The sequence below is a fragment of the Halorubrum ruber genome, assembly GCF_018228765.1.
Lineage (GTDB): Archaea > Halobacteriota > Halobacteria > Halobacteriales > Haloferacaceae > Halorubrum > Halorubrum ruber.
Genome location: NZ_CP073695.1, coordinates 57412 through 114328 on the forward strand (window position 1 = coordinate 57412; position 56917 = coordinate 114328).

Consider the following 56917-nt stretch of genomic DNA (forward strand, 5'->3'; position numbering starts at 1 on the left):
GCGCCTCCGACAACCACATCACCATCGCCTTCGCGGGCGAGGGGCAGGACATCGACACGGGCGCGAAGGTGTATCACAACGCGCCGGACACGAAGTCGACCGTCGAGTCGAAGTCGATCGCGAAGGACGGCGGCCGCACGAACTACCGCGGCCTCGTCCACATCGCGGACGGCGCCGAGAACTCCTCGACGGCCGTCGAGTGCGACGCGCTGATGTTCGACAACGAGTCGACGTCGGACACGATGCCGTACATGGAGATCAACGAGTCGAAGGTCGACGTCGCCCACGAGGCGACCGTCGGCAAGATCGGCGACGAGGACATCTTCTACCTCCAGTCGCGCGGTCTCGACGACGACGACGCGAAACAGATGATCGTCTCGGGATTCATCGAGCCGATCACGGAGGAGCTGCCGATCGAGTACGCCGTCGAGCTGAACCGGCTCGTCGAGCTGGAGATGGAGGGTTCGCTCGGATAACATGAGCACGCAAGCAATCGAGAGCCTCTCGGAGGACACGGTACGACGCATCGCCGACGAACGCGACGAGCCCGAGTGGCTCTTGGAGACCCGGCTGAACGCGCTGTCCGCGCTGGAGACGGCAGAGCTGCCTGACGTCATCCAGACGCCGGGCCGCCGCTGGACCGACCTGGAGGCGCTGGACTTCGAGGCGCTCGTCGACCCGCTGAACCAAGCCGACGAGACGGAGCGGACCGCGGGCGACGACGAGGTCGTCGTCCTCCCGTTCACCGAGGCGCTCGACGAGTACGGCGACGTCATCGAGGCGAACTTCGGCTCCGTCCTCGACCCCGAGCACAACTACCTCACGGCGCTTTCCGTCGCGCTGTTCACGACCGGCACGTTCGTCTACGTCCCCGAGGGCGTCGACGTCGAGGACGTGACGGTGCGCGCGGAGATGAACTCCCGCTCGCTGTTCAGCCAGACGCTCGTCGTGGCCGAGGAGTCGTCGTCGGTGACGATCCTCGAATCGATCGAGACGGGTGACGCCGAGGTCGCCGACGACCGGTACTTCTCGAACCTCGTCGAGGTCGTCGCGGGCGAGAACGCGAACGTCCAGTTCGGCTCGCTCCAGAACCTGGACGACGACGCGTACACCTACTCGCTGAAGCGCGGCGTGACGGACACGTACGCGACGGTCGACTGGATCGAGAGCAACTTCGGCTCGAAGCTCACCCGCTCGGACATCGAGACCGAGCTCAACGGCGACGGCTCCGAGAGCCAGATCGTCGGGACGTTCTTCGGCACGGACGACCAGCACTTCGACATCAACGCCCGCGTGTGGCACCAGGCCGAGCAGACGACCGCCGACCTGGTCACCCGCGGCGTGCTCGACGACGTCGCCCGCTCCGTCTACGAGGGTGTTCAGGACGTCGGCGAGGACGCGTGGAACACCTCCAGCTACCAACGCGAGAACACGCTGATGCTGTCGGACGACGCCGAGGCCGACGCGTCGCCGAAGCTGATCATCCACAACCACGACACCGAGGCCTCCCACTCCGCGACGGTCGGGCAGGTCGACGCCGAGGACCTGTTCTACCTCGAGAGCCGCTCGATCGACTCGCGGACGGCCCGGAACATGCTCGTCGAGGGCTTCTTCGTGCCCGTCCTCGAAGAGATCGCGGTCGACGAGTTCCGCGACGACGTCGAGGAACTCGTCTTGGAACGGCTTCAGTAGGCCGTCTTCGCGGATCAGTTTTTTATTCGGCGCGCCCGCGGAGCGATCGGCGCGCGAGGGGAATCTCTTAAGACCGACGACGCCCGAGTCGGAGGTATGCGAACCCGCGTATCGCGCCGTCTCGGGTGGTCGCGGTGAGCGTGAGCCAGCGGGTCGCCTCCGACGACCAGCTCGCGCGGCTGCTCCAGATCGGAATCGTGCTCGAGGAGGTCGTCGAAGCGCGAACGCACCGCCACTACCAGCAGTTAGACGCCGAGCTCGACGAGGAGGTGGAACGGCTGCTCGCGGACGCCGCCGAGGAGTCCGCCGACCACCGCGAGCGCTTGGAGTCGCTCGTCGAGGGGCTCGGCGTCGACAGCGTCCCGTTCGGCGAGATCGAGTCGCTGGTCGACGCCCGCTACGGGCGGACGCGGCCGGAGGACTTCGACGACGTGCTGTACGACCAACTGTGCAACGAGGAGACGGCGTACAAGTTCTACGACGACCTCATCGAGGCGATCGAGGACTCCGAGGCGACGTTCTCGATCGACCGCGAGGAGCTGCTCGCCACCCTGACGACGATCCGCGACGAGGAGGCCGAGGGAGTACGCGAGGTCACGGAGGTCATGGAGCGCCGATGAACCGGGCAGACGAGTCGCCGACGAGCGCCGACGGAGGACAGCCGTGAACACCGCAGATCAGTACCTCAAGACGATATACGTCGTACAGGACAGCGAAGACGGCCCCGCCTCGACCGGGTCGATCGCCGACTCGCTCGGCGTCAGCCCGGCCAGCGCCAACGAGATGATCGGCAAGCTCGAGGAGCGCGGACTGGCGGAACACGAGAAGTACAAGGGCGTCACGTTGACCGACGACGGCATCGTCCGCGCGCGGGACGCCCTCCAGACCTACTGTATCATCGAGCGCTTCCTCGCGAACGTCCTCGCGGTCGAGGACTTCCAGGCGGAGGCCCGCGAGCTGGAGGCGGTCATCGACGACACGGTCGCCGAGCGGCTCGACACGATCATCGACCGCCAGCCGGAGTGCCCGGACTGCTTCGACCCCGAGTCCGACGCCTGCGCGTGTCTGGAGGTCGCGGCGACGCCAGTCGAGCCGGAACAACAGTAACGACCGCCCCGCCGCGAAGGACCGTTTTAGACGCCGGTCGAGTACCGCAGAATTCCCGCGATTCCGCCGAACGCGTCGAGCAGCTGCTCGCCCTTCTCGAAGTCCGTGGAGATGAACCGCGTCTCGGTGCCGCGCTGCTCCGCGATGGCCATCAGGTGTTCGATGACGTCCTCGCGCTCCTCGACCGCGGCCTCGTCGCCGCACTCGCTACACTCGTGGTCGGGCGTCGAGTGCCGGGCGTCGACCACCTCGTACTCCTCGTGGCCGTTGGGGCACTCGTAGACGACGACGTCGGAGCGGAGGTCCTCGGAGATGAGCAGCCGGTCGACGGAGCCCATGATCAGGTTCCGACGGGTCTGTTCGAACCCGTAGGTGGCTTCCTGCCCGGTGTTGAGCTTCTCGAAGAACTCCTCCATGTCGTTTTTGTCCTGGACGATCTCCTGGTCGGCAAGCGCCTCCTGGCCCGCGTCGACGAGGTCCTTCAGCCCGGACTCGTCGGTGTAGGCGACGTCGAACTTGCCCAGCACCTTGTCCTGGAGCTCGTGGTGGAGGTAGTCGCCGTCGAGGAACTCGTCTTTCGTCGGCGAGGGGCCGCCGACGAGGATGCCGTCGAGCTCGTGGCGCTTGTCGACGAACAGGTCGTTGGCCATCCCCGCGACCTCCTGGTAGAAGTTGTCGATCGCTTCGAGGCGCAGCCGGGCGAACCGCTGGGCGGACTGGCCACCCTTCCGCTGTTTGCCGGGGACGAGCGAGGAGGCGGACTTGACGGGCTCGACGCGTTTCCCCTTCAGCCAGCCGACGTTCGCCTCGCGGCGGTCCAAGACGATGAGCCCGAACAGCCCGGAGTCTTCGAGCATGTGTTCGAGCGGCTCGGTGAGGAACTCCGAGTCGCAGTGGTACCGGAACGACTCGACGGGCTGCGGGGGCGACTCCAGCGTCCGCGTGACCATGTCCGTCTGGCCGCCGCCGCTGTCGATCGCGCCCGAGAAGATCACGATCCCGTTGTCGGGCGGGAACGTGTCGTAGTAGCGCAGTCGGTCCTTGATCGACGTGAGCGCGTCCTGAACGGCGGTCCGGGTCTGCTTCGACTTGATGTTGGACGCCTCGCTGTGCTCTTGGGTGACGTGGGCCACCACGTCGGAGATCTGCTTGTCCTCGGGGATGTAGATGGTGACGAGCTGGGTGCCGGAGCCCTCGTAGTCTTTGAGCTCCTCGATGACCTTGCGGAACTCGTACTTCCGGCGGTCCTCGTTCGCCTCCTGTGCGTCGCTACTCATTGTCTGAAATACGGTCGCGTGCGTGTAAGTAAGCTTTGACCTCCCGGCCGGCGCGTCGATAGCGGGTCGCACGGGTCGTCGAACGCGCGTTTGTTTATAAATGGACTGCGGTGGCGCGTGCCTGCGAGCGGCCGCCCCCGGCGGCCGCGAGGAGCACGCGCGAGGGAGTCGGTGGTCTGGAGCGAAGCGGAAGACCACCGACGAGGCTGGGGAGGCGTGAGGCTGCGGTGCTGTGCGGTTCGGGGTGGGATTCAAAAGGGCAGTCGCGAGGCGGGCGCAGGCGACGTAAGCACTGGAACGAGGGAGCGAACGAAGTGAGCGACCGAGTGAAGCGCGCAGCGAGCGTGCGCCCGCCTCGCGACTGGGGCTTTGGAGACACTCTCCACCGATCTGCGATTAACTATTTATAAGCGAGCGACTGGAGCTTTGGACGTGTTCATCGCCAATCTTCGATCAACGCCCGAAGAAGGCCGAACTCGACAGCCCCGATCCTACATCGACTCCGGCGCCTCGACGCCCAGCACGTCGAGCGCGTTCGCCATCGTGTGCTTCGCGGCCGCGACGACCGCGACGCGAGCGTCGCGCAGCTCGTCGGTCTCGGCGGTCACGACCGGGCACTCGCGGTAGAAGGCGTTGTACGCGTCGGCGAACTCGCGGGTGAACGTCGCGATCGTGTGCGGTTCGAGGTCGTCCGCCGCCGCCTCGATCGCTGCGGGGAATCTGGCGACCTCACGGAGGAGCTCGCGGGCTTCCTCGGTTTCGAGAGCGCTCGCGTCCACGTCGAGCGCGTCGGGGTCGACACGCCCGTCGGCGTCGGCGGTCACGCCAGGCACGTCGACGCCCTCGGCCGCGGCCTCGTCGAGGATCCCGGCGCAGCGCGCGTGGACGTACTGGACGAACGGGGCCGACTGCGCCTCGAAGTCGAGCGCGTCCTCCCACTCGAAGGTGATCGCCTTCGCGGGCTGCTTCGAGACGATGTCGTACCGGACCGCGCCGATCCCCACCTGGTGGGCGATGCGCTCGACGTCCTCGTCGGTGAGGTCGTCGCCGCGGATCCGGTCGTCCATCCGGGACTCGACGGCGTCGCGGGCGCGGTCGATCGCCTCGTCGAGGAGGTCGTCGAGCATCACGCCGGTTCCCTTCCGGGTTGACATCTTCCCGTCGGGGAGGTTGACGTACGAGTAGATGACGTGGCCGAGCCGGTCTGTGTCGTTGCCGAGCAGTTCGAGGGTCGCGTCGAGCTGGTCGGCCTGGAGCTTGTGGTCCTCGCCGAGGACGGTGACGGCGCGGTCGTAGTTGTCGAACTTCCACTCGTGGTGCGCCAGGTCGCGGGTGGTGTAGAGGCTGGTGTCGTCCGAGCGCAGGAAGACGAGGTTCTTCTCTATCCCCCACGCGTCGAGCTCCAGCTGCCAGGCGTCCTCCTCGTAGACGGCTTGGTCGGTCTCCTTGAGCCGCGCCGCGATCTCGTCGGTCGAGCCGTCGCGCATGAACCGGGTCTCCTTGACGAACTCGTCGAACTCCGCCGGCAATCGGGCGAGGCAGTCCTTCATCCCGCCGAGGACGGTGTCGACGACCTCGCCGACGCGCTCGTAGGTCGCCTCGTCGCCGGCTTCGAGCCCCTGAAGGATCTCCTGAATCTCCGCCTCAGCGGCCTCGACCGCGTCGGCATCGGCCTCCTCCAAGAAGGCGTTCCCCTTCCGGTAGTAGCGCACGAGGTCGTACTCCGCGCGGTCGCGGGCGGGCTCGGCGTCGAGGTCGGACTCGTCGAACCGCTCGTACGCCCACGTGAACACCGCCATCTGCCGGCCGGCGTCGTTGACGTAGTAGTGGCGGTCGACGTCGTAGCCCGCGTACTCCATGAGGTTCGCGACGGCGTCGCCGACGATGGGGTTGCGCGCGCGGCCGACGTGGACCGGGCCGGTCGGGTTCGCGCTGGTGTGCTCGACCACGACCGACGCGTCCCGGTCGGGGAGCGCGCCGTAGTCGGCGTCGACGGCGGCCGAATCGAGCGTGTCCGCGAGGTAGCGCTCGTTCGCGTGGAAGTTGACGTACGGCCCCGCGGTGTCGACGCTCGCAATGTAGTCGGCGTCCGCGACCGACACCGCCTCGGCGACCGTCGCTGCGACGTTCGGCGGCGCGTCGCCGACCTCGCCCGCGAGCCGGAAGGCGACGCTGGAGGCGAGCGTCGCGTCCATGTCGTCGGGCGGGCGTTCGATACCGAGGTCGTCGGTCGGGAGGTCGAGCGAGCCGAGCGCGTCCGCGAGCGCCGCCTCGACCTCCGACCGGAACTGCCTGAACATACCGTCCGTTCGACGGGCGGGTTAAAAGGCCCTTCCGAAGCGGCTCGAAACGGAAGACGGGAAATCGGTGGGGCGAAACGTGAGACTCTACGAACCGCGGTGGCGCGTGCCTGCGAGCGGCCGCCATCGGCGGCCGCGAGGAGCACGCGCGAGGGAGTCAGTCGCCGGAGCGAAGCGGAGGCGACTGACGAGGCTGGGGAGGCGTGAGGCTGCGGTGCTGTGCGGGGCGGGACTCAAAGGGGCAGCCGTGAGGACAGCGCAGGCGACGTAAGCACTGGAGGGAGCGAGCACCGCGAGCGACTGAAGCGCGCAACGAGCGTGCGCTGTCCTCACGGCTGGGGCTTTGGAGGCATTCACCGCCGGTCTACAGACGATTATTTGGCTCTGTTGAGGCCCTAATCTTTAGACACATTTTATCTGAAATGTCTGGTCGCTTAAAGTGCGAATTGACCGGCTAGAATCCCACCAATCCGAGACACTAGGACCTAAATGAGAATACTGAGCAATAGATTCACAGAAAGCCTATACATATCTGTTGACACTGTTTCCGCGTGAAACGTCGAGATCTCATCGCTACAGGATGTATCTCTCTTACTACGGCCAGTTCTGGCTGTCTGAACCTCCCACTAAGAGAAAATGAGGATAAGCCGTGGGTTGATGTGAGCGTTGTTGCGGAGAATATCAGAGTTGGCTTCGATACCGAACAGCTCTTCGAGGTATTCATACATCCCAGCAACCTGATGGGAAGGCAACTACCTGATGAGAATCAGGAGCATCACATCAGGATAGACGTTTCCACGTTAGAGCAGTATGGAGTAAACATGGAAGATCTCTCTGTAGAAACCACGCAAGGGAAATACGGATTAGGACCTTCGGATGCCTACAATAATAATGTCGATAGCGTAGACATCACTGACGGAGTAATTGAGCTTTTGATACTAACGTCGGAAGACGTGTCGGAGACAGACCCGATCGCGTTGAAGCTGACGGGCTATCAGTTCACAAATGTCGAACCAGTAACTGAAATTCAGTATGATGTTCAATCCCCTGAGGACCATGTTGAGATTACCCATGGCACTTTCGGCGGTCCTCAAAGCGGGAGCAAGTGCGGGTTCACCCGTTCTACGGACGGAGAGTTCACACTTGTAGACCCTCAGTTGCTCTCACCAACATTGTGCCCAAGCCCAATCGATGCCTATCGTGGGAGCCACCAGAATCTCGATATCGAGTGGCTGACCCCAGAAGCTGACGAGGTAGTAATCAAGATAGATATCTCAGTACTTGATAAATACGGAACAATTGGAGAGTCAGTAATCGAGCCATTGAACAAAAGGGGTCCATCGAATGAATCGAGGGCGGTAGGTGCGACTCTTGACAGCCTATCAATTGATGAAGGGACAATTTCGATCAAATTGGTGCCAGGTCCCGGCACTAATTACGCTTCGGTGAGTGTCCGGCTCAGTGGAATGGATCTTCCCGTTGGAGATCCGGTCAGAGATATCTCATATGAGATGACTATTGAAGGGGACGTTGATGAGACGGTAGAGACGGGATCGTTCGACATCACTAATGATCCGCCTGATCCCAATAGCGATGCGTAAGTCTCGCCGCTAACTGGCTGCTTCGTGCGAACTGACGTGAAACCCCGTTTCGAATGCTGTATGGGCCCTCTGTACTGAGCGTTCCGTGAGTCCCCTGTATTGACCGCTACTGGGGGCAGAATAGATCACTTATTGAGGATGTTAACAGAGCCGATTATTTATAAATAAGCGACTAAGCCTTCGGAAGGCCCTCCCATAGAAAAGCCGACAGCGTGAGCGTATCCTATGAAACGATCTCGTCGATCAGTTCACGCGCGCTGCGCCGCACGGCCTCGTCGCTCTCGATCGACGGCTCCCAACCGAGATCCGCGAGCTTCTCGATCGACAGGCGCATCTTCGGCACGTCGCCGGTCCAGCCGCGGTCGCCGCCGGTGTAGGTGTACTCCGGGTCGACGCCCAGCTCGTCGCTCACGATGTCGGCGATATCGGTGACGGAGGTGGTCGTCCGCGTGCCGAGGTTGTACACGTTGTACGCGTCGTCCGCGTGCTCGACGACGTGCTGGATCGCGTCGACGCACTCGGAGACGTGCATGTACGACTTCTCCTGCCGGCCGTCGCCGAGAATCTCCAGCTCGGTCGGATCGTCATCCAACTTCTCGATGAAGTCGGGGATCACGTTGCCGCGCTGGCGCGGGCCGACGATGTTCGCGAAGCGGAACACCCACGACTGGACCCCGTAGGAGTGCGCGAACGTCGAGATGAGCGCCTCGTCCGCGAGCTTCGCGGAGCCGTAGATCGAGATGGGTTCGAGCGGGCCGTAGTCCTCGGCCGTCGGGCGCGGCGCTTCGCCGTACACCGTCGACGAGGAGGTGAACGCGAAGCGGTCGACGCCGACCTCGCGCATCCGCTCTAAGACGTTGTACGTCATCGCGGTGTTCTCCTCGAACAGCTCGCGGTCGTCGTCGTAGTTCGTGTCGGTGTACGCCGCGAAGTGGAAGACGACGTCGAGGTCGTCGGTGACCGCGCGGGCGACGTCGTCGGGGTCGGTCACGTCCGCCTCGACGAACTCGGCGCCGTCGGGCACTCGGTCGCGGGTCCCCTTCGAGAGGTCGTCGGCGACGCGAACGGTCGCGCCGCGGTCGAGCAGGCTCGCTGCGAGGTGGCTTCCGACGAGGCCGGCACCCCCGGTGACGAGGACGCGCGAATCGGCGAGGTTCATACCGGTCCGTCGGCGGTCGCGGGTAAGTAGGTGTGGAATCGGGACGGGAACAGAGACAGAGCCCGACTACAGGTTCTCGAACGCCTCGTCGACGATTTCGCCGGTGTCGGCGACGATGTCCGCCATCACGTCGTCGTCCGGCGTCATCCCCACGAGCCGGGCGATGCGCATGATAGAGACGTGGTAGACGCGCTGGACGCCGGGTTCCTCCTCCCAGACCACGACGTTACACGGCATCAGCGCGCCGAGCTTGTTGTCGCTCGCGTCGAGCGCGCGGTCGGCGACCTCGGGGTTACACGCGCCCAGCACGTAGTAGGGGTCACGACCCGCGTCGACCTTCTCGTTGAGCATCTCGGACGGCGAGAACTCGACGGGGACGCCGAAGCCGGCGTCGGTGAACACCTCGCGGACGTGTTCGATCGCCTCCTCGTGGTCCATTTCGAGGGTGGCCTGCTGTTCGCCGATGTCGTCCGGATCGATCTGCGTCGGGTCGATGGGAAGCGTCATTCGTGTACTGTCTTGGGCCTACGTAACAAAGGCTCTTCGGATGGCACGCGGAGAGAGCGGAGACGCGGCCAGCTGGGCATCGACCGCGCGGCCTCCGGCCGCGGCAGTATTGTGCTATTCGGGAACAACTTTAACCCGCTCTGCCGCCCTACTGTTCGATATGACGTCCGGTTCAGTGCGCGAGGACCTCGAACGCGACCTGGAGTGTCTGGACCTCTTAGAGTGCGTTCACGGACTCAACGAGCGGGACCAGAGGGTCTTTCAGGAGCTCCACCAGACGGACGGGGCCCTCACCGTGGACGACGTGGCGGACCGACTGAACTGCGAGCGGTCGACGGCGTACCGGTCGATTTCGCGGCTCGTCGACGCCGACGTCGTCGTCCAGCGGCAGGAGAACTACGACCAGGGCGGGTACTACTACGTGTACCGACCGCGGACCTCGGAGGAAGCCGCTCGCGAGATGCAGCGGCTGCTCAACAGCTGGTACGCGACCGTCGGACAGCTCATTCAGGAGTTCGAAGACCGGTACGGCCGCGAGACGGAGGAACGCGGGGATTGCCCGATTCGACCCGACCCCTGACGCGCGTACGGCCGCCCCGCTCGTGCCGCGGTATTGTACAAAATATACAAATAAATAAATCGCTGGGGACCGAACGGGACGCTATGGTCGACGACACGGGAACGGCCCGACCGACGACGGCCGGCGACGACGCTCCCGCCGAGTACGTGCGGGCCAACCGCGAGGCGCTGGTCTCGCTGGCCCTCGATCTGCTCGCGGTCGACACGTCGAATCCGCCCGGCGACACGCGCGAGATCGTCGCCGCGATCGAGCGGTACCTCGACCCGCTCCCGGTCGAGGTCGAGCGGTTCGCCGTCGACCCGGCGAAGCCGAACCTGCTCGTGCGGGTCCCGGGAGCGTCCGACCGCACGCTGCTGTACAACGGCCACCTCGACACCGTGCCGTTCGACGCCGACGCGTGGACGCGCGACCCGCTCGGCGAACGCGCCGACGGTCGGGTCTACGGCCGGGGGGCGACCGACATGAAGGGCGCCGTGGCGTCGCTGCTGTTCGCGGTCCGAGCCTTCGCCGCGACCGACGCGGATCCCCCCGTCGACCTGCTGTTCGCGTTCGTGAGCGACGAGGAGGTCGGCGGCGACGCCGGGCTCCCGGCGCTGCTCGACGCGGGAGCGCTCGACGCGGACGCGTGCGTGATCGGCGAGCCGACCTGCGAGGAGGGGCGCCACTCCGTCACGGTCGCGGACCGGGGCAGCATCTGGCTGACGCTCGAGGCGTCGGGCGAGGCGGCGCACGGCTCTCGGCCGACGCTCGGCGTCAACGCCGTCGACCGGCTCTACGACGCCGTCAAGCGGTTGCGCCGGCGGTTCGGTTCCGAGCGGCTCGACGTCGACGCCGAGATGGACCCGATCGTCGAGGAGTCGATCGAGTACTACGCCCCGTCGATGGGCGAGGCGACCGCGCGGGACCTGTTCCGGTACCCGTCGATCAACCTCGGCGTCTTCGAGGGCGGCGACGCGGTGAACGCCGTGCCGCAGTCGGCGCGCGCCGAACTCGACGTGCGGCTCACCGCCGGCGTCCACACGCCCGACGTGCTCGCGGGGATCCGCGAGTGCGTCGCCGACTGCGAGGGGATCACGGTCGCCGACGTCTCCTGGAGCATCGGCACCGCGGAGGACCCGGACGGCCCGCTCGTCGAGGCCGTCGCGTCGACGGCGACGGCCGTGACGGGGGACCGCGTCTTCAGGCGGAGCGCCACGGGCGGCGGCGACGCCAAGAAGCTCCGGAACGCCGGGATCTCGACCGTCGAGTTCGCGCTCGGGACCGACACGCTCCACGCCCCGGACGAGTACGTCCCGGTCGACGCGCTCGTCGACAACGCGGTCGTGTACACCCGGCTACCGGCGGCGTGGCGAGCTGAGATGGACGGTTAGCAGTCCGCAAGCGGGCGGGGCGTCTCGCCGCCGACCCGGAACGGGTGAGAAAGACGTATATACCGAAATGTTTCAATTGTGGGTATGGTAGACAATATTAGCGTGGCGGACGGACGGCTCCGCGAGGGCGACGGACGTGGGTCTGCGGTCGTCGGGGGCGACCGACGCCGACGCCGAGGCCCGCACCGCCCGTTGGACGCCGACGCGCTCGACCCTCGCTGACGATGGAGCGGTTCCAGAACACCGGCCAGCCCGACTGGGACTGGTGGGGGAAGCTCTGGCCGACGCCGGGCGCGACGCTCCGAGACCTCGGGATCGGGGCCGGTCAGTCGGTGGCCGAGGTCGGCTGCGGGAGCGGCTACTTCGCGCTCCCCGCCGCCCGGATCGTCGAGCCCGCGCCGGTGTACGCGGTCGACTTGGACGAGTCGCTGCTCGGCGAGCTGGAGTCGCTCGCCGAGCGACAGGCGGTCGGGAACGTCGTTCCGGTCCACGGTGACGCCCGGAACCTGGCCGAGCTCCTCCCGGAACGGGTCGACGCGCTCGTCGTGGCGAACACCTTCCACGGCGTCGACGACCGCGCCGAGTTCGTCGCGGAGGCGTTCGACGCGATCGAGCCCGGCGGCAGCCTGATCGTCGTCAACTGGCACGACCGCCCGCGCGAGGCGACGACCGTCGGGGGCGAGCCCCGGGGCCCGCCGACGGAGCTGCGGATGACCCCCGAGGAAACGGCGGAAGCCGTCACGCGAGCCGCGGCGTTCGAACTCGACCGGCGGATCGAGCTGCCGCCGTACCATTACGCGGTCGTGTTCCGACGGTAGCCCGCGGACGCCCCTCGCGCTCGGTCGCGGCCGACCCGTGTACACCGAACGACCAGATTATTAGAATAGTGGAATCCACGCACAAGTCTAATATGCCACGCGCGCAACTGCCGCACGTGAGACTGCCATGACCGACATCGAACCCGACGACACCGTCGACGCCAGAGGCGCAGCGTGTCCCGGCCCCCTGATGGACCTCATCGGAGCGATCCGAGGCGCCGAGTCCGGGGACGTCGTGCGACTCCTGAGCGACAGCGACGGGTCGCTCACCGACGTCCCCGAGTGGGCCGAGGAGGCCGGCAACGAGCTGCTCGCCGTCGAGGAGCTCGACGACCACAACGCGTTCTACGTGGAGAAAGCATGACCGAGCGAATCGTCGTCCTCGGCGGCGGGACCGGCGGGTCGGTGCTCGCCAACGACCTCGCCGACCGGCTCGAACCCGAGCTCGACGCCGGCGAGGTCGAGGTCACCCTGATCAACGACGGCCCCGACCACGTGTACAAGCCGGTCTGGCTGTACGTGCCGTTCGGCCAGCGCGAGCCGGCGGACGGTCGCCGCGCGCTCGACGAGCTCGTCGACGACGCGGTCGACCTCCGGATCGACCGCGTGTCCGAGGTCGACACCGACGCCCGGCGGCTCCGGTTCGACGGCGGCGGAGCGCCGATGGAGTACGACCACCTCGTCTTGGCGACCGGGTCGACGCTGAAGCCCGAGCAGATCCCCGGCCTCGCGGAGGGTGGACACGACTACTACAGCGAGTCGGGCGCGACCGCCCTGCGCGAGGAGCTGCTGGAGTTCACCGAGGGCGAGATCGTGTTGAGCGTCATCGGGACGCCGCACATGTGTCCGGCGGCGCCGCTGGAGTTCGTCTTCATGGTCGACGACTGGTTCCGCGAGCGCGGTCTGCGCGAGGACGTCGAGGTCACCTACACGTACCCGATCCAGCGCGTTCACGGGAACCCCCACATCGCCGAGTGGGCCCGTCCCATCATGGAGGAGCGCGACATCAACGTGGAGACGTTCTTCAACGCCGAGTCGGTCGACCCCGACGCGGAGACGGTCACGTCGATGGAGGGGACCGAGCTCGACTACGACCTCCTCGTGTCGATCCCGCCCCACGGCGGCGTCGACCTGATCGAGGAGGCCGGGCTCGGCGACGACGGCTGGGTCGACGTCGACAAGCACACGCTCGAAGCCGAAGCGGCAGAGAACGTGTACGCGCTCGGCGACACCGCCGACACCGGCGTCCCGAACGCGGGTAGCGTGGCGCACTACCAGGCCGGCGTCGTCGGCCAGCGCCTCGCGAGCGAGATCCGCGGTCGGCCGGCGACGGCGACGTACGACGGCAAGACCCTGTGCTTCATCGAGACCGGGATGGATTCGGCTTCGTTCGTCGAGTTCGACTACGAGAACCCGCCGTCGCCCGCGCCGCCCTCGGAGAAGCTCCACTGGTCGAAGCTGGCGTACAACGAGTCATACTGGCTCACCGCGCGGGGGCTGCTCTGACCATGTCCGAGACGGAACCCTCCGAGTCGGCCGACCTCGAAGCGGTGATCGCGGAGAACCCGGAGGCCGTCGCCGCGTTCGTCGAGCGGCTCGACGCGGTCAACGAGCTGCTGGACGTGCTCTCCTTGGGCGAGAGCGCGCTCGACGACGAGATGGTCCGCGAGCTCTCGGCCACGGGGTCGACGCTCGCGGAGTCCGCCGACGGCCTCGCGACCGACGAGACCGTGGCGCTCGCCGAGGCGGTCGGCGAGAACGGCGACGAGCTGCGGGAGGCGCTCGACACGCTGCTCGAGCTCCAGCGGAGCGGCACGCTCGACGAGCTGGCCGAGATCGCCGAGGTCGGGTCGCTGGCGACCGCGGCCCTCGACGACGAGATGGTCGCGTCGCTGGCCGGGACCGGCGCCGCGCTCGGCGAGGTGGCACAGACCGCGGCCGACGACGACACCCGCGACGGCGTCGAGACGCTGCTGAAGGGCGTCGGCGAGGCGGAAAGCGAGTCGCCCGAACGGGTCGGCGCCGTCGGGCTGCTCCGCGGCGTGCGCGACCCGGAGGTCCAGTACGGGTTAGGCTACCTGCTCGCAGTGGCGAGCGCGATCGGCCGCGAGCGGTCCGGCCGCGAGTGAACCGCTAGGGAGTTGTAGTGGGAGAACGGAGGTTCAGAAATCGGAACCGGAGTTTGGTCGACGGCGGTCAGACCAGCAGCTGGATGTCCGCCTCGGCCATGTCCTGAATGGCGGTCGCGGCGCCGACGCCGGTGGTGACGCCGTCGTAGAAGTCGTCCTCGTCGTAGTCCATCAGCTCGATGGTCATCTGACAGGCCTGGAACTCCACGCCCATCTCCAGGCTCGTCTCGAGGAGTTCCTCGATCGTGGCGGTGTCGTTGTCCGTGATCCGCTTTTCCATCATCTTCGTCGTGACGCGGTCCATCCCGGGGAGCGCGGCGACGGCGTTGGGGACGGGCATGTTGGGGTTCCCGACGGAGCTGAGCTGGAGGTTCTTCGACCGCTCCTCGTGGAGCATGTCGAGCCCCCAGAAGGTGGTGAAGACGGTCACCTCGTAGCCGAACGCGGCCGCGGTGCTGGCGAGGATGAGCGGCGGGTACGCCATGTCCAGCGTCCCCTTCGTGGCGATGATGCTCATCTTCTTGCCGCCGTCTTCGTCGGTGGCCTCGGCGAGCGCCTCCTCAAGCTCGTCGACGCGCGCGGCCAGCTCCGCGCGCGAGGGCGCCTCGTCGGCCGGCACGTCCTCGGGCGACGCGTCCTCGGTCTGCCCCTCCTCGGCCGACGCGTCGGGTGTGTCCGTGCTCATCGTTACTCCGTCTTGCGGACGTAGTGGTTGTACACGTCGTCGCCCTCCGTCTGGTCGACGAGCTCGACGCCCTCGGTGCCGTCGGCCCAGCCGTCGATGTCGCTCATGCTACCGGGGTCCGTCGCCACCACCTCGAGGACCTCGCCCGCGGCGAGGTCGTCGATGGCGGACTTCGTCTTCACCACTGGCATGGGGCACGATGCGCCTTTCACGTCAAGCGTCTCCGCGATGTCGAATTCGGCACTCATGGGATATCTGCTCCGGTTGTCTGTATTGGAGCTAGCGCACAATACCTCCCAGCACAGTAAAAGATTGTCGATTCTTGTGAAGATCGCCGACTACTGTATAAAGCCAAACCGGTTTAGACGGCTTATAACCCGCCTTCGGGGACACGAGGGGGCCACCGGACGAAGATCGCTCCCCGTAGTATTGTTTGAAATAGGAAATACTATGAAAATGCTTTTGTGCGTCGACCCGGTAGAACTGAGTGCGAAACATGAATGCCGACGACTTCCCGACTCCGGACGTCGATGTCGACTCCGTCGACCCGGAATCGCTCAAAGACCGAATCGACGCGGGCGAGGACGTCACGATCCTCGACACGCGCATGCAGTCGGATTACGACGAGTGGCGCATCGACGGCGAGAACGTCACGTCGATCAACGTCCCGTACTTCGAGTTCCTCGAGGACGAGGTCGACGACGACGTCCTCGATCGGATTCCCGACGACCGCGAGGTGACCGTCCTCTGCGCGAAGGGCGGCGCCAGCGAGTACGTCGCGGGCACGCTCGCGGAGCGCGGCTATGACGTCGACCACCTCGAAGACGGGATGAACGGCTGGGCGAGCATCTACGAGGCCGTCGAGGTCGACCGCTACGACGGCGCCGGCACGCTCCTCCAGTACCAGCGCCCCTCGTCGGGCTGTCTCGGCTACCTCCTCTACGACGACGGGGAGGCCGCGATCATCGACCCGCTCCGGGCCTTCACCGACCGCTACCTCGACGACGCCGACGACCTCGGCGTCGACCTGACGTACGCCATCGACACGCACGTCCACGCCGACCACATCTCGGGCGTGCGCGACCTCGACGCCGAAGGCGTGGAGGGCGTCATCCCCGACGCCGCCGTCGACCGCGGCGTCACCTACGCCGACGAGCTGACCACGGCCGAAGACGGCGACACCTTCGAAGTCGGCGACGCGGCGATCGAGACCGTCTACACGCCCGGCCACACGACCGGGATGACCTCCTACCTCGTCGACGAGAGCCTCCTCGCGACCGGCGACGGACTGTTCATCGAGAGCGTCGCCCGACCCGACCTCGAAGAGGGCGACGACGGCGCCCCCGACGCCGCGCGCATGCTGTACGAGTCGCTTCAGGAGCGGGTGCTGACGCTGCCCGACGACACCCTGATCGGCGGCGCGCACTTCAGCGACGCGGCCGTCCCGGCCGACGACGGCACCTACACGGCGCCGATCGGCGAGCTCGTCGCGGAGATGGACGCGCTCACCATGGAGGAGGACGACTTCGTCGAGCTGATCCTCTCGGATATGCCGCCGCGCCCGGCCAACTACGAGGACATCATCGCGACGAACCTCGGGCAGAACACCGTCGACGACGAGGAGGCGTTCACCCTCGAGCTCGGGCCGAACAACTGCGCCGCCAGCCAAGACTCGCTCGCGGGTGACTGACGACGCCGATGGTTGCTGACCCAGTACTGCTTCAGGCCGTCGCCGAGCTGTTCCCCAACGGGATCAGCCGGTACGCCGTCGGCGGGCTGCTCGTCGGCCTCGGGACCGTCGTCATCTACGTCGGGACCGGCATTCCGGCCGGGGCGAGCACGTTCCTGGAGTCGACGCTGTCGTACGTCTCCGACCAGTCGCGGTTCCAGCAGTACGTCGGCTCGCGGGACTGGCGGCTCGTGTTCACGGCCGGGATCATCCTGGGCGCGCTCGCGTTCGCCGCGACGGTCCAGTCCGGCGTGGTCACGACCTCGCTGTACGAGCCCGGAACGACCGGTCAGCTCTACGAAGTCGCCGGCGTGACGCTGTGGACGACGGACATCCAGCCGTGGCGGCTGTTCCTCGGCGGGATCTTGGTCGGTATCGGGACCCGCGTCGGGAAGGGGTGTACGTCCGGACACGGCGTCTGCGGCGTCGGCTCGGCGTCGAAGACGTCGCTGGTCGGCGTCGCGACGTTCCTGACCGTGGCGATCGGGACCGCACAGGTCGTCGCCGCGTTGGGGGTGAGTCCGTAATGCGCGAGACGCGAGCGGACCGAGGCGCGAACGGAGTGAGCGCCTCGGGGAGCGAACGGCGAACGGACGTGAGCCGTGAGCGGCGCGCGTCTCGAACTGCGCGAACGGGAGCGACCGGAGGGAGCGACACGTGAGCGACGACCGTCATCCCCTGTTCAAGCCGCTGGTGTTCGTCGGCGGGCTGATCTTCGGGTTCGGGCTCGGGTTCAGCCACATGGCGCGGCCGGAGGTCGTGGTGAACTTCCTGCTGTTCGAGGACCTCGGCCTCCCGTTCGTGATGTTCGGGGCCGCGATCGTCTCCGGGATCGCGTTCGCGCTGCTGCCGCGGATCCGAGACACCGCGCCCCTCACGGGGAGCCCGTACGAGCGCCGGCTGAAACCGTTCGACCGGAACGTTCTCGTCGGCGGCGCCGTCTTCGGCGTCGGCTGGGGGCTCTCGGGGATCTGCCCGGGCGCGGCGTACGCCAGCCTCGGGGTCGGCAACGTCACCATCCTCTGGGCGCTCGGCGGCATGTTCGTCGGCGCGTACGCGCAGGGGTACTGGCGGAGCCGGAGCGAGACCCGCGACGCCGCCCCGGCGGGCGCGGACTGACACGCCTCCTCCATGGACCCCGCTCTCATCGCCCTCTTCGTCGGCGCGGCGCTCGCCAGCCTGTTCATGGCGTGGGTGATCGGCGCCGGGTCGAGCGGCGCGACCCCGTTTGCCCCCGCCGTCGGCGCGAACGCCATCGGGACGATGCGGGCCGCCCTCCTGGTCGGCGTCTTCGGCTTCGTCGGCGCCGTCACGCAGGGCGGCAACGTCTCGGAGGCCGTCGGCAGCGGCCTCGTCGGCGGCATCAGTCTGCCCGTCGCCGGCGTTATCCTCGTGCTCTTGCTGGGCGCGGGGCTGATGGCGGTCGGCATCGTCACCGGGATCCCTATCGCGACCGCGTTCACCGTGACCGGCGCCGTCATCGGCGTCGGCCTCGCGCTCGGCGGGACGCCGGTCTGGGCGAAGTACCAGCAGATCGGCGCCGTCTGGCTGCTGACGCCGTTCGTCGGCGGCGGCATCGCCTTCGGAATCGCCTCGGTCCTCCCGCGACCCGGGGTCGCCGAGCGGTACAGCGTCCCGGTCCTCGCCGGCCTCGTCGGCGCCGTCCTCGTGAACGTCCGGTTCAGCTTCCTCGGCGAGGGGGCCGCGCCGGGGACCGTCAGCGGACTCGCGCAGCGGACCCTCTCGGTCGACGGCCTCGCGTCGGCGGCCGCGATCACCGGGCTCGCCGCGCTGGCGATCGCGACCGTCGTCTGGTGGGACGTGAGCCGCGACGAAGCGGGCGGGCTGCGGCGCGTGCTGCTGGCGCTCGGGTCGCTCGTCGCCTTCTCCGCGGGCGGGAGTCAGGTCGGGTTAGCGGTCGGGCCGCTGCTCCCGCTGCTCGACGAGGTGGGGATGGTGTCGACGACCGCCGTCCTCGTCGGCGGCGGGTTCGGGATGCTGGTCGGCTCGTGGACCGGCGCGCCGCGGATGATCAAGTCGCTCTCGCAGGACTACTCCTCGCTCGGGCCGCGGCGCTCCATCTCCGCGCTCGTCCCGTCGTTCCTGATCGCGCAGCTCGCGGTGCTGCTCGGGGTGCCGGTCTCGTTCAACGAGATCGTCGTCAGCGCGATCATCGGGAGCGGCGCGGCCGTCGGCGGCCGCGACGCGGTGGACGCCGAGAAGATCCTGACGACCGTGGGGGCGTGGGCCGGCTCGTTCGCCGTCTCGTTCGCGCTCGCGTACGCCGTCGCGGCGCTCGCTTTATAAGCGAGCCACGCCGCGGCGCCGTTTCTTTATAAATACCCGAAGCGGTAGCAGCGGCGCGTGCCTGCGAGCGGCCGCCCTCGGCGGCCGCGAGACAGCACGCGCGAGGGAGTCGGTCGGCGTTTTAAACGCCGACCGACGAGGCTGGGGAGGCGTGAGGTGCGGTCCCGCGAGCGACCGGAGGGAGCGAGCGGGAGCACGGAAGTCGCAGCCCGCGCAGCGAGCGAAGCGAGCGAGCAGGACCGTCTTCCGGCGGTCGCGGTGCCGTGCGGGGCTGGACTCAAAGGGGCAGTCACCGGCGGCGGAGCCGCCGGTTGCCCGTGGCGCGTAGCGCCACGCTGTCGCGAGGACGAAGCACGACGACGCAAGCACTGGAACGAGGGAGCGAGCGCAGTGAGCGACCGAGTGAAGCGCACAGCGAGTCGCGCGAGTCCTCGCGGCTGGGGCTTTGGAGGAGTTCCCTGCTGATTCGTCACTGATAATTTATGAGCGAGCGACTGGGGCTTTGGCGGTGTCCGTCACCGAGCCGTCAGTAACGATTTATAAACGAGCGGCTGGGGCTGTAGCGGTGTTCGCAGGCGACTCACCGGTATCCATTTATAAATAAACTGTAGGAGAGCTACCGAAGTAGCCGCCACGGCAGCGATCGCGTCACCGCGGCGTGACGATCTGCCCATCGAGACGCCTGCTTTTTTAAGTCGCTCGGGGCGGCGGGACGAGGAAGACGTTCCCCGTCGCCCGCGCGACGATCTCCCCGGAGACGCTGCCCAGCAGGAGCCGCCGGACGCGGCTCCGGCCCTTCGAGCCGACGAGGACCGTCGACGGCGTGACCGCCGCCTCGGCGGCGAGGATCTCCTCGGCGGGGTCGCCGCGGCGGACCTCGGTCCGCGTCTCGATCCCCCACTCCTCCAGCGTGCGCGCCCGCTCGGCCAGCCGCTCGGCCGGACCGGTGCCGGCGTCGCCGCCCGCGCCCTCGTCTTTCGGCGAGCGGACGTGGACGAGCGTCGCCTCGTCGGTCGCGTGACGGAGGTACGAGAACGCGTCGAACGCGCGGGCGGCGTGCTCGGAGAAGTCCGTCGCGAAGAGTATCCGCCGAAAGAGGTGCTCGCGGCGGACGTCTGGGTCGTCGACCGCCCGCTCGACGCGGTTGACTAACAGCGGGACGACGGTGGTCCGCGCGAGGTTGCGCGCGGTCGAGCCGACGACCCGGTTCTCCAGCGGGCTCCGTCCCCGCGACCCGACGACCGAGAGGTCGGCGTGGACGGTCTCGGCGATGTCGTTGAGACGGCGGTGCGGCGTCCCGCGGACGACGTGCGTCTCGACGTCGAACCCCGCGGCCTCGATCACCGCCCGGTACCTGTCGAGCCCCCGGCGCCGCCGCGCCTCGAAGTCGACGCCCGGCGTCGCGGCGTGGACGTTCCCCGGAACGACCGTGACGAGGTGGACCGTCCGAACGCCGATGCGGCCCAGACAGTCCAGACACGTCTCGTTCTCGATGGTCGCCTCGCTGGCGGCCGACAGGTCGGTCGCGCACAGGGCCCGCATGTCGACGCCTTGGGCGGGCGACGACAACACGGTTGCGCTCGGCTCGGAAGGCGTGCGGCCGAAGACGTGGGGCCGAAGACGTGGGGCGACCACAACGCGGACGACGAACGGGGCCGTCGAGCACGAAAACCTCTCTATAAGTTATCGGTACTCCGGCCGAGGTTACCGGAATATAGTATTGTACATTCAGCCCAAAACCGTTATAGGCACGAAGCGGGTAGGGGAGAGTGAGCAGAAATGTGCCAAAAGCGAATTTCCGCGTTCGGAAGTCGGAGGGTGAGTCGATGGCAGGACTAGAGATCCCGAGCTGGGACCCGGAGACGGCCCTGCTTATCGGCGCGATCCTCTTCGAAGCGTTCGTGCTGTACATCGGGTACGGCGGCCTCGAACGGCTCGTCGGGCCGTACCTAATGGACCTCATCGTCGGGGGTGACGCGAGTGCTCGGTAGCCTCCTCAGCGGGCCCGGATTCCTGGGGACGAGCCCCGAGATGCTCGCCCTGTTCGCCGGGTTCGGCCTCGTCGTCGGCGTCCTGTTCGGGTTCTTCGGCATGGGGGGGTCGTTCCTCGTCACGCCGGCCCTGCTCATGTTGGACTACCCGGCGCCCGTCGCGGTCGGGAGCGGGATGGCGTTCGTCTTCGGGACGGCCGTCATCGCGACGCTGAAACACCACGACCTCGGGCAGGTCGACTACAAGCTCGGCGTGATCATGATTACGGGGACGACCATCGGCATCGAGGCCGGCCGCGCCAGCGTCTACTACCTCGAATCGATGGGACTCGCCGGCGGCGTCATCAGCGTCGCCTACGTCGTCCTGCTCGGCGGCGTCGGGGCGATGGTCACCCGCGACGCCCTGAAGGGCGACGGCGGGGGCGGCGTCGACCACGAGGCGGCCGACAAGGACCTCGACGAGTACGAGATCCCCGAGATCGCGAAGAAGATCCAACGGACCGTCCGGATCCCGCCGATGGTGACGCTCCGCGGCGACGTCAGCGTCTCCGTGTGGGTCATCACGGCCGTCGCCTTCTCGACCGGCGTCCTGTCCGGATTCCTCGGCGTCGGCGGCGGGTTCATCCGGATGCCCGCGATGATCTACGCGATCGGCGTCCCGGTGCCCGTCGCGGTCGGGACCGACCTCTTCGAGATCGTCTTCTCCGGCGGGCTCGGGAGCTACCTCTACGGACAGGGCGGCGGCGTGAACCTCGGTATCGTCGCCCCGCTGCTGTTCGGGAGCGCGCTGGGCGCGCGCGTCGGCTCGGCCGCGACCGCCGTCGTCGACTCCGACGAGATCAAGGTGTACTTCGGCGGGATGCTGCTGGTCGGCTCCATCGCCGTAGGCATCGGCGAAGTGGGCTCGTACCTCGGTAACCCGACGCTCGAACTGATCGGATTAGTGCTCGTCATCGGCGCGGCGGTCGCCGTCGCGTTCGCGGTCCTCTACACGACGGTCACCTCGCTCCGCGTGACGCGGCAACAGCAGACGTCCGCCGCGGACTGAAGGGCCCCGCATCGGTCCGCGAGAGCGGAATTGTGTTTATTTCACAACAGTATCGCGAGTCCGGTCGCCGTCGTCCCTCACAGCCCCTCTTCGCCGCCCTCCTGCGTGAGGATGACGACCATCGAGAGCCCGGAGATGAGGAGTAAGATGAGCGTCGGCACGACCGCGTACTGGTAGAGCGCGGTCGACTGCGCGCGCCAGATCTGGGTGACGATCGTGTCGAAGCCGGACGGGCGGAGAACGAGGGTGACGGGGAGCTCCTTCATCGTCGTGAGGAACACGAGCGCGGCCCCGGCGACGATCCCGGACCGGGTGAGCGGGAACGTGACGCGGCGGAACGCGCCGGTCGGCGACTCGCCGAGCGTGCGCCCGGCCTCGACGAGCCGTCGGTCGACCTGGAGGATCGACGTCCGGGTGGAGCCCACCGCCTGCGGGAGGAACCGGACGACGTACGCGAAGATCAGTAGCGGCAGCGTCTGGTAGATCCACGGCGCGTACCCGGAGCCGAAGTACACCAACGCGAGCGCTAACACGATGCCGGGGACCGCGAAGCCCACGTACGTCGCGCGCTCGAAGACGACCGCGAGCGGCGAGTCGTGGTTCGCGGCGAAGTACGCGATGGGGATGGCGGCGAGCGCGGCGACGACCGCGGCGGCCGCCGAGACCGACACCGAGTTGAGCACCTGTATCGGCTCGAACGCGAGCGAGGGACGGCGTCCGGCCTCCGAGTTGACCAGCCACAGCCCGAGGATCCACAGCGGCACTAAGAGCGCGAACGCGGACACGCCGGCGGGGAGCAGCGTCGCCGGCCACCGCCACCGCCCGAGCGACACGCGGTCGTCGGTCCGGCCCGCGTCGTCGCCGCTCGTCTCCCGGTCCGAGCGGACCGCCCACTCTAAGGCGAGCACGAGGACCACCACGACGAGCAGCTGGAGGGAGAGCAGCGCGGCGTAGTCGCGGCCGAACGCGTTGTACTCGACGTATATCTGCCGGGTGAACACCGGGAGCCGCATAATCGACGGGGTACCGAAGTCCGAGACCGCGTACAGCGCGGCGAGCAGCGAGCCCGCGGCGATCGCGGGCCGGATCGTCGGGAGCGTCACGCGCCGGAACGCCGCGATCCGGCCGTGGTTCAGCGTCCGGGCGGCCTCTAAGAGAGTCGTGTCGAACGACAGCAGCGCGGCCCGGGTCGTCAGGTAGACGTACGGGTACGTGTACAGCGTGATGACGAGGATCGACCCGGAGAGGCCCGAGACCTCCGGGACGCGCTCGACGCCCAGCGGGGCAAGCACCTCGTGGAACTCCCCCTGCGGCCCGAACGCGGAGACGAACGAGAAGGCGCCGACGTAGCTCGGCACGACGAGCGGGAGGGCGGCCGCGACCGACCAGAAGCGGCGGAACGGGAGGTCGGTCCGGGCGGTGAGGTACGCGAGCGGGACGCCGATCAGGATCGACGCCGCCGTGACGCCGGCCATCAGGAGGAGGCTGTTGACGAGCACGTCGGCGGTCCCGGCGCTGAAGAGGAGGTCCACGGCGCGCTCGCGCTCGACGGCGACCGCCTCGATGACGAGCCACGCGAGCGGGAACACGAGAGTGGCGGCGATCGCCGCGCAGAGCAGCGTGAGCCCGATCGGGAGCCTGTCGTCGCCGTCGGTCAGCCGGTCGCGGATCCGGGTTCGCAGGGACATTGTGCGGGGATGGAGTCGAGTTGTCGAGGCGAGGGCGCGCCGAGCGTTAGGGGTTCCGATCGTCCGGCGAGCGCGCTCCGACGGATATATGAATTTAGGGCCACCTAAACTCTTCCATGGAACTGACGCGACGCGACGCGGCGGCCGCGCTGGCCGCGATCGGCGCGACCGGCGGCGTCGCGCTCGGCGTCCGTCGGGCGACCGACGAGCGGGGCGGCGAGGGTACGGAAGACGGCGACGCCGACCGCTCGTGGGACGGCGAGGGGACCCCCGGCGACGAGGCGGTTCGAACGGCGATGACCGCGGTCGCGCGGACCGTGTATCCGGACGCGGTCTCCGGGGTCGACGCGTTCGTCGAGGCGTTCCTCGACGGCCGCCTCGACGGGTCAACCCACGGCGAGGGGATCCGCGCGGCGGTCGCCGAGGTCGAGTCGGCGGCCCGGTCGTGGTACGACGCGCCGGTCGCCGACCTCCCGCCCGCCGACCGCGACGCGCTGCTCCGCGAACTCGGCGCGGACGTAGCCGAGGAGAACCCGGACGGAACGACCGCGGAACGGGTGCGCTACTACGTCGTCAACGAGCTGCTGCTCGCGCTGTACTCCTCTCCGACCGGCGGCGAGCTCGTCGGCATCGAGAACCCGCAGGGACACCCGGGCGGCGCGGAGAGCTACCAGCGGGGGCCGCGATGAGCGGCGCCGAGAGCGTCGGCGACGGGCGCACGGACGACGGCCGCGACGTCGACCGCACGCCCGTCCCGGACGCCGACGTCTGCGTCGTCGGCGCGGGTCCCGCCGGGGCGCTCGTCGCTGACCGGCTCGCGGGCGACCGCGACGTGGTGGTGCTCGACGCCGGACCGCGGTTCGACCCGGCGGACCGCCTCGCCAGACAGGAGCGGGCGATCCGTCCCTCCTACGGGCGACCGGACGTGTGGGGCGGCGGCGGGGCGCGCGACGCCTACGAGACCGCCGGCGACCGCTCGTACCCCCTCAACCACGCCCGCGTGAAGGGCGTCGGCGGGTCGACGCTCCACTGGCAGGGGATGGTGATGCGGCTCCACGAGGACGACTTCAACTCCGCGAGCGAGCGAGGCGTCGGCGCCGACTGGCCGATAGAGTACGCGGACCTGCGGCCGTACTACGCCGAGGCGGAGAAGGAGCTGGGCGTCGCGGGCGCCTCTGATAACCCCTACGCGCCGCCGCGCGAGGAGCCGCACCCGATGCCGGCGTTCGAGCCCTCCTACAGCGACTCGCTGTTCGCCGAGGCCTGCGAGGAGTTGGGGATCGACATGCACTCGGTTCCGAACGCGCGCAACTCGGAGCCGTACGACGACCGGTCGCCCTGCGTCGGCTACGGCACCTGCCAGCCGGTCTGTCCGAGCGGCGCGAAGTACGACGCGACGGTCCATATCGAGCGCGCGGAGGAGAAGGGCGCGACCGTGGTCGACCGCGCGCCGGTCGAGCGCCTCGAACACGACGGCGACGACCGGGTGACCGCCGCCGTCTACGCGACGCCGGACGGGGAGCGGCACAGGCAGGAGGCGGACGCGTTCGTCGTCGCCGCCGGCGGGGTGGAGACGCCGCGGCTCCTCCTGCTCTCCGACTCGGACCGCTACCCGGACGGGCTCGCGAACGGGAGCGGCCACGTCGGCGAGTTCTTCATGGACCACCTGTTCGCGGGCGCGGGCGGCACGCTCGACGAGGAGACGAGACAGAACCACGTCGGCTTCTACACCAGCGCCTGCGACCAGTTCTACGACGAGGCCGACGAGGAACAGGCCCCGTTCAAGCTGGAGTTCTTCAACTACGCCGGCCCCTCGCCGGTGGAGATGGCCCTGACCGGCGACGACTGGGGCGACGCGCTCCTCGACCGGCTCCGAGATGGGTACGGGAACCACGTCGCGATGGGCGGGCTCGTCGAGCAGCTCCCAGACGCCGACAGCCGGATCACCCTCGCCGACGACCGCACCGACGACCGCGGGAACCCCGTGCCGCAAATAGAGTGGACGGTCGGCGACCGCGCGCTCGACACGATCGAACGCGCGAACGAGATCCAAGTCGAGATCCTCGAAGAACTCGGCGCCGACGTCGAGTGGGTCGCCGGGCCGGACGCGACGGGGCCCGCCTACCACCACATGGGGACGACGCGGATGAGCGACGACCCCGATTCGGGCGTCGTCGACGCCGACTGCCGGACCCACGACCTCGACAACTGCTGGATCGCCTCCAGCTCCGTCTTCCCGACGAGCGGCGCGATGAACCCGACGCTCACTATCGCCGCGCTCGCGCTCCGCGTCGGGGACGACGTGGCCGGCTGGCTCGCGGACGGGTCCTGACGACCGACTGCCACTATTTTAGGTAAACCTAAAAACTCAAGTGGGTACGGACTGAGATGCGGGTAATGAGCGACTCAGCACACGCGACGAACGGCTCGGCGGCCGCGGTCGAGAACGGCAGCGAGGCGGCCGCGATGGACGATACCGACGCGGCGGACGGAGCGGACATCTCGGGCGACACGGACGCGACCGCCGACGCCTCGGGGGCGTACACCTTCGACGACCTCAGCGTCGTGATGGGGACGTACAACGAGGAGGAGGCGATCGGCACGGTCCTCGACGACATCGACGAGGTGACCGACGGGAAGGCGGAGGTCGTCTGCGTCGACGGCTCCTCGGACCGAACGCCCGAGATCGCCCGCGAACACGGCGCGACCGTCATCGAGCAGGAGCCGCAGGGGTACGGCGTCGCCGTCAGCGAGGCGATCCTGACGCCCGACCGCCCGGTCGTCGTCACGACCGACTGCGACGACACCTATCCGATGGAGGCGCTGCCGGAGTTCCTCGCGGAGATCAACGACGGCGCGGACGTGGTGAGCGGCGACCGGCTCTACCACGGCGCCGACGCGATGCCGGCGTTCAACCGCTTCGGAAACCACGCGTTTGCGGCGCTCGCGAGCCTGTTGATGGGCGAGCGCGTCCATGATACCACCACGGGGATGCGCGCGTACCGCCGCGACGTGGTCGAGGAGATCGGCTGGACGGAGAACACCGGCCTCTCCGCCGAGCTCCTCATCCGTCCGCTGATGCGGGGCTACGACGTGCGCGAGCGCCCGATCCGGTACGCCGAGCGCCTCGGTGAGACGAAGCTCGACCCGATCGGCGGCGGCGCCGCCATCGCGAAGTCGATCGTCACCGTCTGTCTCGAAGAGCAACTGCGGCGCTTCTGAGGGCGCTTCGCCCTCGACCCGGCGTCGGACGGCGGTCCGGACGTACACTGTGGGCACAGTGGACCGCCGCCGGCGGCGTTTTTACGCTCGTGAGCGACAGCGTCGATCACTTATAAATGGACGCAGCGGTGGCGCGTGCCGGTGAGCGCCCCTCGGGCGCGAACCGCACGCGCGAGGGAGTCGGGCGCGACGAGGGCGACCGAAGGGAGCCCGAAGGATGCGCCCGACGAGGCTGGGGAGGCGTGAGGTGCGGTCGCGGAGCGGTGCGGGGGCGGGACTCAAAGGGGCAGTCGCGAGGCGGGCGCAGACGACGCAAGCACCGCAGGGAGCGAGCAGCGCGAGCGACTGAGGAGCGCAGCGAGTGTGCGCCCGCCTCGCGGCTGGGGCTTTGGAGGTGCTCGCCGCCGATCTACTGTCAGTTATTTATAAGCGAGCGGCTGGTGCTTTGGAGGTGCTCGCCGCCGATCTACTGTCAGTTATTTATAAGCGAGCGACTGGGGCTTTGGAGGTGTTCGCCGCCGATCTACTGACAGCTATTTATAAGCGAGCGGCTGGTGCTTTGGAGGTGTTCGCCGCCGATCCACTGACAGCTATTTATAAGCAATCAACCAATTAATCGCTCGTTTCGGTCTCAGTCTCGAAGACGACCCACTCGGGGTGAGTCTGGGGCTCGTCGGGGAGGTACGTCCCCTCGTTGCCGCACTCCGTGACGAGCCGGCAGGTCGAGCGCTCGGGCGGCCAGACGGCCTCGACGGTGTCGTCCTCAGTCAGCCGCACCGTCACCTCCTGCCGGTACGTGAACGTCGCGCCCGTGGGGTCGACGAGCGTCACCGTCACTGCGACCACGTCGCCCTCGGGGTCGAACGGCACCGGTTCGGCCGCCTCGGGTGCCCCGGCGGCCGCCCCATCGGAGAGCCGAACGCCCTCGGGCGTCACCGCCCAGTCGACCGCGAGCGAGTCGCCGAGGTCGCTCACGGTGTAGGAGACGTGGTCGGGACCGCCCGCCGCGCCCCGGCGCGGGTCGACGCGGACCTGCGCGCGGACGACGCGGTCCGGCACGCCGACGGTCGTCTCCGCGTCGAGCCGAGCCCCCGAGCGCCGGCCCAGCACCGCTAACTTCGGCGTGACGCGGGTCTCCGGGTTCGCGGTCCAGACCCCCTGGTAGCCGTAGCGGTAGAGCGTCCGATTCGGGTACGCGTCGAGCACCGCGAAGTTCTCGACCGGGTCGCGGTCGAGCGCGTACACGACCTCGCCGTCGAGCCCCGGGCCGTTCCGGAGGTACTGGAACGGGTGGTTCTGCCACTCGCCGTACGGCGTGGGGACGAACACCAGCGCGTCCTCGAACGTCGCCTCGTCGATCGGGGCGTACGCGGCCTCGTGTTTCTCATCGACCGCGGCGTTCCGCTCCATCGGGTCCGCGGCCGCGTCCACGGCCGTGACGCCCCCGCCCGCGACCGCGAGCGCGACGACGACCGCGAGCGCCGCGCTCGCGACCGTCGGCGAGACGCCGCGGACCACGACCCGCTCGCGGGCCGCGACGAGCCCCCGCCACCCGACGGCAACGCCGAGGCCGCCGAACACCGACAGCGGGACGAGCAGGTCGAAGTGGTAGAACGGCCCGAACAGCGACGCGAGCCCGTCGGTCGGGTCCGAAAGGTCGGCGAGCGCGTTGTGGGTCCCCCAGAAGTAGAGGTTCCCGACGACGACGGAGACCGCGACGCCCACGAGGAGCAGCGTCGCCGTCCGCCGGAACGCGGGCGAGCCGGCGGTCTCCGCGACATCCTTGCCGTGGTCGACGACCACCGGCCTCCGCGGATCGCCGCTCGCGCGCCAGCCCCACAGCGCGACCGCGCCGCCGACCAGCGCGACGACGGTCCCGAGCGGCCCGGCGACGAACCACCGGGTCGCGATCTCCTGCAGCGCGTACCGGTTCGACTCCAGCGCCAGCCCGAGCGTGTAGTCGACCGAGTGGCCGAGGATGCGCCGCTCGCCGAAGCCGGGCCCGTCCATCGGCGCGAACACCTGGTACGGGAACGTGAGCGGCGACCCGGTCATCCGGACGTTGTACGCGAGCGTGACGCCGACGAACAGGACGCCGAACAGCGCCGTAAGGCCGTGGCGTCGGATCGGACCGGGAAGCTCGCCGGACCGGCCGACTCCAAGCGCGCGGCGACCGAGGGCCGCGAACGCACGCGGTGTCGACATCCCGGACTCGGCACCGAAGCGACGGACCGCCGACCCCACCCGCCACAGCGCGTGGGCGATGAACGGCGCGGCGAACAGCACCGCGGTGTACGGCCGCGCGAAGAACGCGAGCCCGATCGCGACGCCCGCGACGCCGGCCGCCCGGAGCGACCGGTCCCGGACGCTCCGGAGGTACGCGACCGCGAAGATCAGGTTGAAGAACGTCGTGGGCGCGTACGGGAGGAACGCCGACGACGTCGCGACCGCCATCGGCGACGCGGCGAAGCAGACGGCCGCGGCGAGACCGGCCCGGCGGCCGACCGTCATCGACCCGAGCAGGTACACGAGGGCAGCGTTGCCGGCGGCGACGACCGCGAGCGTGACGCGGGGCTCGCCGAACAGGCCCATCGTGACCGCGAACATCGCCGCCGGGACGGGGTTGTACTTCGGGTAGAGCCGGCCGCCGTCCTCGATGAAGAACCACGGGTGGACGGCGTCGGCGAGCGGACCGGCGTGGAACTCGAGCTGGCCGCCCAAGAGGAGCGCCGCCTGCGTGAGGTAGACCCCCTCGTCGTGGTTCGCGGAGTGGTGCGAGAAGACGGTGGCGGCGATGACGAACGTCAGGACGCCGGCCGCGATCGCGACCAAGGCCGCCGCGAGGCTCACGCGGTCGGCGCGGGCGAGTCGCTGGCGGAGCCGGGCGGCGAGTCGGCGGGGACGGAGCGACAGTGGGAGAAGTGACACGGGCGAGAGGCGGTGGTGACGTGGGCGTGGTGGGGAGCGCGTCGGCCGCTCAGAGCTGGACGCCGGCCTCGCGCATGAGGTCGATCGTCGGTTCGAGGTTGGACAGCTCCGAGAGGTCGATGTCCGGGACGTCCAGCTCGTCGATCGTCGGGAGGTCGCCGATCGGCTCGACGTCGGGGATCAGCGGGTACTCGAAGGTGGAGCGCGCGAAGTAGTCCTGCGCCTCCGCCGACAGCAGGTGTCGGACGAAGTTCGCGGCGAGGTCGGCGTCGGAGGCGGTGTCGACGACGGCGGCGCCCGCAACGTTGAACACCGCGCCCGCGTCGCCCTCGGTGAACGCGGTGGCGATCGGGGCCTCCGGGTTGCCGTCGAGGACGCGCTGGATGTAGTAGTGGTTCGTGAACGCGGCGTCGATCTCGCCGTCAGCGATCTCCTGACACGTGCGGAACTCGTCGGGGTACGTCGCGGCGCCGCGCTCGACCATTGCCTCCAGCCACTCGCGGGTGGCGTCTTCGCCCTCTAAGATTCGCATTGCGGTGATGAACGCCTGCGCGGAGCCGTACGACGGCGCCCACCCGAGGTCGCCCTCGAACTCCTCCGGGAACGCCATGATGTCGTCCGGGAGGTCGTCCTCGGAGAACGCCTCGGTGTTGTACGGGATCGTCCGGGCGCGCCCGGAGGTGCCGACCCACTGCTCGGTGCGGAACTCCTGGCGGACCTTCTCGGCCACGTCGTCGGGGAGCGCCTGCGCCCGTCCCGCGTCGGCGAGCGCGCCGAGCGCGCCGGCGTTCACCGAGTAGAACACGTCCGCCGGCGACCCCTCGCCCTCGTTGACGATCTGGTTCACGAGATCGGTCGAGTTGTTGTACCGGACGGTCAGGTCGAAGTCGTCGTACAGGTCGTCGATGTAGCTGACGAGCTCGCCGACGAGGAACTCGCCGCGGCCGGAGTAGACGGTGAGCTCGCCTTCGAGCGCCGGCATCTCCGCCATCGGCGTGCCGCCGGGGGCGCCGCGGCCCGCGCGGCCGGAACCAATCTGGCCGACGGCGTCGCCGACGCCGTCACCGCCGTCGCCGCCGTCCTCGCTGTCGTCGGTCGTCCCGTTACAGCCGGCGATCCCCGCGACGCCGACCGAACCGGTGGCTGCGAGGAACTTCCGTCGTCGAACGTCGCGTCCGTCTCGTCCGTCGGATTCGTGGTTCGTCATGTGTTTTAGGCTTACCTAAATACTTTTAGTCGTGTCGGTTCAGTCGTCCGCGACCGCCGGCGTCCGGCGGATCGCGTCGAGGCAGTCGAGCCAGTCGCGCATGTACTCGCCGCAGTGGTTGAGGAACGCGCCGTTGTTCCACTCGTCGAACTCGCCCTCCGCGAGCGCGTCGGCCATCTCGTCGAAGACCGCCGCGTACGAGTCGGCGTCGTCGCCCGCCTCGTCGACGACCTCCCAGACGTGTTCGTTCAGCTCTAACCCCGCCACCTCGTTCGCGAGGTCGTCGAACGTCGAGCGCGGGGCCTTGTTGTGTTCACACAGCGGGTCGCCGTTGTAGATGCGCTTGCCGAGCACGTCGCAGGCGCGCTTTAAGAAGAGCCCCGACCAGATGTCGTCGAAGCGGCCCACGTCCCACTCGTTGTCGTCCATCGGCAGCTGGTAGAACGCCGGGATCACCTCGCGGCGGAACGCGAGGTTCATCGAGCAGACGGTGAGGTAGTTGCCGCGCGCGGCGACGAAGTCCTCGCCGAAGTCGTCGGCGGTCGTGCGGGTCTGCGCTTGCCCCTGTAAGTCGCCGTCCATCAGGATCCGGACCGCGTCGAGGTCGGGAACGTTCGTCCACAGCCCCTGCGAGGCGACGACCTCGCCGGGCTCGACGTCGACCGCGTCCGTCTCGACCGTCTCGTCCATCGCCGAGTACGGGTAGCCGCGCGGGTAGAGCCCGTGCTCATCGGCGTTGTCGTAGAGGACGTTCACCCACTCCTCGTCGGAGCGCACGCGCTCGACTTCGCCGCCGAAGGCGAGGTTCTCCATGTGGCGGCCGAAGTAGTCGACATCGTCGTGCGGGAGCGTGTCGTCGTCGATGAAGATCCCGTACTCGAAGGAGTCGTCGGCCCACATGTACAGCAGGCCGAAGCTCGTCTCGGCGTGGCTCGCGGCCGGGACGACGTGGCCGTACTCCGCGACCCCGTTGGCCTCGTACCACTCCTCGCGGCGGCTGCCGTCGAACACCTCGCCGGAGACGCCGAGGTCGTCGAGCATGGCGCGCATCTCGTCGGTGTCACAGAAGTCCTCGGTGACTAAGAGGAAGTGGAGCCGCGAGACGTCGAAGCCGTGTTCGCGGGCGTTCGCAACGTACTCGCGGAGGCACTCGTACTCTCGGATCGTCGGGACGATGACGCAGATGTCCGAATCGTCGGCGCTCGGGGCGGTGGTCGGCATATGCGATAATTTTTAGGCTGGCCTAAAAACTTAGCGGTCCGTCGCGGTCGGCGCCGCGGTCGACTCCGTCTCCGGCGCGGATTCGTCCGGAGTCCCCGTCAGCGAGAGGTCGAACGCGGCCGCCGCGGCCGCGCCGCCGGCGAGGGTGACGCCGTTCTTCAGCGCGTGGTCGAGCACCGCCGCGGCGAGCGCAACCTCGGGGGCGATCGGCGTCGTCGCGACGACGATCCCGGTGAACGCGGCCTCGTACAGACCGATCCCGCCCTGCGAGAGCGGCAACACCTTCGCGAGGTTCCCGGCCGAGACCGCGAGGGTCCCGACGACGAGCAGCGTGACGGGGGCGACGCCGCCGCCGAACCCGCCGACGAGCGCCGCGAGCACGAGGACCGCGGTGGCCACGTCCAGCGCCCAGACGACGGCGCTGGCGAGGAACACACGCACGAGCGCCGCCCCGTCCGCGGCGACGACGCGGACGGCGGCCCCGAACCGGACCGCGGCGTCGACGGCCCGCGAGAGCCGACTGCCGTCGAACCGGTCGCGGAGCGCCGGACCGAACCGGCGGTCGCTCCGGGCGACCGCGACGGTGACCGCCGAACCGAGCGCGGCCGCGACCGCGATTCCTCCGGCGGCGGCGAGCGCCCGCCCCGACCCGTCCGGCGCCGCGGCCCGCCCGTCGACGAGCAGGACCGCGAGCGCGGCGCCGCCGAGGACGCCGAGCGCAACTAAGTCGAACGCCCGCTCGACAGCCAGCGACGCGACGCCGGTCGGGTACGGCACGTCGCGCCGGTCGTTCAGCAGGTACGCGCGCACCCCGTCGCCCGCCCGGGCGGGAACGATCAGGTTCGCGGTCTGGCTCGCGAACACCGCCGCCGTGAGGAACGCCGTCCGGCAGCGGTGTCCCATCGGCGCGAGCACGTCGCCGTACCGCCGGCCGCGGAGCGGCCACGACAGCAGGTACGCGGCGAGCGCCGCCGCGAGGAACGCGGGGTCGGCGGTCGCGGCCGCCTCGATCACGACGCCGACGTCGAGCGTCCGCGCCAACACCGCGCCGCCGACCCCGAGGACGAGGAGCGTGCCCGCGATCGCGAGGGTCCCCGGAGGAAGCCGTTCGCGGAGCCGCGAGAGACTCCCGCGAAGACGAGAGAGACGTTCGCGGAGCCGAGCGGCGACGACGCGCGTGTTCATGCGATTGTTTAGGTTGCCCTAAAGAATAAAACGCTGGCGGTTCCCGGAGGCGAAGCGGGGGCGATCGGGGAGCGCGGACCGACGCAACACGTTTGTTCATGGAAATCGAAATACCACGCATGAACGCGAACGAGGCGGCCCCCGGCTCCGCGACCGACGCCGTGCGGATGTGGCTCGTCGAGCGCACTTACTCCGACGACGAGCAGAACATGGTGATCCTCACGTACGCGACGCCGGACGGCGAGCGCTACTTCCGGAAGGAGCGCGCGCTCACCTCCTTCACGGACGTGCGCGACACCACGGCCGCCGTCGACGCGCCGCCGTCGAACGTCGGGACCGTCGACGACCCCGACGACCGCAAGCGCTACGCCGCCGAGGCGACGCGGATGGCGAAGGCGCACGACCCCGACGACGTGATCTGAGTCGCGCGCCGGTCGGGGGACGAACCCGCCCCGCACACCCTTTTCACCGCGCGGTTCCAACCCTCACCTCATGCGTGCTACCCTCGAAACGCTCGGAATCACCCTCCTCGTCGGCGCCACGCAGGCCCTCCTCAGCCTCGTCGGCCTCTTCGGGCTCCTCGCGCTGTCGACGCCCGTCTCCGTCGCTCCGTGGACGCTCGTCACCAGCGTGTACGCCCACGGCTCCGTCGGTCACCTGCTGGCGAACGCCGTCGGGCTGCTGCTCGTCGGGCCACTCGTCGAGCGCCGGACGACCCGCGTGCGCTTCCACGCGTTCGTGGTTGCGACCGGCGCGTTCGCGGGCGTCGCGCAGGTGACCCTCGGGAGCCTGCTCGGTCCCCCGTCCGCCGTGTTGGGGATCAGCGGCGCGGTGTTCGCGCTGGGGGGCTACCTGCTCGCCGGCAACGTCGTGAGCGAGACGCTGTTCGACCGGTTCCGGCTCTCTCCGCGGATTCAACTGGCCCTGTTCGGGTTCCTCGCGGTCGTCCTCACCGCGATGACGGCCGCGCCCGGCGTCGCGCTGATCGCGCACGCGACCGGCGCGTTCTGCGGGCTCGCGGCCGGTCGGGTCGGGCTGCTCGACGCGAGGTGAGCGGGATACGACCGCAGGAGGCGAGACGCGATCGACGACGCCGTCGCTAGACGCGGTGAAAAAACGAGAGGGGTGAAAGAGAAACGCCCTAGCGCTCAGTCTTCGAGAACGATCTCGATGCTGACGTCGTTCGGCACTTGGACGCGCATCAGCTGGCGGAGCGCGCGCTCGTCGGCGTCGATGTCGATCAGACGCTTGTGGACGCGCATCTCCCAGTGCTCCCACGTCGCCGTCCCCTCACCGTCCGGGGACTTGCGCGACGGGATCTCGAGCGTCTTCGTCGGCAGCGGGATCGGGCCCGACAGGGCGACCCCCGTCGAGTCCGCGATCTCGCGGACGTCGTCGCAGATGTCGTCGAGGTCCTCGGGGCTCGTGCCGGCGAGGCGGACGCGTGCCTGCTGCATCGATTATCGCTCGTTGACTTCCAGCACCTTGCCGGCCGCGATGGTCTGCCCCATGTCGCGGATGGCGAAGCTGCCGAGCTCCGGAATCTCGCCGGACGGCTCGATGCTGAGCGGCTTCTGCGGGCGCACGGTGACGACCGCGGCGTCGCCGGACTTGATGAAGTCCGGGTTCTCCTCGGCGACCTCACCGGACGAGGGGTCGATCTTCTGATCGATGGACTCGATCGTACAGGCGACCTGCGCCGTGTGGGCGTGGAAGACCGGGGTGTAACCGGCCGTGATCACCGACGGGTGCTGCATGACGACGACCTGGGCCTTGAACGTCTCGGCGACGCTCGGCGGGTCGTCGGCCGGGCCACAGACGTCGCCGCGGCGGATGTCGTCCTTGCCGATGCCGCGGACGTTGAACCCGACGTTGTCACCGGGCTCGGCCTTGGGCACCTCTTCGTGGTGCATCTCGACCGTCTTCACCTCGCCGCCCACGTCGGACGGCTGGAAGGAGACGTTGTCGCCGGTGTTGAGAATCCCGGTCTCGACGCGTCCCACGGGGACGGTCCCGATGCCGGAGATGGTGTAAACGTCCTGGATCGGCAGGCGGAGCGGCGCGTCCGTCGGCGGCTCGGCCTCCGGCAGGTTGTTGAGCGACTCCAGCAGGGTGGGGCCGTCGTACCACGGCGTGTTCTCGGACGCCTCGGCGACGTTGTCGCCCTCGAACGCCGAGATCGGCACGAACGTGGTGTCGTCGGTCGCGAAGCGGACCTGGTTGAGCAGGTCCTCGACCTCGCCGATGACCTCCTTGTAGGAGTCCTCGCTGTAGTCGACGAGGTCCATCTTGTTGACGCCGATGATGAGCTCGTTGATCCCGAGCGTTCGGGCCAGGAACACGTGCTCGCGGGTCTGGGGCGCGACGCCGTCGTCGGCCGCGACGACGAGCACCGCGTTGTCGGCCTGCGAGGCGCCCGTGATCATGTTCTTCACGAAGTCACGGTGGCCCGGACAGTCGACGATGGTGAAGTAGTACTGGTCCGTGTCGAACTCCTGGTGGGCGATGTCGATCGTGACGCCGCGCTCGCGCTCCTCGGCGAGGTTGTCCATCACGTAGGCGAACTCGAAGCCGCCCTTGCCCTTCTCTTCGGCTTCCTCGCGGTGCTGCTCGATTACGTGCTCGGGGACGCTCCCCGTCTCGAAGAGGAGGCGACCCACGAGCGTGCTCTTGCCGTGGTCGACGTGGCCGATAATGGCCAAGTTCTGGTGCGGTTTGTCACTCATGGGGTAATCACGCGCTAAGGCGCTCTGTGAGTAAGTTTCGGTTGATTCCACTAAAACGGTTTCGATACGGCCCACAGAGTATCGCGCCGCCGTCCGGCGATTGTCGACAACGCGGGACACGACAGAGCGACACATGACCCCGGTCCGCGGCGGCGGACTCGGCGGTCGAAGCGGCCTGCTCCGGCCGGACGACCCGGCCCACTCCGGCCGGACGACCCGCCCTACTCCAGCCGCCCCACGTCGCCGAGGACCGCGCTCGCGGTCTCCGGGCCGCCCGCGCCGCGGCCGGAGATGTTGAGCCGGCCGGCGTGAGACGTCTCGATCTGGACGATGTTCTGCGTGCCGGAGACCGCGAGCGTCCCGTTCTCGGGGACGAGCCGCGGCGCGACCCGCACGGTCTCGCCGGTCGCCTCGCCGATCAGCCGCACCGTCCGCCCGTCCTCGGCCGCAAGCCGGAGCGCGGAGCCGGGCACGTCGCGGATCCCCGAGACGTCGGCGTCGTCGAGCGTGAACTCCCGGGCGTCGGCGGGGTCGTCGGCCGCGCCAAAGGATAGCACGTTCGCGAGGATGACGCACTTCAGCGCCGCGTCTGTGCCGTCCACGTCGAAGGAGGGGTCCGCCTCCGCGACGCCGAGATCCTGCGCCTCCGCGAGCACGTGGTCGTAGTCGAGCCCCTCGGCGGCCATCCGCGTCAGGATGAAGTTCGCGGTCCCGTTGAGCACGCCCCGGACCGCGGTGACGTGGCCGGGTTCGATGTCCTCGACGGTCGACACAGCGGGGATCGCGCCGCCCACCGTCGCCTCGAACCGGATCTCGCCGTCGCTGTCGTCGACGGCCGCCCGCAGGTCGCCGAACCGCTCCGCGACCGGGCCCTTGTTCGCGAGGACGGCGTGGCGGTCGCGCTCCAGCGCGCGGGTCACGTGCGAGAAGCCGGGCTCGGCGTCGCCCAGCGTCGTCGGCGTGGCCTCCACGAGGACGTCGTAGTCCGCCGAGAGGGCGTCTTCCGGATCCGCGTCGCCGACGATCCCGCGCTCCGCCTTCCGCGCGACGACCGCGTCGGGGTCGACACCAACCGAATCGTCTCCGCCGGCGCCGGCCCGACCGCCAGTTCCGTCGGCGACCGTCGCGCTCGACGAGTCCGCGACCGCGACGACCTCGTGGCCGTACTCGCCCGCCAACTCGACGACGGAGCGCCCGACCGCGCCCGCGCCGATCACGGCGAGCCTCACGCGTCCACCCCCGTGAGCGGCTCCACGACGCGGAGCTCCTTCTCGTCGGCGAGCTCGCGGACCGCCGCCAGCGCCGCGTCCGTCTCGCCGGCGCGCGCTTCGAGCCGGAGCCGCGCGCTCGACACCTCCTCGGTCCCCTGCGGGGCCGCGAGCGACACGTCGGCGACCGACGCGGACTCGCAGGCCTCGATCCGCGAGAGCGTGTCGGAGAGGTCGGTGTCGATGAGGTGGCCGAACAGGAGGATCGTCACCTCCTCCGCGTACCGCTCCGTGCCCGCCTGCATCACGTTCACGCCCTCGCTGCGGAGCGCGTCGACGATCTCCTCGAACCGCTCGGGGGTCGCCTCGAAGTCGACCTCGACCGGGATCCGCCCGCGGGGCGTCTTGTTCCCGCGCTCGTGGTAGATCGACAGGAGGTTCCCGCCGTTGTCCGCGATCGGGTGGAGCGCGGCGAGCAGCTGGCCCGGCTCGTCGACGAGCTCTAACCGGACCGTGTGCGTCGAGGGGGCCGTCGAGGCGTGGCCGCCGTCGGGCGACGCCCCGGGGTCGGCCGGGTCGGACTCGCCCGCCGCGTCCTCGGCGTCGAGCGCGGTCTCCGGTGCCCCGTCGCGGCGATCGCTCACGTCGCCACCTCCGCCGCAGCGCGCAGCGGGGCCCGGTCGGGAGCGCGCGTTCGCAGACACGTCCCTGTCCCCGGCGTGGAGCGGTCGCTCGGTGGCTCCGTCGCGGTGCGCCGGGGGGAGTCGTGCCCGTCTGCATACTCGAACGGAGTCGGACGATCGGGTATAAGCCTTCGGCGATGGCAGGCGTTGCCTCGCCGCCTCGGCTGTCAACGTACCGCACGGATCGGGCGGAAATGTCCCGCAGAATTATGGGCGGTCGCGACCGATCGCCGGGCGTGTGTCACCCTCCACGCGGTTCGCCGAGCATCGCTGTGCGGCCCGACACGTCGAATCAGCGTCTCTCGGACCAGACGCCGCCCAATCGCTCTTCCCCAGACCGAACCCCTTCGAACCGAGGTGCGAGCGCAGAATGAGCGGGCTCTCGATCGACGGTCCGAAGACCCTCAAGGGAGCGGTCGTCATGCTGTTGATCGGTCTCGCGGTGACCGGCTACGGGGCGTACGACTACACCCAGCAGTCGAGCGCGGTCGAGGACGCCGTCGCGGTCGACGCGACCGTCACCGACCGCAGCGTCGAGTCGACGTCGACCGGGAGTAGTCCCGGCGTGGACTACCGGCCGGCGGTGCGGTTCACCTACGAGTACGAGGGGACGGAGTACGCGAGCACGAACGTCTTCCCGTCGGCGATCACGTCGAACTACGACACCGAGTCGGCGGCCCGCGAGGTCGTCTCGGAGTACGCCGCCGGCGAGTCGACCACCGCGTACGTCGACCCGGCCGACCCCGGCGGGGCGTTCCTGAAGGCGCAGACGTCGAACGCGCCGCTGTTCGCTGCCGTGCTCGGGCTGTTCCTCGCCCTCGGTGGGGCGCTCTCGACCGTCAGGCGAATCCGCGGCTGACGGCCGCGCCGCTTCGAGGAATCGAGCTCGAAGAGAGAGGAAAAACGGGGACCGGCTACCGCGAACCGCGCCGTCGACTCAGAAGTAGTCGATCGACTGCGGCAGTTCGAGCTTCATCCCCTTGCGCTCGCGGATCTCCATGATCTTCTCGCGCTGGAGGTTGTCGACGAGCACGCGGAAGCCCGCGTTCTCGGTGTTCCACGAGGCGCGGCCCTCGGTGGCCGAGCGGATGTCGGAGGAGAACCCGATCATCTCCTCGACGGGCGCGATGCCCTCGACGACCATTAGGTCGCCCTCCTGGTACATGTCGTCGACGCGGCCGCGGCGGCCCTGGATCTCGCCGGACGCGGCGCCCATGTGTTCGCTGGGCACGTCGATGCGGACGTCCTGGATCGGCTCCAGCAGGCGGACCTCGCCGTCGATCAGCGCGCGGTGGACCGCGTCGCGGACCGCCGGGATGACCTGCGCGGGGCCGCGGTGGATGGTGTCCTCGTGGAGCTTCGCGTCGTGCAGGCGGAACAGCGACCCCTGAACCGGCTCGGCGGCCAGCGGGCCGTCGTCGAGCGCCTCCTGAAGCCCCTCCAAGACGAGCTCCATCGTCTCGTTGAGGTGCTGGATCCCCTTCGTGTCGTCGATGAGGATGTTGGTCCGGTGGATGTCCTCGACGTTCTGGGAGGTGTCCTTGTCCATGCCGGCCTCCTGCAGCGCCTCCCGGCGCTCCAGTTCGGGCATGTCCATCGAGACCTCGCCGAGCTGGATGGCGTCGACGATCTCCTGGTCCATCGGCTCGACGGTGATGTAGAACTTGTTGTGCCGGTTCGGCGACTGCCCCTCGACCTCGCGGGACGACTCCTGAGGCTGCTCGCGGAACACGACGATCGGCTCCCCGGTGATGACCGGGATGCCCTGGTTGTCGCGGATCCGCTGGGTGATCACTTCGAGGTGGAGCTCGCCCTGCCCAGAGATCAGGTGCTCACCGGTGTCCTCGTTGATCTCGATCTGGATCGTCGGGTCTTCCTTGGCGACCTGCTGGAGCGTCTCGATGAGCTTCGGCAGGTCGTCCATGTTCTGCGCCTCGACGGACTTCGTGATGACCGGCTCGGAGATGTGCTCGATCGACTCGAACGGTGTCATCTCGACGGAGGAGACCGTCGAGCCGGCGATGGCGTCACGCAGCCCGGTGACGGACGCGATGTTCCCTGCCGGGACGCGGTCCACCTCCTCGCGCTCCGATCCCATGAACAGGCCGACGCTCTGGATTCGGTTCTTGCCGGCGGTGCCGGAGACGTACAGCTCCTGGCCCTTCTCCAGCGTGCCGGAGAAGACGCGGCCCGTCGCGATCTCGCCCGCGTGCGGGTCCATCGAGATGTCGGTGACCATGAAGACGACCTCGCCGTCCTCGTCGACCAGCCGCATCGTGTCGGCCAGGTCGGACTCGGGGTCGCCGCGCCAGATGCGCGGGACGCGGCGGGGCTGGGCGTCCACCGGGTTCGGGAAGTGCTCGCAGACCATGTCGAGCACGACGTCCGACAGGGGCGTGCGCTCGTGGAGCTCCTGCCGCTTGTCGTTCTGTTCGAGCTCCATGATGTCGCCGAAGTCCATGCCGGTCCGCTGCATCGACGGCATCGAGACGCCCCACTTGTACAGCGCGGAGCCGAACCCGACCGTGCCGTCCTCGACGGAGACGGTCCAGTCCTCGGGGATGTCGTCCATGTTCTCGGCCATCCCGCGGATGAGCTCGTTGACGTCGGCGATGACGGACATCAGCCGTTCCTGCATCTCCTGCGGCCCCTCCTGGAGCTCCGAGATGAGGCGGTCGACCTTGTTGATGAACAGCGTCGGCTTCACGCCCTCGCGGAGCGCCTGCCGGAGCACCGTCTCCGTCTGGGGCATCGCGCCCTCGACGGCGTCGACGACCACTAAGGCGCCGTCGACCGCGCGCATCGCGCGGGTGACGTCGCCCCCGAAGTCAACGTGACCCGGGGTGTCGATGAGGTTGACGAGGTGGTTGGTGTCCTCGTACTCGTGGGTCATCGAAACGTTCGCCGCGTCGATGGTGATCCCGCGCTCCTGCTCGTCCTCCTTCGTGTCCATCGCGAGCTGTTCGCCCGCGGTGTCCTCGGAGATCATGCCGGCGCCCGCCAGCAGGTTGTCGGAGAGCGTCGTCTTCCCGTGGTCGACGTGGGCGGCGATGGCGATGTTCCGGATGTTCTCCGGGGCGTCCATCAGCCGCTCACATTCCTGAACGATCTTCTTGCGTCGGCCCATTATACCGAGTGTTACCGAAAGGAGGGTCAAAAGGGTAGTGTTTCGTCGCGGCCGTTTCGCGGGCGAGTACCCCCGATCGCCGCCGATTTCGTGTCGACCGGTGTCACGGGGCAGGCGGCGAAGCGGGGGCTCGGTCGGGTCGCCGGCAGTGCGCGGTCGCCCGTACCCCAGTTGCCGTCGAACCGCCTCCGCTCGTCCACACCGACTGCGGTCATCGGCGCGGTTTTAAGGACCGACTCGGGTAACTGGGAGTATGGACGAGACGCTTTCACGGCTCGACGACAGCGGCGTCGTCGCGGTGTTGCGCGGGGTGCCGGCCGACCAGCTCATCGAGATCGCCGAGGCGCTGCGCGAGGGCGGGGTCACCGCCGTCGAGATCACCGCCGACACACCCGGTGTCGCGGACCTCATCGAGGAGGTCACGGCCTCGTTCGACGACGAGGTCGTCGTCGGCACGGGGACGGTCCTCGACAGCGAGACGGCCCGGACCACGCTGATGGCGGGCGCGGAGTTCGTCGTCTCCCCGAGCCTCCACGAGGACGTGATCGAGACGTGCAACCGCTACGGCGCGGTCTCGGCGCCGGGTGTGATGACGCCGACCGAGGCGGTCCGCGGCTACGAGGCCGGCGCCGACTTCGTGAAGGTGTTCCCGGCGAAGACGGTCGGCCCGGCCCACCTCGGCGCGATGAAGGGCCCGCTGGGCCAGATCCCGATGATGCCGACCGGCGGCGTGGGCCCCGACAACGCGGCCGACTACATTGACGCCGGCGCGTTCGCGGTCGGCGCCGGCGGCGCGCTCGTCGACTACGACGCCGCCGAGCGCGGCGACTACGAGGTCATCACCGAGACCGCCCGGGAGTTCGTGCAAGTCGTCGAGAACGCACGCGCAGACGACTGAGGCGAGGCAGTAGCGACGATCTACTTATAAACAGAATTGGGCGGTAGTAGCGGTGGCGCGCCTCCGAGCGGGCCATCGGCCCGCGAGGAGCCCGCGAGGGAGTCGGCGCGGCGCTTACAAGCGCCGCGCCGACGAGGCTGGGGAGGCGTGAGGCTGCGGTGCCGTGCGGGGTGGGACTCAAAGGGGCAGCCGGGAGGACGAAGGCGCGGGACGCAAGGACCGCAAGGAGTGAGTGAAACGAGCGACTGAGGACCGCAGCGACCGCACCGAGTCCTCCCGGCTGGGGCTTTGGAGGTCGTCACCGACAGATCGAGATCAACTCTTTATAAAAGACAGACGTGATCGACAACCACTCACAAATTTCGAAAGGCGCGCCTCCGCGCCGATCACCTACATAAAGTCCGCGATGCCCGACTGCTTGTTCGTGTCGTCCTCGAAGATCGACTCCAGCGACTGGTCTAACACCTTCAGCCGCTGTTTGGTGTAGGGCCGGCAGCCGAACCGCTCCGCGACCTCGATGGCGGTGTCGACGTACTTGCTCACCGACCCCTCGTGGACCGTGAGGTTCACGCGGCCGCCGCACTCGCGGCACTCCCCCGTCAGCGGCATCCGGCGGTACTTCTCGCCGCAGTCGAGACAGCGCGTCTCCTGCCGCGAGAACGCTCGGAGGTTCCCGATGATGTCCGGGAGGAAGTGGTACTCGATCACCCGCTCGGCCACGTCGGTCTCGTCGACCGCGCGCAGCTTCCGGGCCAGCTCTAACTGCGCGTCCATCTTCTCCATCATGTCGCCGAGCGTCTTGTACGCCGACAGGTCCGGCCCCATCGCGATGTCCGTCGTGTCGTGAGTGTGGTCGAACCCGTGGTACTCGTCGTCGGTCCCGAGCGTGTCCTCGCCGATCTGGATCAGCTCCTCGACTTCCTCCGGGTCGGCCAGCTCCCGCGAGGCCTCGTACAGCTCCAGCGGGTACTCCCGCACGATGTCGACGTTGTGCGCCTCGTCGTCGATCTCCGAGGGGTCGATCCGGGAGGACATTACCAGCGGCGCGTCCATCCGCCCGCCGCGCTGGTCGGGCAGAAATTCTTTCGAGAAGTTGAGAAGTCCGTCCATGAGAAGCATCACGCAATCCTCGTCACCGTCACATTGAGCAACTGACAAGTCATTCGCCGCGAGCGTGTGCGTCTCGGCGACGGTGAGATTGTACGTGTATTCGACATCGCTTTCGAGGAACGAGATCGACGTAACCTCGTCAGTCTCGATTCCGCCGTCCGTCGCCGTGCCGGTGGCGGCGTTCATCGATACGTTCTGCTGTGAAGGACTCGACGGAACGGAATCACCAACCTCCAGTTCGTTCGCGGCCACTTTTTGGACTTCCGCATCCACGACTCGCAGCATCGTGTGGTCGGGCGTCACGCGAATCGAGCGCCCGCGACGCGTTTCGATCCGGACGAGGTGATCCTGACTCGGATGTTTTGAGACGGCAGTTACCGACTGTGTCACCTCGTTTCCGCGTTCGTCGATCGAAGGCACCTCGATCGCACCGTCGAGTTCCTCAACGAGCGTTCCGAAGTCGTCGGTCCGCGGATCGTCCAGCCGATCCTCGACGAACGTCTCGATTGTTTCGCGGTGTCGACCCGCGTTGTCTCGATACTCGATCTCCGTCTCCGGGTGGAAGCAATTCCGTCGTTTCGCGGCGTGAAAGTACGGATGAGCGTATCCCACGGCGGCCGACGTGAATCCGACCACTCTCCCGACAGTCGCGGCGCTCGTGTGGGGCGCCATCCCGAAGACGAGCTCGCCGACGAGGTCGTCGCGCTCGTTCACCTCGTAGAAGCGGTCGAGCCCGTAGAACTGTTCGAGCAGGTCGTCGACGAAGTCGGCGGTCTTGAGCATGTGCTCGGCCGCGCCGTCCGAGAGGACGATGTCCTGGACGCGGAGCTCGACCACCTGGTCGTCGTGACGGAGCGGCTCGCCGTCGACGTCCGTCTCGTAGCCCAACTCGCGGAAGTGATCGGCGGTGACGTCGAGCTCCGCGGGCTTGACCGCGGTGACCGGGAGGTCGGTCATGTCGTACCGGACTGTGCCGTCCTTGAACGAGGTGACGCCGTTCTTCGCGCGGAGGACGCCCTTCTCGATCGGTTCGGGCGTCTTGTTCCGCGAGGTGAGCCCCTGGACCCCCTTGAGGATCTCGAAGGCGGACTCCCGTTCGCCGACGTTCTCCAGCGCCGAACGGTACGCGTCGTTGACGTCGACCTCCTGGTACGTCGCGGCCGTCACCTCCCACTCGCAGTTCGGGCACTCGACGCGGCCGGCCTCGTCGGGCTCGCAGACGGTTCCGCAGTCGTTACACTCGTAGTGCGGCTCCGTGTGCGTCTCGCAGTCGGGACAGAGCGCGGCGTAGGTGTGTTCGCCGCACTCCGGACAGACTCGGTCGGAGACCTGGAGTTCGTGCCGTCCCCGGTGACCGGTGTCGTCCATGACGTTCGCGGCCTCGGCCACGTCGCGCTGCGGGCCGCCGGCCTCGTTGATCGGGAAGAGGGTGTGGACCGCAGGCGAGAGGTCGCGGCTCTCCGACTTCTCCGGCCGCCCCATCCGGTTGCCGATCCGGGTCGGCGCGCGTTCGCGTACCTCGAACGGCGCGACCTCGTTGACCGCGCGGATCGCGTTCTCGCCGTCGGCGTACTCGCGGGCGGCGGCCGAGAGGTCGTCCGCGTCCCACTCCTTCCGGAGCCCGTCGTCTATCCCGAGCGACCGCGCGAGCGGGCGCCACGTCGGGATCCGGAGCGCGTCCGGGGTCGCCGCGTGTTCGACCAGCAGCGACTCCAGCGCGTCCCGGACCGGCTCGGTGCGCTCGATCGCGAGGACGCCCTCGACGACCTCGCCTGCGGCGACCGCGTCGGCCAGCGCCTCGAACGCGTCGACCGACACGTCGTGCCAGAGGTAGGTGTACTCCGGGTGGAGCGGGCAGTCGTACTCGCGCGCCCACGCGAGCGCCTCGTCGACGTCGGGGTGTTCGAGGTCGACGTGCGGGTCGTCGCCCATGGCCTGGACGTCGGCGCCGGCCGCCTCGAACTCCTGGACCCACCACTCGGGGGCGTACGACGCGGGCGCGAGCGGGTGGTTGTTCTCGACGAACTCCCCGTAGTTGACGAGGTACTCGCCCAGGTCGAGCACCTTCTCGATCCCGTTGCGGACCTCCTTGGCCTCCTCGGGGTCGTCGATACGCCGGACCTCGCCGTTCGCCAGCCGGACCGTCGGCCCCTCGATGGAGTCGACGGGGACGACGCCGTGCGCCTTCCCCGGCCGCTCCGTCTTGATCTGCGTCCCGGCCGCGAGGAAGTCGTCGACGATGTGCATCGTCGCGGGGTGGACGCCGCCGGTCGCGAACCCGTGATTTCGCGCGCGACCGTAGCGGAGTCGGAACCCGCCGGCCTCGCTGGGGTGCGTGAAGACGGGCCGGCCCGCGATGAGGTCACGGAGGAACTTCTGGGAGGGGTCGGCGCGGGGCGGGCCGTCGGCTTCGGCCTCGTTGTCGGACTTGGCCTCCGCGTCGCCCGGTTCGCCGTCGGCCGCCGCGTCGTCTCCGTCTTTCGCGTCGCCGTCTCCGGCCGTCGATTCGGCGGCGTCGCCGTCGCCTGCCCCGTCCTTGCCGATCGTCCCGTCGATCAAGTCCTGGAGCCACGGCCAATCGACCTCCTCGAGGTCGCGGGTGTACCGCTGGATCTTCGGGGCCTTCAGCGCGATCCCCTCGGCGGCGACGAGACACATCCCGCCGCGCGCGGAGTTGGTGTCGACGCGTTCGAGGTCGCGGAACCCCGACACCTCCTCGTCGCTCGTCGCCTCCCCGTCGAGCATGACGGGGATGTGCTTCGCGATGAACTTCGACTCCTTGTCCTTCGGCGTGTACTGGAGCCCGGTGTCCTTGTCGTATAAGGCGATCTCCTCGGCGTAGCGCTCGACCTCGACGTCGCGCGGCTTGTACTCGTCGATGCCCAGCAGCGACCGGGCGTAGTCAGCGACGAGCACCGACAGCGCCTGCGCGGTCCCGCCCGCCGAGCGGATCGGGCCGGCGTAGTAGACGTTGACGAACTCGGTGCCGTCGTCGTTCTCTAACAGCTCGACCCGGTCGATCCCCTCGATCGGGGCGGCCACGACGCCCTCGGTGAGCAGCGCGACGGCGGTCCGGACGGCCCCCTCGATCTTCCCCTCGCGGGAGTCGTAGTCGCCGACGCTCCCGTCGACGAAGTCGGTAACCAGCTCCAGGGCCGCCTCCTCGCGGGACATCTCGCCCTCTAAGTCGCGGACGCGCTCCGCGACGCCGTCGATGCCGAGGATGTTCTCGACGCGGTCCGCCATGTCGCGGGCGACCGGGATCTCGATCTCGGGCTCCGGGTCCCGGCCCTGCTCTTTGGCCGTCTCCGCGACGTCCCACGCCTCGTCGAGTCGCTCCTCGATCCGCGCGAAGTAGCGCTCGTCGTCCGGTCTCATCGGGCCTCAGTCGAGGGAATCGCGCGGCGCGTTAGTCGGGTCACAGCCACAGGTCGAGGTCGGTGGCCTCGTCGTGCGAGCGCTCCAGCGGCTCGGCGAACGCGCGCAGGTGGCACTCGCCGGCCCAGACGGTCGCCGAGTCGAGGTGGCCCGCGAGGGCCTGCCCGCTCGGCCGCGAGAGCACGACGTGGGTGTGCGCGAACACGTCCCCCTCCAACAGCGAGACGTTGCCCACGCAGGCGGCCACCTCCAGCGGCTCGTCGAACGTCACCGAGCGGTACTCGGTCTCCTCCTGGTCGTAGAACCAGACATCCGCGTCCTGGACCGCGCCGAGCGCCGTGAACCAGCCGGCCTCGACGTCCTCCTCGCGGGCGAGGCTCTCGATCTCCTCGCGCCAGTCGGCGCCCGTCTCGAACCGCGCGACGTACTCCGCCGTGGGTTCGACCTCGCGATGGTACATAGCAACTCCCCACGGCTGCCGGGGAGAAAAAGGCTTCAGTCGGACCGAGCAGGACCGGCGGAGTGAATTCAATATAGCGACATAGAATTTAACCCTGCTCGCCGAGAGAGACAGGAGAAACGACTGGAGCGTCGTTACAACGCGTCTGATCGCCGAAAACGAGCGATCATCGCCGAACGGCAACGCGACTGGCGAAGCGGAAAGAGAGAGAGGAAAGCCTCGGGGGTCGAAGCGACTCAGAACGGGGCCTGGGGGCCTTCGTCGTCGCCGCCGTCGTCGTCGGTCGTCTCGCCGGGGAAGGAGGGGGACATGCCGCCGCCGCTGCTGGTGCCGCCGAGGTCGCCGTCCGCGCCGGCGGACGCGCCGGTGTCCGCGTGGACCGTCTCGATCTCGGGGATCTCCTTGACCATCCGGGACTTGATCGCCTGGATCGTCATCGGGGAGATGCCGCAGCCGGAGCAGGCGCCGCCGAGCTGGACCGTCACCTCGCCCTTCTCGCGGTCGAGGTGGGCGATGGCGGCGCTCCCGCCGTGCATCTGGATCTGCGGGAAGTTGCGCCGCAGGAAGTTCGTGATCCGCTCGCGGAGTTCGTTTTCCGCGTCAGCCGCGTCGGTGTCCGTGCTCATGCCCGCGAGTTGGCGGGCGGCGGGCTTATGCCTTTGGTTCGGGCGGATACGGGCCGCGACGCAGCCCCGTCGCGTCCCGTTACTCCGAGCGATCGACGCCGAGGGTCCGGTACAGCTCGGACTCGATCCGCTCGACGTACTCGTCGAGCGTCTCCTCGAACGTCTCGTCGTCGACCGCGACGGCGCCGCGGATGCGCTCGCGCGGGTTCTCCGGCAGCTCGACGCGGAACTCGCCGTCCTCGTAGAAGGGCTCCGACTCGTTGAGCACGGTCTGGTCGATCCCGTGGATCAGCTCCGAGTCGTACCGGTCGTTCATCTGCTCGAACGCGTTCTTGTACGCCCGCTGGAGCTCGTTGAAGTAGTGGGCGTACTTGTCCTCGAACTTCTCCGGGTCGAACTCGTCGGCCATGTCGCGATCGAGGGTCCGGCGGGAAAAAAGCCGGTCGATCGTCGCCGAAACGCCGGATCGGACGGGAAGAACGAACGTGCGGTAAGCTGTGGAATCCGAGCGGAACTGGCGTGATGAATCTTATATCGCGATATAGAATCTGTCGCTGCGGCGATGGCCGGCCCCTCGACGTCGTGCTACAGGACGGACGTTGGGCAGCGCTGACGGGGAATTCAGGACGGCGGGGAGCGACCAGCGACAGACGGGCGGCGAACCGACCGGCACGCTACGGACTCGGTCTGGAACGATTCAAAAAGAAAACCGGCCGCGACGACGACCGTCAGTCGAGATCGAAGCGGTCGAGCTTCATGACCTCGCTCCACGTCGCGACGAAGTCCTCGACGAACTTCTCCTCGTCGCTGGCGTACACGTCGGCGATGGTGCGGAGCCGCGCGTTCGACCCGAAGATGAGGTCGGCACGCGTCGCCTCCCACGCGACCTCGCCGGTGTCGCGGTCGCGGACCTCGTAGAGGTCCTCGGCGTCGGTGACCTCATCCCACTCGTACTCCATGTCGAGCAGGTTGACGAAGAAGTCGTTGGTGAGCGTCCCGGGATCGTCGGTGAACGCCGTGCGGTCGGCGTAGGTCGCGCCCAGCGCGCGAAGCCCGCCAGCCAGCACGGTCATCTCGCTGGCGGTTAAGTTCAGCAGGTCGGCCTTGTCGACCATCAGGTCCTCGACGTCCTCGTCGGCGTCGCCGAGGTGGTTACGGAAGCCGTCCGCCTCGGGCTTGAGCGCCTCGAAGGAGTCGACGTCGGTCTGGTCCGCGGCGGCGTCGACGCGGCCGGGCGCGAACGGCACCTCGACGTCGTACCCGGCGTCGGCCGCGGCCTGTTCGACGGCCGCGGTCCCGCCCAGCACGATGAGGTCGGCGAGCGAGACGCGGACGTCGTCGGACCGCGACTCGTTGAACTCGGCTTGAACGTCTTCGAGCGTCGAGAGGACGTCGGCCAGCCGCTCGGGCTCGTTGGCCTCCCAGCTGCGCTGGGGTTCGAGGCGGATCCGGGCGCCGTTGGCGCCGCCGCGCTTGTCGCTGTCGCGGTAGGTGGACGCCGCAGCCCACGCGGTCTTGACGAGCTCACCGGTCGAGAGGCCGGAGTCGAGGAGCGCCTCCTTGAGCTCGGCGACCTCAGCGTCGCCGATCGTCTCGTAGTCGACCTCCGGCAGCGGATCCTGCCAGATCATCGTCTCTTCCGGGACCTCGGGGCCGAGGAAGCGCTCCGGCGGACCCATGTCGCGGTGGATGAGCTTGTACCACGCCTTCGCAAACGTCTCCTGGAACTCGTCGGGGTCGTCGCGGAACTCCTCTAAGACGGCCCGGAAGTCGTCGTCGTGTTTCAGGGCCACGTCCGTCGTGAGCATCATCACGTCCTCCTTGTCGGAGGCGTCCGCGACGCCGGGCGCGGCGTCGTCGAGCTCGTCGTTCTTCGTGGTCCACTGCCACGCGCCGCCGGGGCCTTTCTCCGGCTCCCACTCGTAGGTGAGCAGGTTGTTGACGTAGCTCATGTCCCAGACGGTCGGGGTGGCGTTCCACGGCCCCTCGATGCCGCTGGTGATGGTGTCGGGACCCATCCCCTCGCCGAACTCGTTGTCCCAGCCGAGACCCTGGAGGTCGATGGGGGCGTCCTCGGGCTCGGGGCCGAGGTTGTCGCCGTCGTCGGCGCCGTGGACCTTGCCGAAGGTGTGGCCCCCGGCGATGAGCGCGACGGTCTCCTTGTCGTTCATCGCCATCCGGCTGAACGACTGCCGGATGTTCTTCGCCGAGCCCTCCAAGTCGGGCTCGCCGTTCGGGCCCTCGGGGTTGACGTAGATGAGGCCCATCACGGTGTTGCCGAGCGGCGCCTTCAGGTCGCCCTCCTCGTCGAAGCGCTCCTCGGAGGTCATCTCCCACTCGCTTTCGGGGCCCCAGTCGACGGCGTCGTCGCCCCGGAAGTCGTCCTCGCGGCCGCCCGCGAAGCCGAACGTCTCGAAGCCCATCGACTCCAGCGCGACGTTGCCGGCGAGCACGATGAGGTCCGCCCACGAGAGCTTCTCGCCGTACTTCGTCTTGACCGGCTCCAGCAGCCGCCGGGCCTTGTCGAGGTTCACGTTGTCCGGCCAGCTGCTGATCGGCGGGAGGCGCTGGTGTCCGCCGGCGGCGCCGCCGCGCCCGTCGAGCGAGCGGTACGTGCCGGCGCTGTGCCACGCCATCCGGATGAACAGCGGGCCGTAGTGTCCGTAGTCGGCGGGCCACCACTCCTTCGAGTCGGTCATCACGTCTTCGAGGTCGGATTTGACCGCTTCGAGGTCGAGCTCCTCGAACGCCTCAGCGTAATCGAACCTCTCGTCGTAGGGACCGATGTTCGCGGAGTTCTGATCGAGCAGCTCCAGATCCAACTGATCCGGCCACCACTCTTGGGTGTTACTAGCCATCAAGAAATGATCGGCCCTCTTCGCTGATAATATTGTCTAAGTCGGAGAGGGAATCATCGTTATAACAGAGAGTTTCTATCGAAATAATGAAGTTCTTTTCGTAAATCTTCGAAGTCGCTGACAAGGGCCGCAGCGGCGCTCCAATGGGTTTACCGCGCGGTAAGTGTCTACTACCGGCCCCGATACGTAGCCGTTTCGACACTTCGACTGTCATGTGTGAGAGCCACACCCGAGGATCCAGCGGCGCATTGGTTCGCTTCGTCGCGGGACCTCAGCGGGCGAGGACCGCGGCCGCACGGAAACACGGAGGGTTCGAGCGCGGTCAGCGGTGTCGAACGCGGTCAGCGGTTCAGCGTGTGGATCGCCTGCCCGCGCGCGTTCTCGGCGGCCTCCATCACGGCCTCCGCGAGCGTCGGGTGGGTGTGGACGGTGGCGGCCACGTCCTCCAGCGTCGCCCCCATTTCGATCGCGAGTGCGACCTCCGCGATCAGCTCCGACGCCTCCGGGCCGACGATCTGCCCGCCGAGGACGAACCCGCTCTCCTCGTCGGCGACGATCCGGACGAACCCCTCGGTGTGGCCGGTCGTCATCGCCCGCCCGGAGGCGTTGAAGGGCATCTCGCCGACCGCGGGGTCGAAGCCGGCGTCCGCGGCCTCGCTTTCGGTCATCCCGACCGTGCCGATCTCGGGGTCGGTGAAGACGGCCGCCGGGATCGCCTGCTGATCCATCGCGGCGGGTTCGCCCGCGATCACCTCGGCGGCGACGATCCCCTCCTTCGAGGCCGCGTGCGCGAGCATCGGGTCGCCCGCGACATCGCCGACGGCGTGGATGTGCTCGACCGCGGTCCGGGTGCGGTCGTCGGTGTCGATGAACCCGCGCTCGTCGGTCTCGATCCCGGCCTCATTCAGGTCGAGCCCGTCCGTGACCGGCTGGCGGCCGACCGCGACGAGGATCTTGTCGACGCCGTACGTCGACTCCTCGCCCTCCTCCGTCTCCGTGTGGAGCAGGTAGCCGCCGTCGGGCGCCTCCGACCACTCGCTCGCGCCCTCGCCGAAGTGGAACTCGACGCCCAGCTCCTCGGCGCGCGTGCGGACGATCCGCTTCACGTCGTCCTCGTAGGGGTCGAGGATGTCGTCGAGCATCTCGACGACCGTCACGTCGGCGCCGAGCTTCGCGTACGTCGTCGCCAGCTCCATCCCGATGTAACCCCCGCCGACGATCCCGAGGCGGTCCGGGACCGTGTCGGCGTCGAGCGCGTCGGCGGAGCTCCAGACGTGGTCCTCGGCGAACTCGAAGCCGGGGATCTGGACCGGCCGCGAGCCGGTCGCGACGATCGCGTGTTCGAACGAGAGCGTCTCGGAGCCCTGCCCGTCGCCGCCGTGCGCGACGCGAACGGTGTCCTCGCCGACGAACGAGGCGGTCCCCTCGATCAGGTTCACGCCGTTCGCCTTACAGAGCTTCTCGACGCCGCCCGTCAGTTGGTCGACGACGCCGTCCTTCCACTCGACCATCTTCCCCATGTCGACGGCGGGGTCCGCGTGGACGCCCATGAACTCCGCGTTGCCGGCCTCGTGGGCGAGCCCGCTGCCCGTGATCAGCGCCTTCGAGGGGATGCACCCGCGGTTGAGACAGGCGCCGCCGTAGGCGTCCTTCTCGACCAGCGTGGTGTCGAGCCCCTCCTGTGCGGCGCGGATGGCGGCGACGTAGCCGCCCGGCCCCGCGCCGATGACCAGTACCTCCGTTCCCGTGGTGACGTCTCCGACGACCATTATTCGTTGAGTAGCAGCAGGGGTTTTCTAAGTGTTCCATGACGGTGTTCGCGAACTCGGCCGCGACCGCGCCGTCGACGACCCGGTGGTCGATCGAGAGGGAGAGCGGCAGCGTCGGCGCCGGGACGACCTCGCTCGCCCCGTCGGCACCCTCGCGCACGACGGGTCGCTCCTCGATGGCGCCGAGGCCTAAGATCGCGGTCTCGGGGTAGTTGATGATCGGCGTGGCGTACTCGCCGCCGATGGCGCCGAAGTTGGTGATCGAGAAGGTGCCGCCCTTCATCTCGGCGGGCTTCAGTTTCCGCTCACGGGCGCGGCTCGCGAGGTCGTTCACCTCGTCGGCCAGCTCGAAGAGCCCCTTCTCGTCGACGTCGTCGACGACGGGGACCATCAGGCCCGCGTCGGTCGCGACGGCGATCCCGAGGTTGTACTCGCCTTTCAAGACGATCTCCTCGTCGTCCTCGCGGAGCTCGCTGTTGAGGTACGGGTACTCCTTCAGCCCGGCGACGATGGCCTTCATCACGAACGGCATGTAGGTGAGCTTCACGCCCTTCGCCTCGGCTGTCGGCTTCAGCTCCTCGCGCGCCTCCACGAGCGAGTCGACCTCGGCGGTGTCGTGGTGACTGACGTGCGGCGCCGTGAACTTCGACCGCTCCATCTGCTTGCCGATGGTGCGCCTGACGCCGCGGTAGGGGACGGTCTCGTCGCCCGACGCGGCGCCGGCCGCGTCCGCGACACCGGTCGCAGCGGTCGCGTCGGTCCCGGCGCCCACATCGACATCGGCGGGCTCCGGCGTCGACTCGTCCGGCGACTCCAGCGCGTCGGCGTACGCGTTCACGGCCTCGGCCGTGACGAACGCCTCGCCGTCGCGGGTCTCGTCGGTCGGCACGTCGTCGATGTCCACGCCGCGCTCGCGCGCGACCTTCCGCGTCGCGGGGGTCGCGAGCGTCGTCTCGCGGCCCGCGAGCTCGGGGGCGTCGCTGGTGGCCGTTGTCGACGCCGCATCTGCGGAGCCGCCGGAGCCGCGCTTGCTGACCGCGGACGTCCGATCGCCCGATCCGACGTCGGTCGGTGTCGGCGTGGGACGGGGCTCGGGCCCGTCTTCGCCGCCCGAACCGGCGGATCCGGCGTCGCTCTCGGCGTGCGCCCGCACGTCGGCCTCGCTCACGCGACCGCCGGGGCCGCTCCCGTCGACGGCCGCGACGTCGACGCCGAGTTCGCGGGCGAGCCGGCGGGCCGATGGCGGCGCGAAGGTGCGCCCGGAGGGCGTGTCGGGTTCGCCGGGCTCCTCGTCGCCTTCGTCGGCGGCCGCGTCCGGTTCCGGCTCGGGCTCGTCGGTCGAGTCGGACGCCGGTTCGGCGTCGCCCTCCGCGTCGGCGCCGGCTGCCGCCTCGTCGCCCTCCTCGTCGACGCGGAACGAGATGATCACGTCGCCGACGGGGACCATCTCCCCCTCCTCGACGAACAGTTCCTCGACGGTGCCGTCGTAGCTCGACGGCACCTCGACGAGCGCCTTGTCGGTCTCGACCTCGGCGACGGGCTGGTCCTCCTCGACGCGGTCACCGGGCGCGACCAGCCACGAGACCAGCTCGCCCTCCGCGACGCCCTCACCGACGTCGGGGAGCTTGAACTCCTTGATCGTCATCGATCGGCCTCCTCCGTTGTCATGCGTGTATTTCCGGCGGACATCTTAAAATTCGACCGCCTCCAAGATCCCGTCCTCGATGCGCGCCGCGGACGGGAGGTAGTAGTCCTCCAACGCGTACAGCGGGTACGGCACGTCGAACCCGGTGACGCGGCCGATCGGCGCCTCCTGATACAGCAGCGCCTCCTCCTGGAGGATCGCCGTGATCTCGCCCGCGAGCCCGCCCGTCTTGGGCGCCTCGTGAACGACGACCGCACGGCCGGTCTTCTCGAACGCCTCGACGACCGCCTCGCGGTCGAGCGGCGATATCGTCCGGAGGTCGACGACCTCGCACTCGATTCCCTCCTCGCCGAGCGTCTCGGCGGCCTCCAGCGTGGGGCGGGTCATGGCGCCGTAGGTGAACACCGCGACGTCGTCGCCCTCGCGGCGCGTGGCCGCCTCGCCGGTAGGGACCGTGTACGGCTCCTCGGGCACCTCCTCGCGGAACGCCCGGTAGATCAGCTTCGGTTCGAGGAAGATCACCGGGTCGGGGTCGCGGATCGACGCCGCGAGTAACCCCTTCGCCTCGTAGGGCGTCGAGGGGATGACCACCTTCAGCCCCGCCTCGTGGGCGTAGAACGCCTCCTTCGACTCCGAGTGGTGCTCCGGCGCGCGGATGCCGCCGCCGTAGGGGGCCCGCAGGGTCATCGGGAGCGTGAACCGCCCGCGGCTGCGGGTCCGGAACCGCGCCATGTGCGAGACGATCTGGTCGAAGCCGGGGTACATGAACCCGGAGAACTGGATCTCCGGGACCGGTCGCATCCCCATCGCGGCCATCCCGACGGCGGTGCCGACGATGCCCGACTCGGCGAGCGGGGTGTCGATCACCCGGTCGCCCCCGAACTCGTCGAAGAGGCCCTCGGTGGCGCGGAAGACGCCGCCGTTCTTCCCGACGTCTTGGCCCATCACGACGACGTCGTCGTCCTCGCGCAGTTCGGTGTGTAATCCGTCTCGTATCGCCTGTACCAGCGTGAGGTTCTGTGTCTCGGTCATTCAATCCTCCAGGAACGCCGCGTCGCCGCGCTCGTCGCGCAGCGCGGCGAACTCCTCGTACTGCCGCTCCAGTTCCGGCGGAAGCTCCGCGTAGGCGTGTTCGAACAGCTCTCGGGGGTCGGGGCGCGCCATCGACTCCGCCGCGTCGATCGCGTCCGCGACCTGCGCCTCGACCGACGACTCGATCTCCGCGACGCGCTCGTCGTCGAGGACCCCCTCGCCGCGGAGGTACGACTCCAGCCGGTCGATCGGGTCCTTGCGCTTCCAGCTTTCGACCTCGTCGTCGTCGCGGTAGACGGTCGGGTCGTCGGCGGTCGTGTGCGCGCCGAAGCGGTACTGGACCGCCTCAATGAGCGTCGGCCGCGGCCGGTCCGTCTCGGGGTCGCGCGCCTTCTCCAAGGCCGCTTCCGTGACGCTGTACACCGCGAGCGGGTCCATCCCGTCGACCTGGACGCCGTCGATGCCGTACGCCTCCGCCTTCTGCGCCAAGGTCGCGCTCCGCGTCTGCCGCTCGCGGGGCACGGAGATCGCCCACTGGTTGTTGTTACAGAAGAAGACGGTGGGCGTGTCGAACACGCCGGCGAAGTTGACCCCCTCGTGGAAGTCGCCCTCGCTCGTCGCGCCGTCCCCGAAGTAGCAGACGAACGCGTCGTTCTCGCCGCGGAGCTTCGAGGCCCACGCGGCGCCCGTCGCGTGGGGCACCTGCGACGCGATGGGGACGGCGACCGGGAAGACGTTGACGTCCGGCGGCGCGTTGTTGCCGTCCTCGTGGCCCATCCAGTAGAGCAGCGTCTGTTTGAGCGGCAGGCCGTGGACGAGAGCGGCGCCGTGCTCGCGGTACGACGGGATCATCCAGTCGTCCGCGTCGAGCGCGTACGCCGACCCGATCTGGGCGCCCTCCTGCCCGGAGAGCGGGGGGTACGTCCCCATCCGGCCCTGCCGCTGGAGGCTCACCGCGCGGCCGTCGAAGTGGCGCGCCAGTCGCATGTGCCTGTACATCTCGACGAGCGACTCGTCGTCGAGGTCGGGGAGATCGCCGACGACCTCGCCGTCCTCGTCGAGGACGCGAACCGTATCGTCGTACGCCCTGTCGAACACGGTCACGGTCGAACCCACCTTCGCATGTCCGATACGTCCACCGCCCGGGTAATATCGTTTTCGTAAATAATTTAGTATAATCAGAAATAGCGGCTTCGCGCTGAGAGACCGTCCATCAGATTCGGAGAGAATCGGACGTTTCTGAACAAACTCTGACTTGTTCGGCAATATTTTCGCCAAGATAGGCGTTTCGTCGGTCAGTAACGGACGAACAGGAAGGTTTTCGCGCGCGGCGGGTCGGCCGACGCGGGAGCCGGACGTCGCGGCGCCGCGGCTCGACGGTTGGACGTGTCACGGCTCGGCGATCGCGAGTGGCGCGAGAAGGTCGGCGGCTGTGGCCGTCTGAAGCGGACCGGACCGCTACCCGAGGCGGAACGAGGGCTCGTCGGGCTCGCCGTCGAGGTCCTCCAGCTGGATCACTTCCTCGTCGCCGTCCTCCAACTGCTCGCGGAGGTAGTTGACGTAGCGCTTGTGCTCTTCGAGCTGTTCGCGGAGGTGTTCGGCCTCGAGCTCTAACCGCTCGTGCTCGCGGACGAAGCTCTTTGGGA

At 68.6% G+C, this 56917-nt stretch carries 52 protein-coding genes and 1 pseudogene (2 of these 53 running past the window's edge); 26 read left to right on the forward strand and 27 right to left on the reverse strand.

Going from position 1 to position 56917, the window contains the following annotated elements; translation table 11 throughout:
• The 4 genes from sufB to J7656_RS00280 form a co-directional block, all read left to right on the forward strand.
• A protein-coding gene (sufB, locus tag J7656_RS00265) for a Fe-S cluster assembly protein SufB (RefSeq protein ID WP_004598699.1) crosses the window boundary here: on the forward strand, positions 1–476 show its final stretch. Its footprint begins 955 nt before the window's first position; 476 of the gene's 1431 nt are visible here — the last part of the coding sequence; the start codon falls outside the window, past its left edge; the stop codon is at positions 474–476.
• Position 477: 1 nt separating this feature from the next.
• Positions 478–1692 (forward strand): Fe-S cluster assembly protein SufD, encoded by a 1215-nt coding sequence (gene sufD, locus J7656_RS00270; protein ID WP_211553740.1) that lies wholly within the window; start codon positions 478–480, stop codon positions 1690–1692.
• Between the two features lie 134 nt (positions 1693–1826).
• Positions 1827–2312 (forward strand): ferritin family protein, encoded by a 486-nt coding sequence (locus J7656_RS00275; RefSeq protein WP_211553742.1) that lies wholly within the window; start codon positions 1827–1829, stop codon positions 2310–2312.
• A gap of 43 nt (positions 2313–2355) precedes the next feature.
• A complete protein-coding gene (locus tag J7656_RS00280; protein ID WP_211553745.1) occupies positions 2356–2799 on the forward strand; it encodes a metal-dependent transcriptional regulator in 444 nt (147 codons plus the stop codon).
• A gap of 26 nt (positions 2800–2825) precedes the next feature.
• On the opposite strand, the gene prf1 is transcribed toward J7656_RS00280, so the two are convergent.
• Positions 2826–4076, reverse strand: coding sequence for a peptide chain release factor aRF-1 (gene prf1, locus J7656_RS00285; RefSeq protein WP_211553747.1), 1251 nt, complete (start codon positions 4074–4076; stop codon positions 2826–2828).
• A 491-nt stretch (positions 4077–4567) separates the two neighbouring features.
• A complete protein-coding gene (gene argS / locus J7656_RS00290; protein ID WP_211553748.1) occupies positions 4568–6376 on the reverse strand; it encodes an arginine--tRNA ligase in 1809 nt (602 codons plus the stop codon).
• 551 nt (positions 6377–6927) lie between these two features.
• Here argS and J7656_RS00295 point away from each other — a divergent pair.
• On the forward strand, positions 6928–7977 hold the full coding sequence (locus J7656_RS00295) for a hypothetical protein (RefSeq protein ID WP_211553749.1): 1050 nt from the start codon (positions 6928–6930) through the stop codon (positions 7975–7977).
• 223 nt (positions 7978–8200) lie between these two features.
• Here the strand turns inward: J7656_RS00295 and J7656_RS00300 are convergent, their stop codons facing one another.
• On the reverse strand, positions 8201–9136 hold the full coding sequence (locus J7656_RS00300) for an NAD-dependent epimerase/dehydratase family protein (protein WP_211553750.1): 936 nt from the start codon (positions 9134–9136) through the stop codon (positions 8201–8203).
• 66 nt (positions 9137–9202) lie between these two features.
• Positions 9203–9643, reverse strand: coding sequence for a DUF302 domain-containing protein (locus tag J7656_RS00305; RefSeq protein WP_017341944.1), 441 nt, complete (start codon positions 9641–9643; stop codon positions 9203–9205).
• Between the two features lie 160 nt (positions 9644–9803).
• Here J7656_RS00305 and sta1 point away from each other — a divergent pair, with 160 nt between their 5' ends.
• The 7 genes from sta1 (at position 9804) to J7656_RS00340 (ending at position 14540) form a co-directional block, all read left to right on the forward strand.
• A complete protein-coding gene (gene sta1 / locus J7656_RS00310) occupies positions 9804–10223 on the forward strand; it encodes a Sta1 family transcriptional regulator (RefSeq protein WP_249191481.1) in 420 nt (139 codons plus the stop codon).
• An 83-nt stretch (positions 10224–10306) separates the two neighbouring features.
• Positions 10307–11593, forward strand: a complete 1287-nt coding sequence (locus tag J7656_RS00315) for a M20 family metallopeptidase (protein ID WP_211553751.1) — start codon at positions 10307–10309, stop codon at positions 11591–11593.
• An 84-nt stretch (positions 11594–11677) separates the two neighbouring features.
• On the forward strand, positions 11678–11815 hold the full coding sequence (locus J7656_RS00320) for a hypothetical protein (RefSeq protein WP_158603120.1): 138 nt from the start codon (positions 11678–11680) through the stop codon (positions 11813–11815).
• 2 nt (positions 11816–11817) lie between these two features.
• A complete protein-coding gene (locus J7656_RS00325) occupies positions 11818–12411 on the forward strand; it encodes a class I SAM-dependent methyltransferase (protein WP_211553752.1) in 594 nt (197 codons plus the stop codon).
• A 127-nt stretch (positions 12412–12538) separates the two neighbouring features.
• Positions 12539–12775: a sulfurtransferase TusA family protein gene (locus tag J7656_RS00330; RefSeq protein WP_017341940.1), complete on the forward strand. Its 237-nt coding sequence runs from the start codon at positions 12539–12541 to the stop codon at positions 12773–12775.
• Entirely contained in the window at positions 12772–13917 is a 1146-nt protein-coding gene (locus J7656_RS00335) for an NAD(P)/FAD-dependent oxidoreductase (protein WP_211553753.1), read from the forward strand. Before J7656_RS00330 ends, J7656_RS00335 begins: the two co-directional genes overlap by 4 nt.
• Positions 13918–13919: 2 nt before the next feature.
• Entirely contained in the window at positions 13920–14540 is a 621-nt protein-coding gene (locus J7656_RS00340) for a helical membrane plugin domain-containing protein (protein ID WP_017341938.1), read from the forward strand.
• A gap of 67 nt (positions 14541–14607) precedes the next feature.
• Here the strand turns inward: J7656_RS00340 and J7656_RS00345 are convergent, their stop codons facing one another.
• Together J7656_RS00345 and J7656_RS00350 are read right to left on the reverse strand one after the other, a co-directional pair.
• A complete protein-coding gene (locus tag J7656_RS00345; RefSeq protein WP_249191482.1) occupies positions 14608–15225 on the reverse strand; it encodes a DsrE/DsrF/DrsH-like family protein in 618 nt (205 codons plus the stop codon).
• 2 nt (positions 15226–15227) lie between these two features.
• Complete coding sequence (locus tag J7656_RS00350) at positions 15228–15473, reverse strand: sulfurtransferase TusA family protein (RefSeq protein WP_026046107.1); 246 nt, start codon at positions 15471–15473, stop codon at positions 15228–15230.
• Between the two features lie 248 nt (positions 15474–15721).
• Here J7656_RS00350 and J7656_RS00355 point away from each other — a divergent pair, with 248 nt between their 5' ends.
• The 4 genes from J7656_RS00355 (at position 15722) to J7656_RS00370 (ending at position 19261) form a co-directional block, all read left to right on the forward strand.
• The gene (locus J7656_RS00355) at positions 15722–16915 is read left to right on the forward strand and encodes an MBL fold metallo-hydrolase (RefSeq protein ID WP_211554529.1); all 1194 of its coding nucleotides are present in this window, start codon (positions 15722–15724) and stop codon (positions 16913–16915) included.
• Between the two features lie 8 nt (positions 16916–16923).
• Positions 16924–17481, forward strand: a complete 558-nt coding sequence (locus J7656_RS00360; RefSeq protein ID WP_017341934.1) for a YeeE/YedE family protein — start codon at positions 16924–16926, stop codon at positions 17479–17481.
• A gap of 130 nt (positions 17482–17611) precedes the next feature.
• Positions 17612–18073 carry a YeeE/YedE family protein gene (locus J7656_RS00365; RefSeq protein ID WP_026046106.1) on the forward strand — a complete coding sequence of 154 codons (462 nt, stop codon included), beginning with the start codon at positions 17612–17614 and terminating at the stop codon, positions 18071–18073.
• 12 nt (positions 18074–18085) lie between these two features.
• A complete protein-coding gene (locus J7656_RS00370; RefSeq protein WP_017341932.1) occupies positions 18086–19261 on the forward strand; it encodes an inorganic phosphate transporter in 1176 nt (391 codons plus the stop codon).
• 690 nt (positions 19262–19951) lie between these two features.
• Here J7656_RS00370 and J7656_RS00375 read toward each other — a convergent pair.
• The gene (locus tag J7656_RS00375; RefSeq protein ID WP_211553755.1) at positions 19952–20803 is read right to left on the reverse strand and encodes a universal stress protein; all 852 of its coding nucleotides are present in this window, start codon (positions 20801–20803) and stop codon (positions 19952–19954) included.
• A 284-nt stretch (positions 20804–21087) separates the two neighbouring features.
• On the opposite strand from J7656_RS00375, the gene J7656_RS00380 reads away from it, so the two are divergent.
• Entirely contained in the window at positions 21088–21252 is a 165-nt protein-coding gene (locus tag J7656_RS00380) for a DUF7512 family protein (RefSeq protein WP_211553757.1), read from the forward strand.
• Positions 21242–22300, forward strand: a complete 1059-nt coding sequence (locus J7656_RS00385; protein ID WP_211553759.1) for a sulfite exporter TauE/SafE family protein — start codon at positions 21242–21244, stop codon at positions 22298–22300. The genes J7656_RS00380 and J7656_RS00385 overlap by 11 nt, the downstream gene beginning before the upstream one ends.
• Before the next feature lie 77 nt (positions 22301–22377).
• Here J7656_RS00385 and J7656_RS00390 read toward each other — a convergent pair whose 3' ends face one another.
• Positions 22378–23988: an ABC transporter permease gene (locus J7656_RS00390; RefSeq protein WP_211553760.1), complete on the reverse strand. Its 1611-nt coding sequence runs from the start codon at positions 23986–23988 to the stop codon at positions 22378–22380.
• Positions 23989–24104: 116 nt separating this feature from the next.
• On the opposite strand from J7656_RS00390, the gene J7656_RS00395 reads away from it, so the two are divergent.
• The 4 genes from J7656_RS00395 (at position 24105) to J7656_RS00410 (ending at position 27826) form a co-directional block, all read left to right on the forward strand.
• Entirely contained in the window at positions 24105–24677 is a 573-nt protein-coding gene (locus tag J7656_RS00395) for a gluconate 2-dehydrogenase subunit 3 family protein (RefSeq protein ID WP_017341928.1), read from the forward strand.
• Positions 24674–26320, forward strand: a complete 1647-nt coding sequence (locus tag J7656_RS00400) for a GMC family oxidoreductase (protein WP_211553761.1) — start codon at positions 24674–24676, stop codon at positions 26318–26320. Before J7656_RS00395 ends, J7656_RS00400 begins: the two co-directional genes overlap by 4 nt.
• 236 nt (positions 26321–26556) lie before the next feature.
• Entirely contained in the window at positions 26557–27210 is a 654-nt protein-coding gene (locus tag J7656_RS00405; protein WP_249191515.1) for a dolichyl-phosphate hexose transferase, read from the forward strand.
• Between the two features lie 361 nt (positions 27211–27571).
• The gene (locus tag J7656_RS00410) at positions 27572–27826 is read left to right on the forward strand and encodes a hypothetical protein (RefSeq protein ID WP_249191484.1); all 255 of its coding nucleotides are present in this window, start codon (positions 27572–27574) and stop codon (positions 27824–27826) included.
• Here J7656_RS00410 and J7656_RS00415 read toward each other — a convergent pair.
• The 4 genes from J7656_RS00415 to J7656_RS00430 are packed head-to-tail and all read right to left on the reverse strand — an operon-like array spanning position 27823 to position 33751.
• Positions 27823–30138: an ArnT family glycosyltransferase gene (locus J7656_RS00415; protein ID WP_211553763.1), complete on the reverse strand. Its 2316-nt coding sequence runs from the start codon at positions 30136–30138 to the stop codon at positions 27823–27825. The two genes, J7656_RS00410 and J7656_RS00415, sit on opposite strands and share 4 nt — an antisense overlap.
• A 49-nt stretch (positions 30139–30187) precedes the next feature.
• The gene (locus tag J7656_RS00420; RefSeq protein WP_211553764.1) at positions 30188–31345 is read right to left on the reverse strand and encodes an extracellular solute-binding protein; all 1158 of its coding nucleotides are present in this window, start codon (positions 31343–31345) and stop codon (positions 30188–30190) included.
• 39 nt (positions 31346–31384) lie between these two features.
• Positions 31385–32566, reverse strand: a complete 1182-nt coding sequence (locus J7656_RS00425; protein WP_017341923.1) for a hypothetical protein — start codon at positions 32564–32566, stop codon at positions 31385–31387.
• 30 nt (positions 32567–32596) lie between these two features.
• Positions 32597–33751: a lysylphosphatidylglycerol synthase transmembrane domain-containing protein gene (locus tag J7656_RS00430; protein WP_017341922.1), complete on the reverse strand. Its 1155-nt coding sequence runs from the start codon at positions 33749–33751 to the stop codon at positions 32597–32599.
• A 119-nt stretch (positions 33752–33870) separates the two neighbouring features.
• On the opposite strand from J7656_RS00430, the gene J7656_RS00435 reads away from it, so the two are divergent.
• Both J7656_RS00435 and J7656_RS00440 read left to right on the forward strand, forming a co-directional pair.
• Positions 33871–34173: a DUF7967 family protein gene (locus tag J7656_RS00435; RefSeq protein WP_017341921.1), complete on the forward strand. Its 303-nt coding sequence runs from the start codon at positions 33871–33873 to the stop codon at positions 34171–34173.
• A gap of 70 nt (positions 34174–34243) precedes the next feature.
• The gene (locus J7656_RS00440) at positions 34244–34804 is read left to right on the forward strand and encodes a rhomboid family intramembrane serine protease (protein ID WP_017341920.1); all 561 of its coding nucleotides are present in this window, start codon (positions 34244–34246) and stop codon (positions 34802–34804) included.
• A gap of 95 nt (positions 34805–34899) precedes the next feature.
• Here J7656_RS00440 and rpsJ read toward each other — a convergent pair whose 3' ends face one another.
• The 4 genes from rpsJ to J7656_RS00460 form a co-directional block, all read right to left on the reverse strand.
• Positions 34900–35208 (reverse strand): 30S ribosomal protein S10, encoded by a 309-nt coding sequence (gene rpsJ / locus J7656_RS00445; RefSeq protein WP_004048854.1) that lies wholly within the window; start codon positions 35206–35208, stop codon positions 34900–34902.
• Between the two features lie 3 nt (positions 35209–35211).
• Positions 35212–36477, reverse strand: a complete 1266-nt coding sequence (gene tuf / locus J7656_RS00450; RefSeq protein ID WP_017341919.1) for a translation elongation factor EF-1 subunit alpha — start codon at positions 36475–36477, stop codon at positions 35212–35214.
• Positions 36478–36698: 221 nt separating this feature from the next.
• A complete protein-coding gene (locus J7656_RS00455; RefSeq protein ID WP_017341918.1) occupies positions 36699–37706 on the reverse strand; it encodes a homoserine dehydrogenase in 1008 nt (335 codons plus the stop codon).
• The gene (locus tag J7656_RS00460; RefSeq protein WP_017341917.1) at positions 37703–38329 is read right to left on the reverse strand and encodes an amino acid-binding protein; all 627 of its coding nucleotides are present in this window, start codon (positions 38327–38329) and stop codon (positions 37703–37705) included. The genes J7656_RS00455 and J7656_RS00460 overlap by 4 nt, the downstream gene beginning before the upstream one ends.
• Positions 38330–38738: 409 nt before the next feature.
• Here J7656_RS00460 and J7656_RS00465 point away from each other — a divergent pair, with 409 nt between their 5' ends.
• Positions 38739–39227: a DUF3592 domain-containing protein gene (locus J7656_RS00465; protein WP_017341916.1), complete on the forward strand. Its 489-nt coding sequence runs from the start codon at positions 38739–38741 to the stop codon at positions 39225–39227.
• Between the two features lie 78 nt (positions 39228–39305).
• Here J7656_RS00465 and J7656_RS00470 read toward each other — a convergent pair whose 3' ends face one another.
• Complete coding sequence (locus J7656_RS00470) at positions 39306–41495, reverse strand: elongation factor EF-2 (protein WP_017341915.1); 2190 nt, start codon at positions 41493–41495, stop codon at positions 39306–39308.
• Between the two features lie 253 nt (positions 41496–41748).
• Here J7656_RS00470 and J7656_RS00475 point away from each other — a divergent pair, with 253 nt between their 5' ends.
• Positions 41749–42393: a bifunctional 4-hydroxy-2-oxoglutarate aldolase/2-dehydro-3-deoxy-phosphogluconate aldolase gene (locus tag J7656_RS00475; RefSeq protein ID WP_017341914.1), complete on the forward strand. Its 645-nt coding sequence runs from the start codon at positions 41749–41751 to the stop codon at positions 42391–42393.
• A gap of 390 nt (positions 42394–42783) precedes the next feature.
• Here J7656_RS00475 and J7656_RS00480 read toward each other — a convergent pair whose 3' ends face one another.
• From J7656_RS00480 to J7656_RS00525, 10 genes and pseudogenes are all read right to left on the reverse strand, one after another.
• The gene (locus tag J7656_RS00480; protein ID WP_211553765.1) at positions 42784–46881 is read right to left on the reverse strand and encodes a DNA-directed DNA polymerase II large subunit; all 4098 of its coding nucleotides are present in this window, start codon (positions 46879–46881) and stop codon (positions 42784–42786) included.
• Positions 46882–46921: 40 nt separating this feature from the next.
• The gene (locus J7656_RS00485) at positions 46922–47341 is read right to left on the reverse strand and encodes a PPC domain-containing DNA-binding protein (protein WP_017341912.1); all 420 of its coding nucleotides are present in this window, start codon (positions 47339–47341) and stop codon (positions 46922–46924) included.
• 236 nt (positions 47342–47577) lie between these two features.
• Positions 47578–47967 (reverse strand): NifU family protein, encoded by a 390-nt coding sequence (locus J7656_RS00490; RefSeq protein WP_004598656.1) that lies wholly within the window; start codon positions 47965–47967, stop codon positions 47578–47580.
• Positions 47968–48046: 79 nt separating this feature from the next.
• Positions 48047–48376, reverse strand: a complete 330-nt coding sequence (locus J7656_RS00495; RefSeq protein WP_017341911.1) for a DUF5783 family protein — start codon at positions 48374–48376, stop codon at positions 48047–48049.
• 319 nt (positions 48377–48695) lie between these two features.
• A complete protein-coding gene (gene katG / locus J7656_RS00500) occupies positions 48696–50825 on the reverse strand; it encodes a catalase/peroxidase HPI (protein ID WP_211553766.1) in 2130 nt (709 codons plus the stop codon).
• 341 nt (positions 50826–51166) lie between these two features.
• The gene (gene lpdA / locus J7656_RS00505; protein WP_017341909.1) at positions 51167–52594 is read right to left on the reverse strand and encodes a dihydrolipoyl dehydrogenase; all 1428 of its coding nucleotides are present in this window, start codon (positions 52592–52594) and stop codon (positions 51167–51169) included.
• Positions 52594–54239 (reverse strand): annotated as a pseudogene (locus J7656_RS00510) (2-oxo acid dehydrogenase subunit E2). Before J7656_RS00510 ends, lpdA begins: the two are co-directional and overlap by 1 nt.
• Positions 54240–54284: 45 nt before the next feature.
• On the reverse strand, positions 54285–55271 hold the full coding sequence (locus tag J7656_RS00515) for an alpha-ketoacid dehydrogenase subunit beta (RefSeq protein ID WP_211553767.1): 987 nt from the start codon (positions 55269–55271) through the stop codon (positions 54285–54287).
• Positions 55272–56375, reverse strand: a complete 1104-nt coding sequence (gene pdhA / locus J7656_RS00520) for a pyruvate dehydrogenase (acetyl-transferring) E1 component subunit alpha (RefSeq protein ID WP_211554531.1) — start codon at positions 56373–56375, stop codon at positions 55272–55274.
• 354 nt (positions 56376–56729) lie between these two features.
• A protein-coding gene (locus tag J7656_RS00525; protein ID WP_017341905.1) for a DUF8146 domain-containing protein crosses the window boundary here: on the reverse strand, positions 56730–56917 show its final stretch. It continues 217 nt past the right edge of the window; only the last 188 of its 405 coding nucleotides appear in the window; the start codon falls outside the window, past its right edge; its stop codon occupies positions 56730–56732.

Coding starts and splice junctions, on each gene's coding strand:
- J7656_RS00420 (WP_211553764.1), bottom strand. CDS start 31,345: ATGACGAACCACGAATCCGACGGACGAGACGGACGCGACGTTCGACGA.
- prf1 (WP_211553747.1), bottom strand. CDS start 4,076: ATGAGTAGCGACGCACAGGAGGCGAACGAGGACCGCCGGAAGTACGAG.
- J7656_RS00360 (WP_017341934.1), top strand. CDS start 16,924: ATGGTTGCTGACCCAGTACTGCTTCAGGCCGTCGCCGAGCTGTTCCCC.
- J7656_RS00405 (WP_249191515.1), top strand. CDS start 26,557: ATGGGGACGTACAACGAGGAGGAGGCGATCGGCACGGTCCTCGACGAC.
- J7656_RS00390 (WP_211553760.1), bottom strand. CDS start 23,988: ATGTCCCTGCGAACCCGGATCCGCGACCGGCTGACCGACGGCGACGAC.
- J7656_RS00400 (WP_211553761.1), top strand. CDS start 24,674: ATGAGCGGCGCCGAGAGCGTCGGCGACGGGCGCACGGACGACGGCCGC.
- J7656_RS00340 (WP_017341938.1), top strand. CDS start 13,920: ATGTCCGAGACGGAACCCTCCGAGTCGGCCGACCTCGAAGCGGTGATC.
- sufD (WP_211553740.1), top strand. CDS start 478: ATGAGCACGCAAGCAATCGAGAGCCTCTCGGAGGACACGGTACGACGC.
- J7656_RS00325 (WP_211553752.1), top strand. CDS start 11,818: ATGGAGCGGTTCCAGAACACCGGCCAGCCCGACTGGGACTGGTGGGGG.
- J7656_RS00485 (WP_017341912.1), bottom strand. CDS start 47,341: ATGTACCATCGCGAGGTCGAACCCACGGCGGAGTACGTCGCGCGGTTC.
- J7656_RS00370 (WP_017341932.1), top strand. CDS start 18,086: ATGGACCCCGCTCTCATCGCCCTCTTCGTCGGCGCGGCGCTCGCCAGC.
- J7656_RS00495 (WP_017341911.1), bottom strand. CDS start 48,376: ATGGCCGACGAGTTCGACCCGGAGAAGTTCGAGGACAAGTACGCCCAC.
- J7656_RS00300 (WP_211553750.1), bottom strand. CDS start 9,136: ATGAACCTCGCCGATTCGCGCGTCCTCGTCACCGGGGGTGCCGGCCTC.
- argS (WP_211553748.1), bottom strand. CDS start 6,376: ATGTTCAGGCAGTTCCGGTCGGAGGTCGAGGCGGCGCTCGCGGACGCG.
- J7656_RS00380 (WP_211553757.1), top strand. CDS start 21,088: ATGGCAGGACTAGAGATCCCGAGCTGGGACCCGGAGACGGCCCTGCTT.
- J7656_RS00465 (WP_017341916.1), top strand. CDS start 38,739: ATGAGCGGGCTCTCGATCGACGGTCCGAAGACCCTCAAGGGAGCGGTC.
- J7656_RS00480 (WP_211553765.1), bottom strand. CDS start 46,881: ATGAGACCGGACGACGAGCGCTACTTCGCGCGGATCGAGGAGCGACTC.
- J7656_RS00315 (WP_211553751.1), top strand. CDS start 10,307: ATGGTCGACGACACGGGAACGGCCCGACCGACGACGGCCGGCGACGAC.
- J7656_RS00475 (WP_017341914.1), top strand. CDS start 41,749: ATGGACGAGACGCTTTCACGGCTCGACGACAGCGGCGTCGTCGCGGTG.
- J7656_RS00435 (WP_017341921.1), top strand. CDS start 33,871: ATGAACGCGAACGAGGCGGCCCCCGGCTCCGCGACCGACGCCGTGCGG.
- J7656_RS00345 (WP_249191482.1), bottom strand. CDS start 15,225: ATGAGCACGGACACACCCGACGCGTCGGCCGAGGAGGGGCAGACCGAG.
- J7656_RS00395 (WP_017341928.1), top strand. CDS start 24,105: ATGGAACTGACGCGACGCGACGCGGCGGCCGCGCTGGCCGCGATCGGC.
- J7656_RS00335 (WP_211553753.1), top strand. CDS start 12,772: ATGACCGAGCGAATCGTCGTCCTCGGCGGCGGGACCGGCGGGTCGGTG.
- tuf (WP_017341919.1), bottom strand. CDS start 36,477: ATGAGTGACAAACCGCACCAGAACTTGGCCATTATCGGCCACGTCGAC.
- J7656_RS00305 (WP_017341944.1), bottom strand. CDS start 9,643: ATGACGCTTCCCATCGACCCGACGCAGATCGATCCGGACGACATCGGC.
- sta1 (WP_249191481.1), top strand. CDS start 9,804: ATGACGTCCGGTTCAGTGCGCGAGGACCTCGAACGCGACCTGGAGTGT.
- J7656_RS00330 (WP_017341940.1), top strand. CDS start 12,539: ATGACCGACATCGAACCCGACGACACCGTCGACGCCAGAGGCGCAGCG.
- J7656_RS00490 (WP_004598656.1), bottom strand. CDS start 47,967: ATGAGCACGGACACCGACGCGGCTGACGCGGAAAACGAACTCCGCGAG.
- J7656_RS00440 (WP_017341920.1), top strand. CDS start 34,244: ATGCGTGCTACCCTCGAAACGCTCGGAATCACCCTCCTCGTCGGCGCC.
- lpdA (WP_017341909.1), bottom strand. CDS start 52,594: ATGGTCGTCGGAGACGTCACCACGGGAACGGAGGTACTGGTCATCGGC.
- J7656_RS00350 (WP_026046107.1), bottom strand. CDS start 15,473: ATGAGTGCCGAATTCGACATCGCGGAGACGCTTGACGTGAAAGGCGCA.
- J7656_RS00470 (WP_017341915.1), bottom strand. CDS start 41,495: ATGGGCCGACGCAAGAAGATCGTTCAGGAATGTGAGCGGCTGATGGAC.
- J7656_RS00515 (WP_211553767.1), bottom strand. CDS start 55,271: ATGACCGAGACACAGAACCTCACGCTGGTACAGGCGATACGAGACGGA.
- J7656_RS00430 (WP_017341922.1), bottom strand. CDS start 33,751: ATGAACACGCGCGTCGTCGCCGCTCGGCTCCGCGAACGTCTCTCTCGT.
- J7656_RS00320 (WP_158603120.1), top strand. CDS start 11,678: ATGGTAGACAATATTAGCGTGGCGGACGGACGGCTCCGCGAGGGCGAC.
- J7656_RS00425 (WP_017341923.1), bottom strand. CDS start 32,566: ATGCCGACCACCGCCCCGAGCGCCGACGATTCGGACATCTGCGTCATC.
- katG (WP_211553766.1), bottom strand. CDS start 50,825: ATGGCTAGTAACACCCAAGAGTGGTGGCCGGATCAGTTGGATCTGGAG.
- J7656_RS00375 (WP_211553755.1), bottom strand. CDS start 20,803: ATGCGGGCCCTGTGCGCGACCGACCTGTCGGCCGCCAGCGAGGCGACC.
- J7656_RS00355 (WP_211554529.1), top strand. CDS start 15,722: ATGAATGCCGACGACTTCCCGACTCCGGACGTCGATGTCGACTCCGTC.
- rpsJ (WP_004048854.1), bottom strand. CDS start 35,208: ATGCAGCAGGCACGCGTCCGCCTCGCCGGCACGAGCCCCGAGGACCTC.